Origin of the sequence: Bartonella sp. AD24XZML (assembly GCF_042196485.1) — a bacterium.
In the GTDB taxonomy this organism is placed as follows: domain Bacteria; phylum Pseudomonadota; class Alphaproteobacteria; order Rhizobiales; family Rhizobiaceae; genus Bartonella.
The window spans coordinates 1-57,671 of the sequence record NZ_JBHIQH010000052.1 but is presented as its reverse complement, the minus strand read 5'-3'; the positions used below and the strand labels follow the sequence as shown (position 1 = coordinate 57,671).

The 57,671-nt window shown below is 39.1% G+C and carries 42 protein-coding genes and 2 pseudogenes; 24 read left to right on the top strand and 20 right to left on the bottom strand.

What is annotated here, in order from left to right; all coding sequences use genetic code 11:
- Positions 1 to 316: 316 nt before the first annotated feature.
- Positions 317 to 1,558 (bottom strand): flavodoxin-dependent (E)-4-hydroxy-3-methylbut-2-enyl-diphosphate synthase, encoded by a 1,242-nt coding sequence (gene ispG, locus ACFIMX_RS04815; protein WP_375617841.1) that lies wholly within the window; start codon positions 1,556 to 1,558, stop codon positions 317 to 319.
- 852 nt (positions 1,559 to 2,410) lie between these two features.
- On the opposite strand from ispG, the gene ACFIMX_RS04810 reads away from it, so the two are divergent.
- Positions 2,411 to 2,695, top strand: a complete 285-nt coding sequence (locus tag ACFIMX_RS04810; RefSeq protein ID WP_375611728.1) for a hypothetical protein — start codon at positions 2,411 to 2,413, stop codon at positions 2,693 to 2,695.
- A 471-nt stretch (positions 2,696 to 3,166) separates the two neighbouring features.
- Here ACFIMX_RS04810 and ACFIMX_RS04805 read toward each other — a convergent pair whose 3' ends face one another.
- From ACFIMX_RS04805 to ACFIMX_RS04770, 8 genes are all read right to left on the bottom strand, one after another.
- Entirely contained in the window at positions 3,167 to 4,174 is a 1,008-nt protein-coding gene (locus ACFIMX_RS04805; protein WP_375617840.1) for an HlyD family secretion protein, read from the bottom strand.
- A gap of 29 nt (positions 4,175 to 4,203) precedes the next feature.
- A complete protein-coding gene (locus ACFIMX_RS04800) occupies positions 4,204 to 5,832 on the bottom strand; it encodes an MFS transporter (protein ID WP_375617839.1) in 1,629 nt (542 codons plus the stop codon).
- Positions 5,833 to 5,855: 23 nt separating this feature from the next.
- Positions 5,856 to 6,272 (bottom strand): ATP synthase F1 subunit epsilon, encoded by a 417-nt coding sequence (gene atpC / locus ACFIMX_RS04795; RefSeq protein WP_375617838.1) that lies wholly within the window; start codon positions 6,270 to 6,272, stop codon positions 5,856 to 5,858.
- Positions 6,273 to 6,380: 108 nt separating this feature from the next.
- Entirely contained in the window at positions 6,381 to 8,006 is a 1,626-nt protein-coding gene (gene atpD / locus ACFIMX_RS04790; RefSeq protein ID WP_375694097.1) for a F0F1 ATP synthase subunit beta, read from the bottom strand.
- A gap of 19 nt (positions 8,007 to 8,025) precedes the next feature.
- Positions 8,026 to 8,937 carry a F0F1 ATP synthase subunit gamma gene (locus ACFIMX_RS04785; RefSeq protein ID WP_375640380.1) on the bottom strand — a complete coding sequence of 304 codons (912 nt, stop codon included), beginning with the start codon at positions 8,935 to 8,937 and terminating at the stop codon, positions 8,026 to 8,028.
- A 20-nt stretch (positions 8,938 to 8,957) separates the two neighbouring features.
- Complete coding sequence (gene atpA / locus ACFIMX_RS04780) at positions 8,958 to 10,493, bottom strand: F0F1 ATP synthase subunit alpha (protein WP_375617835.1); 1,536 nt, start codon at positions 10,491 to 10,493, stop codon at positions 8,958 to 8,960.
- Positions 10,493 to 11,074 (bottom strand): ATP synthase F1 subunit delta, encoded by a 582-nt coding sequence (gene atpH, locus ACFIMX_RS04775; RefSeq protein WP_375617834.1) that lies wholly within the window; start codon positions 11,072 to 11,074, stop codon positions 10,493 to 10,495. The genes atpA and atpH overlap by 1 nt, the downstream gene beginning before the upstream one ends.
- A gap of 1,030 nt (positions 11,075 to 12,104) precedes the next feature.
- Entirely contained in the window at positions 12,105 to 14,312 is a 2,208-nt protein-coding gene (locus ACFIMX_RS04770) for a primosomal protein N' (protein ID WP_375640381.1), read from the bottom strand.
- Positions 14,313 to 14,802: 490 nt separating this feature from the next.
- Here ACFIMX_RS04770 and ACFIMX_RS04765 point away from each other — a divergent pair, with 490 nt between their 5' ends.
- Together ACFIMX_RS04765 and fsa are read left to right on the top strand one after the other, a co-directional pair.
- Positions 14,803 to 15,006 (top strand): hypothetical protein, encoded by a 204-nt coding sequence (locus ACFIMX_RS04765; protein WP_375617832.1) that lies wholly within the window; start codon positions 14,803 to 14,805, stop codon positions 15,004 to 15,006.
- 364 nt (positions 15,007 to 15,370) lie between these two features.
- Entirely contained in the window at positions 15,371 to 16,024 is a 654-nt protein-coding gene (gene fsa / locus ACFIMX_RS04760; protein WP_375617831.1) for a fructose-6-phosphate aldolase, read from the top strand.
- Here fsa and lptE read toward each other — a convergent pair.
- Both lptE and leuS read right to left on the bottom strand, forming a co-directional pair.
- The gene (gene lptE, locus ACFIMX_RS04755) at positions 16,021 to 16,611 is read right to left on the bottom strand and encodes an LPS assembly lipoprotein LptE (protein ID WP_375633462.1); all 591 of its coding nucleotides are present in this window, start codon (positions 16,609 to 16,611) and stop codon (positions 16,021 to 16,023) included. The genes fsa and lptE overlap by 4 nt on opposite strands.
- Complete coding sequence (gene leuS / locus ACFIMX_RS04750; RefSeq protein WP_375694148.1) at positions 16,598 to 19,240, bottom strand: leucine--tRNA ligase; 2,643 nt, start codon at positions 19,238 to 19,240, stop codon at positions 16,598 to 16,600. Before leuS ends, lptE begins: the two co-directional genes overlap by 14 nt.
- 165 nt (positions 19,241 to 19,405) lie before the next feature.
- Between leuS and ACFIMX_RS04745 the strand changes: the two genes are divergently transcribed.
- The 6 genes from ACFIMX_RS04745 (at position 19,406) to ACFIMX_RS04720 (ending at position 27,166) form a co-directional block, all read left to right on the top strand.
- Positions 19,406 to 20,095 (top strand): YggS family pyridoxal phosphate-dependent enzyme, encoded by a 690-nt coding sequence (locus ACFIMX_RS04745; protein ID WP_375694096.1) that lies wholly within the window; start codon positions 19,406 to 19,408, stop codon positions 20,093 to 20,095.
- Between the two features lie 1,108 nt (positions 20,096 to 21,203).
- Entirely contained in the window at positions 21,204 to 21,497 is a 294-nt protein-coding gene (locus ACFIMX_RS04740; RefSeq protein WP_375606591.1) for a hypothetical protein, read from the top strand.
- Positions 21,498 to 22,408: 911 nt separating this feature from the next.
- Complete coding sequence (gene acs / locus ACFIMX_RS04735; RefSeq protein ID WP_375640385.1) at positions 22,409 to 24,352, top strand: acetate--CoA ligase; 1,944 nt, start codon at positions 22,409 to 22,411, stop codon at positions 24,350 to 24,352.
- Positions 24,353 to 24,890: 538 nt separating this feature from the next.
- Positions 24,891 to 25,550, top strand: a complete 660-nt coding sequence (gene ftsE / locus ACFIMX_RS04730) for a cell division ATP-binding protein FtsE (RefSeq protein ID WP_273723097.1) — start codon at positions 24,891 to 24,893, stop codon at positions 25,548 to 25,550.
- Positions 25,543 to 26,496 (top strand): cell division protein FtsX, encoded by a 954-nt coding sequence (locus tag ACFIMX_RS04725; protein WP_375617826.1) that lies wholly within the window; start codon positions 25,543 to 25,545, stop codon positions 26,494 to 26,496. Before ftsE ends, ACFIMX_RS04725 begins: the two co-directional genes overlap by 8 nt.
- A gap of 4 nt (positions 26,497 to 26,500) precedes the next feature.
- Positions 26,501 to 27,166 carry a YdcF family protein gene (locus tag ACFIMX_RS04720; protein ID WP_375617825.1) on the top strand — a complete coding sequence of 222 codons (666 nt, stop codon included), beginning with the start codon at positions 26,501 to 26,503 and terminating at the stop codon, positions 27,164 to 27,166.
- Between the two features lie 1,367 nt (positions 27,167 to 28,533).
- Here ACFIMX_RS04720 and ACFIMX_RS04715 read toward each other — a convergent pair.
- The 8 genes and pseudogenes from ACFIMX_RS04715 to ACFIMX_RS04680 form a co-directional block, all read right to left on the bottom strand.
- The gene (locus ACFIMX_RS04715; protein ID WP_375694095.1) at positions 28,534 to 33,492 is read right to left on the bottom strand and encodes a DEAD/DEAH box helicase; all 4,959 of its coding nucleotides are present in this window, start codon (positions 33,490 to 33,492) and stop codon (positions 28,534 to 28,536) included.
- Positions 33,493 to 35,200: 1,708 nt separating this feature from the next.
- Positions 35,201 to 37,189, bottom strand: a complete 1,989-nt coding sequence (locus tag ACFIMX_RS04710; protein WP_375694094.1) for a MacB family efflux pump subunit — start codon at positions 37,187 to 37,189, stop codon at positions 35,201 to 35,203.
- A 3-nt stretch (positions 37,190 to 37,192) separates the two neighbouring features.
- Positions 37,193 to 38,420: pseudogene (locus ACFIMX_RS04705) on the bottom strand (efflux RND transporter periplasmic adaptor subunit).
- Positions 38,417 to 39,898, bottom strand: a complete 1,482-nt coding sequence (locus tag ACFIMX_RS04700) for an efflux transporter outer membrane subunit (RefSeq protein WP_375694093.1) — start codon at positions 39,896 to 39,898, stop codon at positions 38,417 to 38,419. Before ACFIMX_RS04700 ends, ACFIMX_RS04705 begins: the two are co-directional and overlap by 4 nt.
- A 61-nt stretch (positions 39,899 to 39,959) precedes the next feature.
- Positions 39,960 to 40,775, bottom strand: coding sequence for an exodeoxyribonuclease III (locus tag ACFIMX_RS04695; RefSeq protein WP_375617894.1), 816 nt, complete (start codon positions 40,773 to 40,775; stop codon positions 39,960 to 39,962).
- 33 nt (positions 40,776 to 40,808) lie between these two features.
- Positions 40,809 to 41,417 carry an outer membrane lipoprotein carrier protein LolA gene (locus ACFIMX_RS04690; protein ID WP_375617820.1) on the bottom strand — a complete coding sequence of 203 codons (609 nt, stop codon included), beginning with the start codon at positions 41,415 to 41,417 and terminating at the stop codon, positions 40,809 to 40,811.
- A gap of 121 nt (positions 41,418 to 41,538) precedes the next feature.
- A pseudogene (locus ACFIMX_RS04685) lies at positions 41,539 to 41,802 on the bottom strand (DNA translocase FtsK); the annotation flags it as partial.
- Positions 41,803 to 42,508: 706 nt separating this feature from the next.
- A complete protein-coding gene (locus ACFIMX_RS04680) occupies positions 42,509 to 44,950 on the bottom strand; it encodes a DNA translocase FtsK 4TM domain-containing protein (RefSeq protein ID WP_375617819.1) in 2,442 nt (813 codons plus the stop codon).
- Positions 44,951 to 45,683: 733 nt separating this feature from the next.
- Here ACFIMX_RS04680 and ACFIMX_RS04675 point away from each other — a divergent pair.
- Positions 45,684 to 46,961: a ubiquinone biosynthesis hydroxylase gene (locus ACFIMX_RS04675; protein WP_375617818.1), complete on the top strand. Its 1,278-nt coding sequence runs from the start codon at positions 45,684 to 45,686 to the stop codon at positions 46,959 to 46,961.
- Positions 46,962 to 48,545: 1,584 nt separating this feature from the next.
- Here ACFIMX_RS04675 and ACFIMX_RS04670 read toward each other — a convergent pair.
- Complete coding sequence (locus ACFIMX_RS04670) at positions 48,546 to 48,833, bottom strand: H-NS family nucleoid-associated regulatory protein (protein WP_015857007.1); 288 nt, start codon at positions 48,831 to 48,833, stop codon at positions 48,546 to 48,548.
- A gap of 128 nt (positions 48,834 to 48,961) precedes the next feature.
- Here ACFIMX_RS04670 and ACFIMX_RS04665 point away from each other — a divergent pair, with 128 nt between their 5' ends.
- The 14 genes from ACFIMX_RS04665 to ACFIMX_RS04600 all read left to right on the top strand — a co-directional run bounded on the left by ACFIMX_RS04665 (position 48,962) and on the right by ACFIMX_RS04600 (position 57,417).
- On the top strand, positions 48,962 to 49,576 hold the full coding sequence (locus ACFIMX_RS04665; protein ID WP_375617817.1) for a hypothetical protein: 615 nt from the start codon (positions 48,962 to 48,964) through the stop codon (positions 49,574 to 49,576).
- 56 nt (positions 49,577 to 49,632) lie between these two features.
- Positions 49,633 to 50,205, top strand: a complete 573-nt coding sequence (locus ACFIMX_RS04660) for a TrwN protein (RefSeq protein ID WP_375694092.1) — start codon at positions 49,633 to 49,635, stop codon at positions 50,203 to 50,205.
- Between the two features lie 117 nt (positions 50,206 to 50,322).
- Positions 50,323 to 50,622: a KorA family transcriptional regulator gene (korA, locus tag ACFIMX_RS04655; protein WP_375613158.1), complete on the top strand. Its 300-nt coding sequence runs from the start codon at positions 50,323 to 50,325 to the stop codon at positions 50,620 to 50,622.
- Positions 50,585 to 50,902, top strand: a complete 318-nt coding sequence (trwL, locus tag ACFIMX_RS04650) for a VirB2 family type IV secretion system major pilin TrwL (RefSeq protein ID WP_375617815.1) — start codon at positions 50,585 to 50,587, stop codon at positions 50,900 to 50,902. The genes korA and trwL (ACFIMX_RS04650) overlap by 38 nt, the downstream gene beginning before the upstream one ends.
- Positions 50,903 to 51,042: 140 nt before the next feature.
- Positions 51,043 to 51,378 (top strand): VirB2 family type IV secretion system major pilin TrwL, encoded by a 336-nt coding sequence (gene trwL / locus ACFIMX_RS04645; RefSeq protein ID WP_375694091.1) that lies wholly within the window; start codon positions 51,043 to 51,045, stop codon positions 51,376 to 51,378.
- Between the two features lie 119 nt (positions 51,379 to 51,497).
- On the top strand, positions 51,498 to 51,815 hold the full coding sequence (gene trwL / locus ACFIMX_RS04640) for a VirB2 family type IV secretion system major pilin TrwL (RefSeq protein WP_375640394.1): 318 nt from the start codon (positions 51,498 to 51,500) through the stop codon (positions 51,813 to 51,815).
- A gap of 76 nt (positions 51,816 to 51,891) precedes the next feature.
- The gene (gene trwL / locus ACFIMX_RS04635) at positions 51,892 to 52,209 is read left to right on the top strand and encodes a VirB2 family type IV secretion system major pilin TrwL (protein WP_375617812.1); all 318 of its coding nucleotides are present in this window, start codon (positions 51,892 to 51,894) and stop codon (positions 52,207 to 52,209) included.
- A 76-nt stretch (positions 52,210 to 52,285) separates the two neighbouring features.
- Positions 52,286 to 52,606, top strand: a complete 321-nt coding sequence (gene trwL, locus ACFIMX_RS04630) for a VirB2 family type IV secretion system major pilin TrwL (protein WP_375640397.1) — start codon at positions 52,286 to 52,288, stop codon at positions 52,604 to 52,606.
- A 122-nt stretch (positions 52,607 to 52,728) separates the two neighbouring features.
- Positions 52,729 to 53,046, top strand: coding sequence for a VirB2 family type IV secretion system major pilin TrwL (trwL, locus tag ACFIMX_RS04625; protein WP_375610330.1), 318 nt, complete (start codon positions 52,729 to 52,731; stop codon positions 53,044 to 53,046).
- A gap of 56 nt (positions 53,047 to 53,102) precedes the next feature.
- Entirely contained in the window at positions 53,103 to 53,423 is a 321-nt protein-coding gene (gene trwL / locus ACFIMX_RS04620) for a VirB2 family type IV secretion system major pilin TrwL (protein ID WP_375617810.1), read from the top strand.
- Positions 53,424 to 53,548: 125 nt separating this feature from the next.
- On the top strand, positions 53,549 to 53,857 hold the full coding sequence (locus ACFIMX_RS04615; protein WP_375617809.1) for a conjugal transfer protein: 309 nt from the start codon (positions 53,549 to 53,551) through the stop codon (positions 53,855 to 53,857).
- Positions 53,858 to 53,869: 12 nt separating this feature from the next.
- Positions 53,870 to 54,178 carry a type IV secretion system protein VirB3 gene (locus ACFIMX_RS04610; RefSeq protein ID WP_375613868.1) on the top strand — a complete coding sequence of 103 codons (309 nt, stop codon included), beginning with the start codon at positions 53,870 to 53,872 and terminating at the stop codon, positions 54,176 to 54,178.
- A 3-nt stretch (positions 54,179 to 54,181) separates the two neighbouring features.
- Complete coding sequence (locus ACFIMX_RS04605; RefSeq protein WP_375617808.1) at positions 54,182 to 56,653, top strand: VirB4 family type IV secretion/conjugal transfer ATPase; 2,472 nt, start codon at positions 54,182 to 54,184, stop codon at positions 56,651 to 56,653.
- Positions 56,650 to 57,417 carry a type IV secretion system protein gene (locus ACFIMX_RS04600; protein ID WP_375617807.1) on the top strand — a complete coding sequence of 256 codons (768 nt, stop codon included), beginning with the start codon at positions 56,650 to 56,652 and terminating at the stop codon, positions 57,415 to 57,417. Before ACFIMX_RS04605 ends, ACFIMX_RS04600 begins: the two co-directional genes overlap by 4 nt.
- The last annotated feature ends 254 nt before the right edge of the window (positions 57,418 to 57,671 follow it).

Sequence of the window (57,671 nt, the reverse complement as noted above, 5' to 3'; positions counted from 1 at the left end):
TTTGATATTTGAAGAATCCGTTAAATATTTTACTGTCTCAAGAGCAGCCAAAAAACCAGCAACAACATTTACGGATCTATTAAAGTATTCATATCGTTTTGCTTAATAGTCTTAACACACTCAAACTCATTAATATCTTTCATAAGCTTCTGATTCTAAAACAGGCATATCATCTGGTTTTACCTAAAATAATAAGTAACCAACAACAGTATTGACCATAGCTAAAGCAGCATACAACAGCACCCTCTTCACATTGAAGACAGCTTGTTTAAAAAAACGACACACCATTTTTACTTCAACCTTATGCGATTTTACCTCAACCTTGCCCAAAGCGTGTATGAATATAATCACTCAAAAGTGCTTCAAATTCTTCAGCAATGTGATCACCCCGCAAAGTTTTTACCTTTTGTCCCTCAATAAAAACAGGTGCCGCAGGACTTTCCCCCACTCCAGGCAAAGAGATTCCAATATCCGCATGCTTTGATTCCCCCGGTCCATTGACGATACATCCCATCACAGCAACCTTCAAACTTTCAACGCCAGGGTATTTTTCACGCCAAACAGGCATATTTTTGTATAAATCTGCTTCAATTTTTTGTGCCAATTGTTGAAAGACCGTTGAGGTTGTGCGCCCACAACCAGGACAAGCCGCAACCACAGGCAAAAATTGCCGAAACCCCATCACTTGCAAAAGTTCTTGCCCCACCTTTACTTCTCGTGTCCGATCACCACCAGGTTTTGGTGTTAAGGAAATTCGTATCGTATCGCCAATCCCTTGCTGTAATAAAATACCCAAAGCCACCGAAGAAGCAACAATGCCCTTTGTTCCCATCCCAGCTTCCGTTAATCCCAAATGAAGAGCATAATCACAACGCGCCGCCAAGGTGGTATAAACAGCAATAAGATCTTGGACATCACTCACTTTAGCAGAAAGAATAATTTTATCACGCCCCAACCCTAACTCTTCTGCTAAAGTAGCCGAAAGCAAAGCCGACTGCACAACAGTTTCCCGCATCACTTCAGCAACCGATAAAGGATTTTCTTGCTGTGCATTTTCATTCATAAGCCGTGTTAACAACGCATTATCAAGAGAGCCCCAATTCACGCCAATACGAATAGGTTTATGATACCGACAAGCAATCTCAATAATTTCTGCAAATTGACGATCTTTTTTTGCGCCAAAACCTACATTTCCAGGATTGATGCGATATTTTGCAAGCGCTTCAGCACACGCAGGATGCTCAGATAAAAGCTTATGACCAATATAATGAAAATCCCCAACCAATGGTACAAAAAATCCTAACCTCTCCAATCGCTCCCGTATTTTTGGTACAGCCGCCGCCGCTTCATCGCGATCAACAGTAATTCGAACCAATTGTGAGCCAGCTTGCCAAAGAGCAGCTACTTGAGAAACAGTTGCATCAACATCAGCGGTATCTGTATTGGTCATCGACTGTACAACTATCGGGCTCTGCCCCCCAATGATCACATCACCAACAGCAACACCAACAGATCGACGACGCTCAAGTGGTTTAGATAAAAAATAGGTCGTACTCATCAAGTCCTCAAATTTTTAAAACCTGCGCTATCAATCATTATTTACATTGATTTCCTCCGCGCTTCAAAGGACGAAAATTACACCGCCCACCAATCTTAACAGATTGCTCTCAAAAGGTTCTACCTACTAACACTGATGCAATACAACTCATAGGTGGATTCATTCTATAGACGTACCGGATAAGTTCTACTACTTCTGTTCAAGTTTATACTTCTACACTTGGTTGCTTCAAAAAGAAACTGAAACAAAACAGAGACAATACTGTATTTTTAAGTTGCATTCCGATACCTGACATTAATGTCATCACAAAACAGTGTTTTACAACACAACAAATAACACCCATCAAAGCGCCATTTTTAAAAATGCATGAAAGACATCGCCAAATTAATCCAACATATTGATTTATAATAATCTATTTTTTACAAATTTGAATGGAAAACCCAAATATCATAAGATTTCCTCATTTTAAATCTTCTTAATTGAATCAATCAATACCACTTCCCTACAGCCACAAGAGAATAGGTAGATAAAAACTCCTTATAAACTATTTCAAGTGCCAAAAGCTATCCCAACACTTTAAACAAACAAAAAAATGAAGACATCGCCCACCATTTTTATGAATGAATCTTACACCATTTTGTAAAAATTTTTACCTTACATCCTTAACAAACACCATCACGAAATGAACTCGAGTACATTAAGAAATGCCTCATTAAACCCAAACTCTTAACTCTCATCTCACCCACGCACGGCATTATCAATGCAACCTTTCAATTTTCAAGCCGTTATAGCAAAACCCCAAACACAATTCCAACTGTCACACAACAATTTAACACATGAAGGAGTCAATAAATGTGTCTATTTTCACCCCATAGAAAAAATGCTAAAATTAAAAAACGTATAGCACAATTAAAAAGAGAGCTGGTCCCCGTAAATCATTGGAGTTTTCAAAATGATAGCTTTGAAAACATTTCTGAGCTGTTTAATACATGGAAACAAAAAGGCCGTCACGCACTTTATCACCTCAACGAACATGCTACAGAATTAAAGAAAAAAGCGAAAGAAAATCCTAAAAAAACCCTCGCATTAGCAGCAGGAGTCGTTTTAGTAAGCTTCTTGCTGATCCGTAAAAATTAATAACACAACCAATAACCTTCCCTTTTAATGCCCGACTCAAAGCGGGCATTTTTTATGGTTTACAAAATATAAACTTTACGTCTTCCTCCTAACTTTATGCCCTCTCCCAACAGGATAAGTTTCCCACCTATCCGAGCAGTCTATAATCCAGTTTTTTATCTGGCATCCCCCACCCCCATCTTCCAAACATGCGGTGACACCACACCTCAAAGGACAGTGTTGTGCAAAACCACAGGCAAAGCTTCCAATACTCCATCCCCCTACTGAGTTAGTTCAAAAGAAATGGAAGTGAGTAAAGATGCATGCGCTTTAATATTCTAAAGAACATTATTTTACATCATGACATAAAAGTATAAGAAGCCTAAGAGCTTTAAAACATGTAGTATAGCAAACCAAACGAAATCTTCCAACGTAAACAACCACTTGCTATAAGTAAATGACGCAAAAATTAAACTGAAAAAACCCAAAATTTCATCCTCCAGAATCGACTCGCTGCGAAGTATCTACATAGGTAACCACGGACATGCCAGGAATGAGTTTTTCAATCCCTTCCTGCCCAGGATCTAAAGCAATCCGTACTGAAATACGTTGCGCAATTTTGATAAAATTACCAATTGTCGTATCCGTTTTTAACAATGAAAATTCTGAGCCTGTAGCAGGTGCAAAACGAACCACACGCCCTGTTAACTTTTTGTTGTTCAATGCATCAACAGAAAAAACAACCGGTTGTCCCACACGCATCTGAGAAAGTTGCGTTTCCTTATAATTAGCAATAATCCAAATATCATCAGAAATAACAGAGACCAATTGTGTCCCCGGCATAACATATTGCCCTACCCTAGCGCCAACCAATCCAACATAGCCTGTTCTAGGAGATAAAATCTTTGTATGATCGAGATTAAGTTTTGCCAACTCAACACTCACCTTCGCTCCCGAAACTTCTGACTGTAAACTTTGCCGTTCAAGATTTAATTGTTTTTGCAATTGTCGTTTTGTTTCTAGGGCTGCCAAGAGTTGTGAAAGAGGGCGAGAAACAGAAACTGCCGCATCACCAAAGCCTAACTTTTTACTATCAGAAACAACATTAGAGAATGCTCGTGAACGCGCTAATTCCGCTTCTGCAGCATTAACTTCTCCCTGTAAAATCTGAGCTTGCAATTCAATACTTGCCAGTTTTGCATTTTTTGAATCGAGAACAGCCTGTGCCCGTGCAAGCTGCTGACGAAAAAGAGAATCATCAAGCTCAAAGAGTAGCATTCCTTTTTCAACACGTTGATAATCTTGCACATAAATCCGTGCAATCACCCCAGAGATCTGTGAACTCACCAGAGTAACATTACCCTTAATGGAAGCATTATCCGTTATTTGAATGTTATTTACAAAAGGAGGAAGTCTCCAAGCCCACAAAATTAGCAAAACACCCGTAATGCCCGATAGGAATGCAACAATCGTAGCTTTTGACCGTAATGCTTTTATCATTTTTTGCACCCCTCTTCTATAACATCACTCTACTTTTCTAACGCACGCAAAGAGCATGACTTAACAACCATTGTAACAAGAAAAACAACGAATACAGCCATTGAAATATAAAAATAAAGCCGAAAAACGTCATCATAAGCAAAAATATTTGCTGTTAACTTAAATTTCTCTATCAACAGAGAAGTCGCCTGCTCACTTCCAAAGCCATGGGGAACAGAAGCACCATAAGAAGGCGAAAATAAAGTATTTATCTCACCAGAAATAAGCGGATCCGTCACAACAATATTTTGTGTTAAAGACTCAAAGTTCTTATGAGCAAAATAAAACTGTAGAGTGCCAAAAAAAGCCGATCCCATCAATCCCCCTGTCACTTGCGTTAGCAAAAAAACAGCAATAAAACTCAAAACATAACGCGGCCCTCGCTCACCAGCAATCACAAACCCTTTGAAAAGAGCAGGAGGCAAAAAAAGTGCATAACTAAAACTCACCAATCCTTGGCTCAACATCATATCTTGCGGACGCGTTAAATGATTGACACGACTATCTAAATAAGCGCCAAGTGCCAAACAACCCAAAGATAACAAATAAAAATAATCTTCACGCCCCGTCCGTAAAAAAAAGACACAAACAGCCCCCCCTAACAGAATCCCTAATGTCACCGCAAGATACATGGGCGCCATTTCACGATTGAGCAAACCAAAAAGATTAAAAAAACCGACGGGCAAATTGGATCGTTCCAACAAAAAAACATGAAAAATCAATAAAATAAAAACAGATTGTATCATTTCTTTACTGAAAATCCAACGGAGATCAATCAACGGTTTTTCTCTATTAAGCTCAATAATAATAGCAACAGCCAAAGAGAAAATAGCAAGTGCGAGCCCCCAACCAATCCATGGCGCTTCATACCACCAATACAATATACCAACAGACATGATCACAGCATTTAATCCAAGACCAAGAGCAATCAAACCATAGCTTATCCAATCTAATTTTTGAATAACCTTACTACGCACAACAGGAGTAAGAGGTAAAGTATAGATACAGACCAAGCTGATAAGAACCAACCCCATTTCCAGAGCGGAAAGGCTGGAAAAACCACCATTTTCCAGCAAATCAGGAGAAATCAAACGTGATAAAGGTGCTGCTAAAGCTGCATTCATATAATTCAAACTCAGAGCAACAGTAAACTTCTTTGCTGGAGCAAAAGCCTCCATCATATAAAGCAGCGCAAGCGAAGCCAAAGGTGCAGCAGCAATCCCAGCAAAAAAGCGAATAATTAGCGCAGAACGCAAATCCGTAACAAAGAGCTGCAACACACAAACCAAAACAAAGCCAAGGATTGACAGTTCAGCAAAAGCGCGCAGCCCAAATTGATAGCGGATTTTGATCAACATAATCGCTACACTCACATTTGGCGCCATATAAGCCGCTACCAGCCATGTCGTCTCGGCCAAAGTTGCATGAAAATCACCCGTAAGATGGACAATGTTAGACTGGACAATATTAGCCCCTAAACCATAAGCCCATTGCAAAATAAGAGAAGCAAAAATATAAACAAAGCACTTTGGCAAAGGTCCCGCAAAGACACGACCAGGATGAGGAAAAGGTTTTGCACTCCTTTTAGCAGACACAACCGTACTCTTTTTTCCGCTCATGTCATCTTTTCCTGTATACTCTGCTACGCTTCTATCAACACAGCACCATCAGCTGACAACTGCTGGAAAAAAGCCTCTATTTTATGATTGTCCTCATCACTTGTCCCTCCTTCTAACGTCGCTTGAATCTGCAAAATCTGCTGTTCTAATACATCAAAAGAAAGATTCTCTACAGCCACAACGTGCTCTACCAATAAAGAGCAACCTGAAAAGGTAATATTTGCAACACCCCCGCATACAACAAATAATTTTTCACCCAAAGAGGTACGAACACGAACACTGCCCAACACAATACTTGCCACCAATGGCGCATGATGCGCCATAACTGTCAAATAACCTGAGGCTGAAGGAAGAACAACAGACACTACCTGCTCTGAAAACACAATTTTTTCAGGCGATACAAGCTCAAATAAAAAATGCTCTTCTCTATTGTCTTCCACAAAAGTCTCCACAATACCCGATATAAGGACTCTCCGTTTTCTCCAACGACTCGTCCTTTTTAACGAAAAATACCCATGACAGTTTTCTCTTGAATAAGAAGCTTCTTACTAAGAAGCCTCTGCCATGAGACGCTTTCCTTTTTCAAGTGCTTCATCAATCGAACCAACCATATAAAAAGCAGCTTCTGGCAAATCATCGTAATCGCCAGCACAAAGCCCCTTAAAGCCTTTGATTGTCTCTTCCAAAGGAACGAGTTTCCCCGGCGAACCAGTAAAGGCTTCCGCAACATGGAAAGGTTGCGAAAGGAAACGTTCAATTTTACGCGCCCGCCCCACCAGCAATTTGTCATCTTCAGAAAGTTCATCCATTCCAAGAATAGCAATAATATCCTGAAGCGCTCTATAACGTTGTAAAATGGTTTGCACTTGACAAGCAACAGTGTAATGCTCTTCCCCCACAATCAATGGATCCAACATACGCGAGAAAGAGTCAAGCGGATCAACCGCTGGATAAATCCCCTTTTCCGCAATAGAGCGCGAAAGAACAGTTGTTGCATCCAAATGAGCAAAAGACGCTGCCGGCGCCGGATCCGTCAAGTCATCTGCCGGAACATAAATTGCCTGAACGGAAGTAATAGAGCCTGTTTTTGTACTGGTAATACGTTCTTGCAACGCCCCCATATCCGTTGCCAAGGTAGGCTGATACCCAACAGCAGAAGGAATACGCCCTAAAAGAGCAGATACCTCAGCTCCTGCTTGCGTGAAACGGAAAATATTATCCACAAAGAAGAGAACATCTTGTCCTTCATCACGGAAACTTTCCGCAATTGTCAATCCTGAAAGAGCCACACGCGCACGCGCTCCTGGTGGTTCATTCATTTGCCCGTAAACAAGGGCACACTTTGACCCTTCCGTTGAACCATTATTCTCTTTTGGATTCACATTCACGCGGCTTTCGATCATTTCATAATAAAGATCATTTCCTTCACGTGTACGTTCTCCCACACCAGCAAATACAGAATAGCCACCATGTGCCTTTGCAATATTGTTTATAAGCTCCATAATGAGAACGGTTTTTCCAACACCAGCACCACCAAACAAGCCAATTTTACCCCCTTTAGAATAAGGGGCTAACAAATCGACGACTTTAATACCGGTTACGAGAATTTCCGAAACAGTCGATTGCTCAACATATTCAGGTGCCTCTTGGTGAATAGAACGTGTTTTGGTTGAAGCGATTGGTCCCACATTATCCACCGGTTCCCCAATCACATTCATAATACGTCCCAACGTTGCTTCTCCTACAGGAACGCTAATTTGTGTGCCTGTATCCACAACCTTTTGGCCCCGCATCAAACCATCAGTCGTATCCATAGCAATCGTACGCACGGTATTTTCACCCAAATGCTGCGCAACTTCTAATACCAAGCGATTGCCTAAATTCTCTGTTTCCAAAGCGTTGAGAATATTTGGCAATTCACCTTCAAATTGCACATCAACGACAGCACCAATAATCTGCTTGATTTCACCAACAGCGCCTTTTGCACGCTCTTCTTTTTTTGCGGATGTATCTTTTTTTACAGGTGTATCTTTAGCTGCATCACACTCAGGTACAGAGGAAGCCTTTACATCCACTTGAGATTTCGAAGCGGCTTTTTTCACGCCGGAACGAGCAGCTGGTTTCTTTTTTTCACCTTTTTCTGTTCCTTTGCTTGAGGTTACTGCTTTTACCATCAATCCTTACCTTCTCCATTTAAAGCGCTTCAGCGCCCGCAATAATTTCGATCAATTCTGTCGTAATCTGTGCTTGACGTTGACGATTATAAGCCACCGTCAATTTACTAATCATTTCACCCGCATTGCGCGATGCATTATCCATAGCTGTCATCTTGGCGCCCATTTCACCAGCAACATTTTCTAGCAAAGCCCGAAAGATTTGCACCGAAAGATTACGTGGTACAAGGGCCTCTAAAAGAGACGCAGCATCAGGTTCATATTCATAAACAATCGATTGTGAACCTTTGTTATGATCGGTTTGCTCCACAACATCTATTGCCCCAACAGCTGCTTTTGGAGCAACCATTGGAATCAAATCCAAAGCTGTTGGACGCTGATTAATTACGGAAACAAATTCAGAATAAAACAGCGTACAAACATCAAAAGCACCTTCATTGAATAAATCAACAATCGGTTGACTAATCATCACTGCCTCTGCAAAACCAATTCGCTTTACAGCATGCAAATCGATATGATCAATTATCAAGCCTTTGTAATCACGCGATAAAATATCCGCGCCTTTTTTACCCACAGTGATAATTTTTACTATTTTATCAGCCGCCAACAATGCCTTAATCTGTTCACGTGCACGACGAGCAATTTGCACGTTAAAAGCACCACACAAACCGCGCTCAGCAGTACACACCACCAAAAGATGCACATCATCGCGCCCCGTACCACGCATAAGAGTAGGCGCATCAACACCATCTACATCAGCAGCAACACTGGTCAAAATATCAGCCATTCTCTTCGCATAAGGACGTGCAGACTGCGCTGCCTCTTGAGCACGATGCAACCTCGCCGCTGCAACCATTTGCATAGCTTTGGTAATCTTTTGTGTTGCTTTAACCGAAGCGATACGGTCTCTAAGATCTTTTAGTGAAGCCATTCAAGCATTCCATCAATTCATCACGAGAAATTTTTCGCATAAGTATTAAGAACAGTTATCAACTTATCTTTCAGCTCATCTGTTATTTGCTTTTGCTCAGCAATTGCCTTTAAGAGATCTTGATAATCACTACGCAAAAGCACCAAAAGTCCCTGCTCAAACCGCGCAACATCAGAAACCGCCAAAGCATCAAGATAGCCATTCACACCCGCGAAAATAACCACCACCTGTTCTTCTGTTTTGAGTGGAGAAAATTGCGGCTGCTTCAACAGCTCTGTCAAGCGCGCACCCCGATTTAACAGACGCTGGGTTGACGCATCCAAATCAGAGCCAAACTGCGCAAAAGCTGCCATTTCACGATATTGCGCCAATTCACCTTTAATCGAGCCAGCAACTTGCTTCATCGCTTTAATTTGTGCGGCAGAACCAACACGCGACACAGAAAGACCAACATTTACAGCAGGACGAATTCCTTGATAAAATAAATTAGTCTCTAGAAAAATTTGCCCATCAGTAATCGAAATCACATTTGTAGGAATATAGGCAGAAACATCATTTGCTTGCGTTTCAATAACCGGCAAAGCTGTCAATGACCCAGATCCATTTTCCGCATTCAACTTCGCAGCCCGCTCTAAAAGACGCGAATGAAGATAGAAAACATCTCCCGGATAAGCTTCACGACCTGGAGGACGACGCAATAAAAGAGACATTTGACGATACGCCACCGCCTGTTTTGACAAGTCATCATAACCAATCAAAGCATGTTGCCCATTATCACGGAAATACTCACCCATAGCACACCCAGCAAGAGGTGCAATAAATTGCAGTGGTGCTGGATCAGAAGCGGTCGCTGCAACAATAATAGAATATTCCAGCGCTCCACGTTCTTCTAAAACTTTAACGAATTGTGCCACCGTCGAACGTTTTTGACCGATAGCCACATAAATACAATAAACTTTGTCTTGCTCTCGTCCTGCCCCTTTTTCATGAAAAGGTTTTTGATTTAAAAATGTATCGAGCAAAATTGCTGTTTTTCCTGTTTGGCGATCACCAATCACCAATTCACGCTGCCCCCGTCCAATAGGAATAAGTGCGTCAATCGCTTTCAATCCGGTCGACATCGGTTCATGCACTGACTGACGCGGAATAATTCCAGGCGCCTTAACATCAACACGACGACGCTCCGTTGCTTTAATGGGACCCTTCCCATCGATAGGGTTTCCCAACGCATCAACCACACGTCCCAGCAAAGCGGGGCCCACAGGAACATCGACGATAGCGCCTAACCGCTTTACACAATCACCTTCACGAATATCACGATCTGAGCCAAAAATGACCACACCAACATTATCAACTTCCAAATTGAGTGCCATACCACGCACACCGTTTGGAAAGGCGACCATTTCCCCTGCTTGGACATTATCCAAACCATAAACGCGAGCAATACCATCCCCTACAGAGAGAACCCAACCAATTTCTGAAACCTCAGCCTTTTGGTCAAAGTTTCTGATTTGCTCTTTTAGAATTTTTGAAATTTCAGATGGTCTAATATCCATCAGCTGACCTCTTTTTTCAATGCAAGCTTAAGTGAAGACAATTTTGTGAGAAGAGACGTATCAATTTGAGACGACCCCACACGAACGATTAATCCACCAAGAATTGTTGGATCCACAATGATGTGCAGCAAAACTTTTCCTCCAACAACACCTTCCAAAGCCTCACACAACTCTTGTCTTTGTTGAGAACTTAAGGGGCGCGCAGAAACAATTTGCGTAGTAACCTGCCTACGAGCGCGTGCAACACAATGCTGGAAAGCACGTAAAATACCAAATACGGCACTAAGCCTACGGTTTGTTGCAATAACGCGTAAAAAATTACCAATGACCTGCCCTGCGTTTTTATCAGCAAATTTGATGTTTGCACAAACAGATTGCATCACCTTAATTTGCTCTTTAACTGAAAAGAATGGACTAAGCACAAAGCGTTTTAAATCCTTATGCTCCAAAACAAGCAAAAGATCCTCTACTGCCTTTTCAACCTTTTCAACGTTCCCAGCTTCTTGAACGCAATCAAAAAGCGCTTGCGCATAGCGTTGATCTACCAACGGCAGCGGTATGAGAGAAAATGAATCCGACACGAAATACCGCCTCTTTCCCTTGAGCTACTCTCTGATAGTTATCAGATGAAATGAAACAGACATTCTCAATCTTAAGAATCTTTTTCTTAAAACCTAGAACAAAAATCACTTGGTTTCTAGCATAGACATAGCCGACTCGCAACACTACAAATCGCTGCTTTTTAAAAATTTTAATAAAATATTCAAAATATTTTTGAAAAGCATTTTTTTTAGATATACAGGATGGCATCACAGTTTTTTTATGCCTCTTTTTGACATTCTCTGAGCGATTTTTTCACTCTCTTTGATTTTTCTTCAAATGCCCTTGCCACCATAATAAAACACTTCTTCTCTAAAAAACACTCCCTTTATCACCACAAGACCTTTAATGAGATGCAGCTGCGATTGAAAAAGTCTATTATTTCAAACTGATAAGAAAGAAAAAAACAATGAATATCCTCCTAAAAATTAAAGAAAACATTGATCTTTTTTCTTCAAATACCCACTCCTTTTAAAAAATTTCACCAAGTAATATTTTCTTGTAAGCACACTCTTTAAATATACAACACATTGATTTATAATGATAATATATCATTTTTCATACCGGATAAGCTTCAAATATCGACAAATTCTCTCTTTTCAAATTTTTTTATCAAAATCACGCCCTTCATTAAGCCCGCGTAGCTTCACTTTATATGGCACTATATTGCACTGATTTTAGAAGAAGCATAGATCAATATTAATTTGAACCCGAATAGAATTGGATACTTTTGGTGTACAGCTAAGCATTTTCAGCCCTTATAAAAAGAATCCGCCTATCAAAAGAATACTGTCCCTAACACAAAAAAGGAGTAAAAGCCGAAATGATAGCGCCCTCGAAGAAGAGAGGCGCTTCTGCTGGTTCTATCACAAAGATATTTTTTCCCGTGGCTCTACTTAATGCAATGTACATATATCATATTTTGCTGCCTGGATGCTTATTCTGAATAATACTAAGAGTTCAAGTAAAGCACCTTAAGCAAAGAGATCTTTACTTTATGTGATACTGGTTTTAGAAAAAACTTTGCGGATCAATATCAATTTGAACCCGAACGGAACTGGGCATTTTGGGTGTACCGCTAAGCATTGCATGTATAAACCCTTGTATATCAAAAGAACGCTGTCCTTGCAACAAAAGCCGAAAACGATAACGCCCCCGAACCAAAGCCAAAGGCGCTTCTGCTGGTCCCATAACCGAGATATTTTTTTCCCGTGGCGCTGCCTGACGCAATGCGCGCGCATAATGTTCTGCTGCTTGGCGCTGTTGTGAAGAAACAATCAAAGAGGCAAGCCGCCCATAGGGGGGCAAATGATAATGCTGACGTGCTGCAATCTCACGTGTGTAAAAATCTTCTGGCTGGCATGCAAGTAAGGCTTTGATGACCGGATGATCTGGTTGATAAGTTTGCAATAATCCTAAACTTTTCAATCCCACACGCCCTGCTCTTCCGGTAACTTGAGAAAGCAGCTGATAGGTACGTTCACTTGCGCGTAAATCGCCATTGGCAAGACCAAGATCAGCATCAATAACACCAACCAGCGAAAGCTTGGGAAAATGATGTCCTTTAGCAACCAACTGTGTTCCAATAATAATGTCCACATCGCCATTGGCAATGGCTTGTAATTCGCTTCGCAGCTGCCCAATCCCTCCTTTGAGATCCGTTGAAAGGATCAATGATCGCGCCTGAGGAAAAAGCATTTGTGTTTCTTCGGCAATTCTTTCCACACCCGGTCCACAAGCCACGAGATGATCTAATGTCCCGCATTCAGGACAGGCTTGAGGAAGTGGTTCATGATATCCACAATGATGACATTTCAGTTGCCCTTGCGCACGATGTTCGACCAACCAACTTGAACAATCGGTACAATGAAAACGATGTCCGCAAATTCGGCATAAAGTTAAAGGTGCATAACCACGACGATTAAGAAAAAGAAGAGCTTGTTCGCCCTTATCAAGCGTTTGTTTTAAAGCTCTTTCAAGAGAAAAGGAAATAAAGCGCCCCTTTTGCACCCCTCCTTGGCGCATATCAACCACCCGCAACTGTGGAAGTGCAACTTCTTTAAAACGGGAAGGTAAATGTACCTTTTGATAACGCCCTCTTAAAACATTGGCTTGGCTTTCAATCGACGGTGTTGCTGAAGATAAGATAACAGGAAAACGCTCAAAAGAGCCCCGTGCAACAGCCATATCACGCGCATGGTAAAAAATGCGCTCTTCTTGTTTATAAGCGCTATCATGTTCTTCATCGACAACAATCAAGCCAAGCTCATGAAAGGGAAGAAAAAGCGCTGAACGAGCCCCCGCAACGATACGCACCCGCCCTTCTGCAACTTGCCGCCAAACGCGCTCTCTACGACGTGGCGTCAAATCAGAATGCCATTCCGCTGCCGCAGCTCCAAAGCGTGCATAAAAACGATCTAAAAACTGCTGTGTTAAAGCAATTTCCGGCAATAAAATTAAAACCTGCTTACCCCCTTTGAAGGCTTGAGCGACCGCTTCAAAATAAACCTCTGTCTTTCCTGATCCCGTAACACCATCAAGCAAAAAAACTTGAAACTGAGAAGATAAAACACCTTCCCGCAACATTGTTGCTGCTTCATTTTGCGCTCCCTGCAACTGAGGGGGACAAAAATCAGGATCAGGCATGCCCACAAGATCAGGAGCAGGAACCTTAACATCTTCAAAAATTCCTAGCGCTTTTAAACCTTCAACAACAGAAACCGAAGTTCCAGCCGCATGTGCCAGACCAGAACGTGTCCATATCTTCTCACTGCGCACCAATTCCAAAACCCGTGACCGCGCTGGTGTGAGACGTTCTACATTTCCACCACAATATCGCAAACCCAGCATCTGCGCTTCCGGCTCTAAAGCAGCCGGTACAGACAAAACCAATCGTGCAACAAGACCAAAAGGCGCCATTGTATAGCGACTAACAAAACGCAAAAATGTGATCATTTCTGCCTTTAATGGGGGGCAATCAAAAACATGAAGCAGAGAGCGTAATTTTTCACGCGCCACCAAACCAGACCTTTGCCCATCTGCTGTCTTCTCTCCAACATCCACAACAAAACCGCAAAGCTCGCGCCCCATCACCGGAACCCGAACAAAGGAACCAACGTTCACCTCCATAGAAGAGGGAACTTTATAACTATAAGCGTGAGCAACAGGAAGAGGAACCAATACAGATACAATCTCTTCCTCTATCACGTTTGAATGCATCTTTTAAACCAATCTACGACCTCTTGAGCACCAACAGGTCTACACCTTATCTTTAAACACTCTTATAAAATTCATTGCAGGATTCAATCTCTCCCCCCTATCACAACATTTTTCTCACAAAAATTCTTTTTAATACTCATTTCATCACCAAAGTGCCAATAAAAAAACCAATCTCATCGTCTATAATAAAAAACTCTATAGCAAGAAAAACAGCGCCATTCTTCTGTGCAAATAAAGCTCATCACTATAAGCATTCAACATGATATTGTAAGTACGCTCTTCAACAAAGCTATCCCATAGTGTAACTTCTTCCCAACACACACGTTTATTTTTTTACCGCCTCATATCTCAATTTATCTTCAACAAACTGATTTATAAAGATATAATCATCATTTTACCTATTGTAATAAAACCCTCAATACGATGAATTTTTCTCATTTCAACCCCATCGAGGAACATTTGTAAATCCTTATTAATGAGAGAGTCTCCCATGATTTTAATTACAGGGAGAATAATATCGCAAATGGAACCGTTACAATATTCACCTTGGCTTTGTGCCAAAACGTGGAAACACGTGCGTACATCTTTCAGCTTGATTGAGAATCAAGCAACAATACAAGTAGCACAAAAGCGTATTGTTGAAGAATGGGTAACACAGAATAAATCCATTCGCTTTCATCAAAAACAAAGTTAAACATCCCCCCTGAAAAAGGAAGGTATCTTATGATGCACTCTCCAATATCAAGAGCAATCGCAAATAGGAAATGAGCAAAGTGTTTGATAATGCTAGCTTATTTCCATAAATATAAAAACACCGCTACGCAAAGATGCCAATACGCAAAAATGTTGGTACGCAATGAATTCTATGCCTTATCACGAGTAACACTATGAAATGGATGTGGAAACGATAAATCATATTTCTTTACCGAAAACGAGTACATGATTAACACCATAGCATTCTTGTTTTGTACATAGAGATTAATTCTTTCTCTTGCTTTTGCAGTCAACAATAGCGCATAACAAAAAATAAGATAAAAGCTAAAAAGAAGAGGTTAGAGATGAAGTTTTTTGTGGATAGCGCCAATATCGAAGAAATTCAAGAGTTACAGAATTTAAGCCTTGTTGATGGTGTTACCACCAATCCCTCTCTTATCCTAAAATCAGGACGCAATATTCTTGATGTCACAAAAGAAATTTGTGCTCTCATTAGCGGACCTGTTTCTGCTGAAGTTGCAGCAACGGAATTTGAAAGCATCATGAAAGAAGCAGCTGTTTTAGCAAAGGTTGCCGACAATATTTGTATCAAGCTTCCTTTAACACTCGATGGATTAAAAGCCTGTAAAGCCCTCACAGCAGCAGGACTAAAAACAAATCTCACACTTTGCTTTTCTGCCAATCAAGCCTTACTTGCTGCCAAAGCAGGCGCGACATTTGTTTCGCCTTTTATTGGTAGACTGGATGATTGCGGAAATGATGGAAGTGAACTGCTTCATGAAATTCGCACAATTTATGATAACTATAACTTTGAAACACAAATCTTGGCCGCTTCAATCCGCACCGTTAATCATGTCAAAGAAGCAGCACTCAGTGGTGCTGACGTTGCAACAGTTCCACCAGCAATCTTAAAAGCACTGGTCAAACACCCTCTCACCGACAAAGGGTTGCAAATATTCCTCGACGACTGGAAAAAAACAGGACAAAATATTGCTTAATATCTAGAATTTTTATTGGAAAGATCTTTTGAAAGTAACAAAAAGATCTGTTCAGCCAACTCTTCCGCAACACGTTTTTTTGCATCTTCTTCTGCTTGCAGCGTTGCATATTCTTGACGAAGTCGCTCAAAAGATGCATTCATCATTGCTGTTCCTTTTGCAACAAGAGTATTTTTCATATCCTGCAAAGTATAAGAAGCTCTGCTCATAACAGTTCCAACAGAAGGTCGTCCCTTTCTCTTTTTCTCGAAATCAACCTCTATCTGCATCGATTCTCTTGTAAAGACGGATATCTGCAATGCCAATCGATAAGCAGGTAGAGAAGGTTTACCACCATTTCCATACAAAAGAAACAGCAGATGATTGCGCACCATTTGACCAAAACGATCCGAAGGTTCTTCCACAACAATAGAAGCAAGCTTTTGCGCTAACCCCAAAGAAAATTGTTCAGAAGAGTGCCCAGAAGCAGAATTCATTGTCATTGCACTCTGCAACTCTTGACGGTAAAGCGGTTCAACTTTGCATCCACACAACAGTGTAAAGACACAAGCTAAAACAACAAGCAGAAAACTTTTAAAGAACGACATTCACAATCCTTTGTGGAACAATAATGATTTTTTTCACAGGCTTTTCAACCAGCTGTGCCTTTACAAAATCTAAAGCCAAAACCGCTTCTTTAATCATCACCTCATCAGCAGTTGCTGCAACGCTCACCTCACCGCGTTTTTTACCATTAATTTGTACTGGCAAAGTATAGCATTCCGCAACGGTTAACGCACGATCATAAACAGGCCAAGAAAACGCAGATATTAAATTTTTTCCCCCTAAAGCAGCATGACATTCTTCTGCTAAATGGGGCATCATTGGTGCAATCATAGCAAGAAAAAAATCCATGGCTTGACGTAAAGAAGCTTTCATTTCATCGTCAACACTTTCTATCCTATTTAACAACGGTGCCATAATATTCAAGAATTCATAAAGGCGTGCAATAGCCCGATTAAAAGCGAATTTTTCCAAATCATCTTCTACAGCGCAAAGCGTGCGATGTGCGACCTTTGAGAGTTCCAAAGCCGCCCCCTGATGCCCTGCACAAGGCGCCACATCCTTTAAAATAGAAGCACTCACAGCCACATGGCGCCAAACACGCTGTACAAAGCGATGTGCACCTTCAACACCAGATTCTGTCCAAATGACATCCCGCTCGGGAGGAGAATCTGACAACACAAACCAGCGCACAGTATCAGCGCCATAGGATGCGATAATATCATCAGGATCAACGACATTCTTTTTTGATTTTGACATTTTCTCAATCGAACCAATTGTCACTTCACTTTGATCGGTTAATTTATAAGCACACCGCTTTCCATCTTTTTCAACAATGGAAATATCCGCTGGAGAAACCCACCCTTGATCATCTCGATAGGTTTCATGCACCACCATACCTTGAGTAAAAAGCCCCTTAAAAGGCTCATCCACCGTCACTTGACCAACCAATTTCATAGCACGCATAAAAAAGCGCGCATAAAGAAGATGCAAAATCGCGTGCTCAATTCCACCAATATATTGTTGCACAGGCAACCATTCAGCTGTTGCTTGTTTGTCAACAGGTTCCTGCGCAAAAGGAGCCGTAAAGCGTGCATAATACCAAGAAGAGTCAACAAATGTGTCCATGGTATCGGTTTCGCGTTTGGCCGGTTGACCACAGGAAGGACAAGTAACATTTTGCCATGTTTCATGCCGTGCAAGAGGATTTCCTGGTTGATCAAAAGTAACATCATCAGGCAACACAACCGGTAAATTAGCACGTGGAACAGGGACAACCCCACAAGTTGTACAATGGATCATCGGAATGGGGCACCCCCAATAACGTTGACGTGAAATCCCCCAATCACGCAAACGAAATTGCACTGTTTTCTTCCCTTGCGGTTGCCCATTGAGCATTTGTTTTTCAAGCTTTTTAGCAGCTGCTTCAAAAGCTTGTTGGGGTGTTAAACCATCCAAAAAGCTGGAGTTGATCATCACACCATCACCCGTATAAGGTGTGTCAGCAATGACAAAATCTTCTGCTTGCTCTCCTTTTGGTAAAACCACCGGTTTTATTGGAAGATCATATTTACGCGCAAAATCGAAATCTCTCTGATCATGAGCTGGACAACCAAAAACAACCCCTGTTCCATAATCCATAAGCACAAAATTCGCGATATAAACAGGAATATGTACTGTTGAATCGAAAGGATGAACTGCCAAAAGGGGCGTGAGAAACCCTTGTTTTTCAGCTGTTTCAAGTGCTGCCGTTGTCGTTCCACCACACCGACAATTTTCAATAAAATCACTCAACGCTTTGTCTTTTTTTGCCAAAGCTTGTGCAATAGGATGATCAACAGACAGAGCCAAAAAGGAGGCACCAAAAAGTGTATCAGGACGCGTTGAATAACAAATAACCTCATCAAATTTCTCACAAACATCATCAGCATCACCTGTCGACTTTAAAGCCCAACGAATCAGCAAACCTTGTGATTTTCCAATCCAATTTTTTTGCATGGTGCGAACTTTTTCTGGCCATTGGTTCAGCTCTTCAAGCCCTGCCAAGAGATCTTCACTAAAGTCGCTAATTTTGAAAAACCACTGCGTCAACTCACGTTGTTCCACCAACGCACCAGAACGCCATCCCCGCCCATCAACAACCTGTTCATTGGCCAAAACAGTATGATCAACAGGGTCCCAATTCACCTTAGCCACTTTACGTGCTACCAACCCCTTTTGATAGAAATCAAGGAACAACATTTGTTGGCGATGGTAATATTCCACATCACAAGTTGCAAATTCACGCGCCCAATCGAGTGAGAGTCCTAATTGTTTTAATTGCCCGCGCATGACCGCAATATTTTGATAGGTCCAAGTTTTAGGATGCACTTTACTTTGCAGAGCAGCATTTTCAGCCGGCATACCAAAAGCATCCCACCCCATGGGATGAAGCACATTAAATCCCTTTGCCCTTTTATAGCGTGCAACCACATCCCCCATGGCATAATTGCGCACATGCCCCATGTGAATACGGCCAGAAGGATAAGGAAACATTTCTAAAACATAATATTTTTCACGAGCATCTTCTTGAACAGTCTGAAAAATTTTCTTTTCATCCCAAATTTCTTGCCATTTTTTTTCTCTCGCACGTGGATTATAGCGTTCGCCTATATTATAATGTCCAATTGTCATTCCCATTATACTCTTTTAATAAAACAGAACCAAAAACTTGTTTTATTATGCTTGACCATGGATTAACCTCATCGTCAACATTTTCGTGAAATATTTCCCTAAGTATTTTATAAAACTTTAAAAAAAACGACCAACTCTTGAACAAAAAAAGTAAAGCACAAAAACATGAATACACAAACGCCCCTCGATGCCCCTTCCATTGAAGCATGGCAAAACCTTCAAAAAGACATTGCTGAAACATGTCAAGAACTACAACGCCCCGTAGAAGAAATTGAACTTATCGCTGTTTCAAAAACTGTTTCTGCTGTTGATATACGACCCCTTTTGCAAGCAGGACAATCTTTGTTTGCAGAAAACCGCGTACAAGAAGCAGCACAAAAATGGCCTGCTTTACGTCAACAATTTGAAAATATTAAACTCCATCTCATCGGTCCCCTACAATCAAATAAAACGGCAGAGGCGGTAAAACTTTTTGATGTCATCCAAACGGTTGACCGTGAAAAAATAGCCAAAATTTTATCCGAAGAAATGGAAAAACAAAAAAGGCATCTTCCTTGCTATGTTCAGGTCAATATTGGATTAGAACCGCAAAAAAGTGGTGTTGCACCGCAAGAAGTAATCCCTTTTGTTTCTCAATGCAAAAACAACTATGGACTCGATATCATCGGCCTTATGGGCATCCCCCCTGTCGATGAAAACCCCGGACCCTATTTCGCGCTCTTAGCAAAATTAGCAAAACAAGCAGATCTTCCAAAGCTTTCCATGGGTATGTCCAGTGACTTCAAAACCGCTCTACAGTTTGGCTCTAACGTCCTTCGCATTGGCTCTGCTTTATTTGGAAAACGCCCTGTGTAAAGCAATTTCCCCTCATATAAATTCATTCCCCCTTCATATAAATCTCCCTTGAAAATTCTACAAACAAGCCAAAAACAGCAGAAATGAGAAAAAATATTTCCTTCAATATCAATAAAAGAGCAATTCTAGCAAAAAAGATCTCAGTCCCTCTTTCATCCTGTTAGCAAAATAAGCAAAAAAGCTGGTCTTCTCAAATTTCTCACCGGCACATCCACAACACGTACAATAGATTTAAGATAGCATTGCAATTTGGCTCTCATATTCTCGCACATTGGCTCTACTTCACCTCCCCTCTGACCGCCTCTCCAGCAAAAGCAACGTAAAAAATAAATACTTATATAAAGGCAAAATGATAAGAGGGGCGTTGCGCATGAATGAAAAAACTATCGCGAAATAAATAATTGCAAAAGAATATTCAATACGATTATCGCAATGATTTCCATTAAAAATCATGAATTCTCTTAAACTTCCCCAAAACGCGTAAACAATTTCCCCACATGCCAATGGCGTAAAGCAGGCAAAAAAGAGGCTTATAGTTGCATAATACAGTAATAAAACTCTTTCATGTAAGCCACTTGAGCAAAATAAACATCTCAAATACCCAATAGAGCACCAAGAGCCGCGCTAAACAACATGAATAGCAATCTATAAGGTCCAACGATAGCATAGAGGCTTTCTATGCTCTACAAAGCGTAACATACGATCAATATTCGCCTGAAAATAAAAGAATGAATCCCATTCATATGCACATAATACATGCAGGCAAAACAATGGCAATGAGATCGATCCCAATAACGATATTTCTTTATCGTTCTCATAAACAAAGAGAAAAACACCAATTTTTTTCATATACGCAATTTTTCTAAATTTAAACTTTAATTAAGGAAAAATATGGTGCTGTTTCTTATATTTTAAAATATTGCAAATAATATTGTTATATTATAAATAATAATATTTCATTATATACATAATATAGTTATTATTTATACAGTATTTTTATTGTTATTTTTAAAGTTTATCTTTGACATTTCTCTAAAAATACGTGATAGCCATTTGAAATGTATCATTGTGATACTACTTTTAATGTAGATAATTAAGGAGAATTAATATGTTTGGTTCATTCAACACATTCGGTCATATGGCGACAAAGCCTTCTTTTGGTCATTCGCACAATTCAAGACCTACTCATGGAAATGCATGTAGTCCTGGTGCTTTTATGTCTCACATGAATGCACGTGGCAGCGAAGTAGGATTTCCGGCAGGAGTAGTTGGTGCAATTCAAGGTGGTATAACTGGGGGACCAGTAGGTGCATTTACAGGTGGAATGGGAGCTTTGTCATTGGGATACATAGGAGGTGCTGCTTGGGGCTTTATAGAAAAAGGTCGTGAGTGTTGGTTCTAATTTATAGAGAATAGCGACAAAGATATCTCTGAAATTAATAGTTTTGTAAGTATACTTGAAAGAATATACCAAAGTTAAATATCTACATCTATGGATAAAATATTTTTCAGGGATATCTATTGCGGATCACCTCTTATAATCAGGATTTTGTTATAATGAATATTCTTTATGAAATCATAAGACTGTTTTGCATTCTCATTGTCGTTATCCCTATATATGCTATTGGTTTAAAAAAAATTGGTGGCTACAGTTGGAAACTATCTATAAAAATAGCCTCATTGTCAGTTATTGTGTTTTTTATTCTTGATAGTTTGTGTAGATATTTTGGTTTATATTAATATTTATTGGATGAGTTCCAAGTACACTGAAAAAATAATTTTCAAAGGTATCTATTGATATCACATACTATAACTAGGATTTTGTTATAATGGATATTCACTATGAAATTGTAAGAATGTTTTGCATGTTAATTATAATTACTCCTATAATTGCCATTTCTTTTAAAATATTCAATGGCGTAGGTTGGAGATTGTCTATTATAATGGCATTATCGTCATTTATTATGTTCTTTATTTCTAATTTTTTGCGTAGATATTTTGGTTTATATTAATATTTAGTAAATTATTCTTTTAAAAAGCATTCTCATTCCCTCTCCTTTATAGGGGTATTTTTTTAATATCTTTATGCTTTTATAAAAAGCTCTATACCGCAATAGTCTTTGCCATATTTGAATATCCTAAAAGCATAAAATACCTTTTTAAGAAAAACGTATCAGATTTAAAAATTGACTATTCTAATCTTTGTCATTTAGTCTAACCTCATAATGAAAAGCTTTTGGGAAAACTCTGCCACAAATATAACCATACAAAAATACAGAGGCAGATTTTTCCAAACAATAAAAAGAGGGAAACATGACTGAAAAAATTTATCCAATATCAGAAGAGATCAAAAAAAATACTTTACTCGATGAGGAAACTTATCAACAATGGTATCGAGAAAGCATTAATGATCCAGAAAGCTTCTGGGCAAAACATGGTCAACGCATTGAATGGTTTAAACCTTTTACAAAAGTAAAAAACACTTCTTTTAACGGAGATGTCTCCATTCAATGGTACGAAGATGGGATAACAAATGTTACCTATAATTGCATTGATCGCCACCTGAAAACCCATGGAGACAAAATCGCGCTCATTTGGGAAGGAGATAATCCTTATCATGATAAAAAAATAACCTATAACGAGCTTTATGAACATGTTTGTCGTTTTGCCAATCTTTTGAAAAGTCGTGGCATTAAGAAAGGCGATAAAGTAACCATTTATCTTCCTATGATTCCCGAAGCAGCCTATGCTATGCTTGCTTGTGCTCGCATTGGAGCCATTCATTCGGTTATTTTTGCAGGCTTTTCTGCTGAAGCAATAGCAGGACGCCTTGTTGACTGTGAATCAACCTTTATGATTACCGCTGATCACGGCTTGCGTGGCGGCAAACGGATTAACTTAAAAGACAACGTTGACCATGCTATTGAGATAGCAGCGCGCCAAAACGTGCATGTGGACCAAGTCATGGTTATACGGCGGACTTGTGGACCCATTCAATGGATAGAGGGACGTGATTTTTGGTACCACGAAGAGATAGCTCATGCCAAAACAGCTTGTCCACCAGAACCAATGAACGCTGAAGATCCGCTTTTTATTCTTTATACTTCAGGCTCAACCGGCAAACCCAAAGGTGTTTTGCATACCACAGCAGGCTATCTTGTTTTTGCCGCGATGACACATCAATACGTTTTTGATTACCACCCCGATGAAGTTTACTGGTGTACAGCTGATATTGGTTGGATTACCGGTCATTCTTACTTGGTTTATGGACCTTTATGCAATGGTGCGACCACTTTAATGTTTGAAGGCACACCAACCTTTCCTGACAAAGGAAGATTTTGGCAAATTGTCGACAAGCATCAAGTCAATACACTCTATACCGCACCAACAGCTATCCGCGCCTTAATGGGAGCAGGAAATTCGTTTGTTGAACACTCAGACAGAACGTCGTTGCGTCTTTTAGGCACGGTAGGCGAACCGATTAACCCAGAAGCATGGGAATGGTTTTATCATATAATTGGAAATGACCGTTGTCCGATTCTCGATACATGGTGGCAAACGGAAACAGGAGGGCATATGATCACGCCCTTGCCTGGTGCAACCCCCCTCAAAGCAGGATCAGCCACACGTCCTTTTTTTGGTGTTCAACCCCAAATTGTTGATGCCCAAGGCAATATTTTAGAAGGTGAAGCAGAAGGCAATCTTTGTATCAGTGATTCATGGCCAGGACAAATGCGCACGCTTTATAAAGATCATGAGCGCTTTATTCAAACTTATTTTTCCTCCTATAAAGGAAGATATTTTACAGGCGATGGTTGTAGGCGCGATAGTGACGGCTATTACTGGATTACAGGGCGGGTTGATGACATTCTCAATGTCTCGGGACACAGGTTAGGAACTGCTGAAATTGAATCAGCCCTTGTTTCTCATCCCGCTGTATCAGAAGCAGCTATTGTGGGTTACCCGCATCCCATTAAAGGACAAGGAATTTATAGTTTTATCACCTTAATGGAAGGGACAGCGCCGAGTGAAGAGTTACAAAAAGAGCTTATTAAACATGTAAGACAAGAAATAGGTTCTATTGCCATATTGGATAAAATTCAATTTTCCCCACAGCTTCCCAAAACGCGATCAGGAAAAATTATGAGACGTATTTTACGAAAAATCGCCGAAAACGATTTTGATACTCTCGGAGATATCTCAACTCTTGCCGAACCACAAGTTGTTGAAGATCTGATTGCTAACCGACAAAATTAAAGAACCCACGAAGAAATATAACATACGGTGGTTTTTGTTTTTTTTTGCTAAAATTATCTCAGCATTATTACGAAAACCACCGAGGAGAATAAAAAACAAAACAATTCATGAAAAGCTCAATCATTCTAACAACAAACGCTTTTCTTCATGAGAGGTAAGAAATAATTTAAGCAAAAACCTCAGGATTGGGATACGAACAAGAATAAGAAAGTAAGATAAAAAGAGCAACATAGCTTTTTAAAATCACCTAATGTCCACTCAATGCAAAAAAAGCCTCTGAGTAAGAAGGAAAAATAGTTCTGATGTTTATGCTAGAATCCCTTTGAAATTCCTGCTAAAATCATAAATAAGGCTAAAAAAAGAAAGTATAAGTGATAATATTCTTGAGCAAAAATATTTATCTATAACGAGGGTGTATAAAAAATATTGAAAACCATGAAATCTAAAATAAACAAGCTTACAACAAAAATCTAAAGCAATGAAAGTAAGAGTTATTAGAATAAATGATGCAATATAAAATCAGGAGTAATAATAAAAAGTGATTCATTTTGAAAATGTCGGCCTACGCTATGGAATGGGCCCTGAGGTCCTTCGTGATATTAGCTTTCATATTCCTCCTGGATCATTTCAATTTCTCACAGGTGCCTCTGGAGCAGGGAAAACGTCGCTGATGCGTCTTATGTTTTTAGCACTCAAACCCACCCGCGGTCATATTGATCTCTTTGGAACAGACACAGCATTACTCAAACGACAAGAGCTCCCTGCGCTGCGACAACGTATCGGGGTGGTTTTTCAAGATTTTCGTTTACTCGACCACATGACCACTTATGAAAATGTTTCCTTACCTTTACGCATTAAAGGACAAGAAGAAGCAACCTATCGCAGTGAAGTGGAAGATCTTCTCTGTTGGGTAGGTCTTGGAGATCATATTCATGTTTTACCACCGGTTCTTTCCGGTGGGGAAAAACAAAGGGTAGCCATTGCACGCGCACTCATTGATCAACCTGAAATTCTACTTGCCGATGAACCCACCGGAAATGTCGATCCGCCCTTGGCAAAACGCCTCCTGCGTTTGTTTATTGAATTAAACCGTTTTGGAACGGCTGTTATCATTGCCACCCATGATATTGCCTTAATGGAACAAGTTGCAGCACGGCGTATGCTTCTCCATAACGGACGGATGACGATTCATGAATAAATTTTTCTCCGTTTTTACCAGCAATAAAAAAAATACAACAGCGATTATTCCCAGTGGTAATATTTCTGGAAAAGCATTGGTTGCCGTGATTGCTATTATGACATTTCTTTCAAGCCTCACCTTAATCGGAGTTGATTTGGTCCAACGTGCCGCCGAAAATTGGAGTAATCAGATTAGCTATGAAGCAACAATACAGATACGCCCCATTGACAATGTTGATATCAACAAAGCACTCCGTGATGCCGTAGAATTGGTTAAAACCTTTTCTGGTGTACAAGATGCAAAAATTGTTGACCAAAAAGCCACTGAAAAGTTACTGGAGCCATGGCTTGGAACAGGCTTCAATGTCAATGAACTACCCCTTCCCCGCCTCATCATTGTGACCCTGAAGAGAAATGAAAAAATCAATTTTGCAGCCATTAATCACGCCATTAAAACCCAAATTCCAGGAGGTCAATTTGATGATCACCGTGTTTGGGTTCATCGTTTTGCGACCATGGCACACACCACTGTTTTCATTGGTTTTTCAATTTTAGCATTGGTTTTAGGCTCTCTTATCCTCACCATCATTTTTGCCACCCGCAATGCATTGGCAGAAAATACACATATTATCAATGTCTTATATTTCCTTGGTACTGAAACTCTTTTCATTGCTCGCCAATTTGACTGGCATTTTTTTAAAACTGCGCTGCGTGGTGCTTTATATGGTGGTCTCACAAGCATCTTTCTGTTTTCAGCCTTTTGTCTCTGGACGAATTATAACCTAGGAAGAGCAGAAGCCAGCCAAATAACGGCTTTATTAGGACATATTTCCATAAGTTCCATTCCTTATGGCAAAATCACTCTGCTTATTATTTTTGTTTCTTTTCTCACCACCCTTACCAACCGCATGACTATTTTAGCGCAACTGAAAAAAATCGATCAATGTGAAAACGGTTTATTTTAATTTTATGACTTACAACAGCCCCAACTCATTGATGCAAAAAAATTTAGACCGCTCTATTCCAAAACGTCCCCACTATAGTTGGTCTCCCCGCTGCTTATTTCGCTATTTTCCACCCACAACACTGACTCTTGTAGTCATTGTTTTCATTTTTTGGGGTGGTTTTATTATTTTTTCTGAAAAAACCGAACGACTTGTCCCCCCAACGCCTCTTCCCAAAGCCGATGCTATCATTGTGCTTACAGGTGGAGAACACCGAATAGAGACAGGACTTCATCTCTTACAAAAGGGGCTTGGTTCACGACTCCTCATCAGTGGCGTAAATACCTCAACAAACCTGAAGAGTTTCATGCATAACATGCATATTAACCCACAGCTTATCTCCTGTTGTATTGACATTGGGCATCAAGCGATTAACACCAGAGGAAACGCCGAAGAAAGCGCTGCTTGGATCGAAAAGCATCACTATAAAACCCTTTATATCGTCACCCATGATTACCACATATGGCGCTCGATGCGTGAACTTAAATATCTCATGCCTGATATCCATTTCATTGCTTATCCTGTGAAGAAGAGCAAAGCTGAAAGCACAATACAACAGATCAAGCAAGCCCGTATTCTCATATTCCAATATATTAAAACACTGCAAGTCTATATCAGAACCGCCTTCTGACCTTTCTCCCTGATCTTTATTCTTATGACTTTAAACCTTGCTACCCTCTGACTGCTTTACCCTTCTCTCCATACCTTTCCACACGAATTACCGCCATAAAAGCCCGCCAGAACTTCCCCCCATACAAAGCACAACGCCCCGATACACGTGTCACTGTCTCGCACGTTCACCCAAAACATCTCTTACATCCCAAACATATCTCACAACACGTGATCTATCTAATGCCATCCCCAATATAGAAGACAGCTCTTGTAAATAAATCTTCCCAGATAGCTATAAGATCAAACTTGTCATAAAAATCTATTTACACCACTGTCTTACCCTTCATAAAAAATGCAAACCGCCCCACCCTATATTTTGCCACCCCCAAGTATTACGATAGCTCTTACGCCACTTGGGATGATTGGTAAGAGAAATGCTTTACGCCTTTCTTAAACACGCACATACCAACCTCATATGACATGCAAAGAAGTAATTTTAATAGATTTAAAATAAGAAAATTTATAATACTTAGATTTCTCATTTAACAGAGAGAACATTAAACTATCATTATAAATCAATATATTAGTAACTACTTCTTCATTCTACAAAGCATCTTCATAAGAGCATTTTAGATCACAGATAGGAATAAGCTCAAAACGCACACCGCGACAAATACCCTACATTTTTTATCGCAATCTTTTTTGAAATCATTTCGCTCTCTAAGATCACTTTTTGTCGGGTTTCCTCCCCAAAAAAGAACGAAAATTTTTAAACTCTATTGATCTGTAAACAATAATAACTCAGCTTCTTGTCTAACGCGTTCTCCCTGCTCACTTCAATATCAGAACACCTCAAAGGACAGATTTCATGAGAATTGTCATGTCCTCTCAACATCTCAAAGGACGATGATTCCTATCAGCAACGATTTGTAAACAGTTCACTTTCTCTGGACAAGTTCCACTCAGCTTCCCCATTTATATGGTTTACTTACATAAAGCTCGACAAGAAAACCCTGCCTGAGAATATTCATCACTGCCGCTAAAGCTCATGCGTCATAATTTTAGCGACCTCACTGCCTAAGGTGCTTTATCACATACAATATATTGATTTATAATGAAAATTTATTACGCTTCAACTTGAATGAGAGCTCTCAATATCATCAGATTCTCTCATTTCAAATCTGCTCTCTATTGAATCAATCAAAACCATTTTCTTGCACATCACATAGGACTTGCACATCACAAAGGAAGAGAGCCTGCGCAGCGTAAAACTGTACAAGAAAGGCACGCCTCTTATGGACTGTCTCAAGTGTCGAGGGCTTATCGCAAAACCCACGAACGAGCAAAGTATATGAGAGTGCCAGCTTGTTACGACTCGAGACTATTTTACCGCACGATGGATAATTTAACCCTTTCAGTTTCTCTCACTTCCAATTTTGGAAGATTACGCACAATTTTCATCGTTTCTAAACTTACCGTAATAACCCGTTGAAACAATTCCAATGGATAAGCTGGATTACCCACCGTTTCAACAGCATAGCGATTAGCATCATTAACAAGTCCATTCGCTTTATCCGTTTTGACAACCTGCCGCTCCATCACCCATTCAAGAGCAGACCTGCCATTGACCACATACTCATAAGCTTCAAGAGGAATATTCTGTATCGTGATATGCGCATTATAAACGACTGTGCTCTTATCAATAGCACCACGCTTACCAGCAAATTTCATCGCTTCAACACGATAGAAACTCTTCTCATCAGAAATCACCCAAGTTCTTGGATCACCCTGTTTATAGGTAACGGGATAGGGTTCAACCTCTTCATAATTCATATGCAAATCACCAAGCTTGCGCCCCGCTGTAACAAAAGCCCAAAAATCTTCTACTCTTTTGACCGTTGGAATACGCGGCAATTGTTTAGATAAATTATGCGCATAACGAGCACGATAATCTTCAGAATGCAAAATCCCATAAACATAATAAAACAAATCATCCTTTGTTATCATTTCACCAGGATAAGCTGCCTTAAAATAAGCCAACCCTTCATCCGTAAGAGCATCACGCCGCTCTAAACCAGTTTCTTTGCTTTCCTCTGCAAAATTTGCAAACAAATGAACCTGATTCCCTTTTTTAGCTCCCAAGGACACAGCATCTTCATAAACATACCGTGGAAAACATTGGCCTTTCTCCATTGCATCCAAGCTAGGCAAGCCCCTACTCATCAGAACAGAAAATCCACTGCTTGCTCCAACTCCCGTAACTTGTATCACCTTATTTTCAGCCGCCTTTTCTAAAGGAAAGATACGTGGCATTTGGTATACTCTCTCATTAAAAACACGATTATAATAAAGCCACTGTTGTGTAAAAGGACGATAAAGGCTCTGAGTAATATACGTATCTTTAAATTTAAAAGCCTTTCCCCTTATTAATTCTTCTTTAAGGCTACTACTCCAACTAATCTTTTTAGCATCTGTATTGACAAAATTGTTCACAGCATTTGCACGCATCTTGCGATCAGAATGCGCATAAGCATTATTAAAATGTTCTACTTCACTGTTATAGAAAGCAATCATATTGCGCATATTTTTTGCTAAAGATTCACGGCTTGAATTATATGCCCAAGCATCACGACCCGTTTGTATACCACGAGAAAAATTTTTAAAGAGCTTTTTATCACTGCCCTTCTTATCACCTAAGGCTAGAAATTTTTCAAAATCACCATTACGTTGATCTAACCAATCGCCATGTGCATCTGGTATAATCATCTGCCAACCGTGTTCACGCTTGATAGCGTTAACACTTCCAAAATGCTGAAGCTCACTGAGTTTCTCTTTTGTCGTGAGATTATCCCCAATATCATGATAGTAAATTTTACAAGGCTCAGAAACATTTGGATTTTTAACAAACAGTGTCACAGCAATTCCTGTCATACTTCCACTTCCAAAAATATTTTGCCCTTCTTGAGCACGTCCTTTACTCATCATATTTTTACGAATATCACCCCGTAAATTGAAAACATAAATACTTGAAAATTCTTCATTCAATTCTTTTCGTAAGCCATTCATAGAATATCCACTGATAAAACCCGCATTTGTCACAAAACCAATAACACCACAGTCTTTTATGCGATCACTTGCCCAACGAATGGCACGAATATAACTGTCATAAAGTCCATTAACATTGCTCGCTTTGGACTGAGCAGCATAAGTTTCACGGATGCGACGATCCAATTTAGGATAGCTTATATTCTGCGCATTATCGTTTTCATTTTTTTGTCCAGAAGAATAAGGGGGATTGCCAACAATAACACGAATATCCAGTTCCTTCTGGCGTGAGCGACGAGTGCTGTTATCCACCAACAAATCACTGATCAGGTCTTTTTCTTGCTCATAAAGCTGGAATGTATCGGTTAAACAAATTCCCTCAAACGGAACATAACCTCCCCCCATCAGACCATGATAGGTTGTCTCAATATTAATAGCTGCAATATAATAGGCTAAAAGCATGATCTCATTGGCATGGATTTCATGACAAAATTTGTGTTTCATCTCCTCTGGTTTTATCAAACCCGATTGTAAAAGCCGCGTGATAAAAGTCCCCGTTCCAGTAAAGGGATCAATAATGTGAATACCCGATGAGCCAAGCGTTTGCCCAAATTCATTTTGCAAGACATCATTGACAGAGTTCAAAATAAAATCCACCACCTCAACGGGCGTATAAACAATCCCTAATTTTTCGACCGTACGTGGAAAAGCATAACGGAAAAATTTATCGTAAAGATCTACAATTAATCTCTGCTTGGCTTTTGGATCCGTAATGCCACTGGCGCGTAATTTTACACTTGCGTAAAATTTTTCCAGATCTTTGGATTCCTTATCAAGATTTGCCTCATCAAGCACATCAAGCATACGCTGCATAGCACACGAAACAGGGTTCTCACGTGTGAACTGATAGCCTTCAAACAACACCTGAAAGACAGGACGCGTGATAATATGCTGTGCCAACATCTCAATCGCATCAGCTTCTGTAACAGCATCATTTAAATCATCACGCAGTTCTGCCACAAACCTGTCAAAGGCTTGACGCGCCTCAGTATCTGGCTTTGCCAGAATACCTGTTAAGCGTGCAATATGATTCTTAGCAATTTCCGCAATATTGCTCGCCCAATCCTCCCAATAATCTCGTGTCCCACACTTTTTGACAATCTTTGCCATGATGGCACGCGAAATCTCATCCACAGGGAAAGCAAGCTCCCCTTGTCCATCTGTAAAAAGGATATCACGCTCCGCTGTACCAATGCCCAATCGTGCTGGTTGTGCGCGTAGTGGAAGATTGTCTACAACAGCCGTAATAGCCTTTAATTCAGTGCTCTGTGTGACACCAATAATCTCAATCACATTGCTAATATCTTGCCCGAGGGATGCCTTATTAATCGTCGCCTCAAAACGATCATCATGCGCACGCAAAGCATTTAAAATTTGCCAGATAACCCGATATTTATCATTGTTGTTCAAAGCCTGTTCCGCTGGAGTATCAGGAGGAATACCAATTGGCAAAATGACATATCCCATCTTTTTACCTTCAGAGCGACGCATCACCCGCCCAACCGCTTGCACAACATCAATCTGGCTCTTGCGTGGATTTAAAAACATGATCGCATCAAGAGCCGGAACATCCACCCCCTCAGACAAACACCGTGCATTGGTCAAAATACGACAAACATCATCCCCACTATCAGCTTTCAGCCAGTCAAGCAATGCACCACGATCCTTCGCATTGAAAGTGCCATCAACATGCTCAATTTCACACTTCAGAAAATGCTCATTTTCTGTATCCTCTTTCGTATAATCAAGATATTCTCTAACAACCGCAGAAAATTCATTACACACCAGTTTAGAACTTTGAATAGTTTTACAAAACGCTAAAGCACGATGCATAGGATATAAATCCGTACCAACATCAGCCTTCATATTTTGTTTTGTCAAAGCCTTATAACAGCCAATAATCTTCGTTGCATCATCAAGAATAAGCTCAGAATCGCTATCACTAAGGCGCTTCTGAACAGCGGAACTGACCAATTTTTCGTCCATTGCTAAGACTATAACCTTATAATCTGTTAAAAGATTATTTTGTACTGCCCATGAAAAACCCCGATAAAAAAGTGTTTTACCAAAAAGCTTTTCATCATCCATCGAAGCAAGAACGGCATTAACTTCATTCGCGCGACTTTTTGCATTATCACCAAAAATGCGTGGTGTCGCTGTCATATAAAGGCGTTTCTTGGCGCGAATAACATCATTAGAATGCACCTTAACAAAATTGGATTCATCCTCTCCAACCAGCGTTGCCCCTGTTGTTCGATGTGCTTCATCACAAATGATAAGATCAAATGTTGGCAAACCATAGTTTTTCTGAGCATCAGCAATCACCTGAATGGATTGATAGGTTGCAAACACTACGGTCATCTTATCTGCAATACTCTTCCCCACCTGTTCTGCAAGTTTAGCAGCATCGGTTGTCGCCGGAAAAGCAAGATCAAACACATCAATTTCAGCAACATCATCACTGTTTTTACGACGCTTTCCCACTTGTATATCGGAACAAACAGCAAAGGATCTCAATCCGATTTCTGCATCCGTTGTCCATTCACGCACCGTCTGTGACATCAGCGCCAAAGAAGGAACAAGAAACAAAACAAACTTGCCTTCACCCGCCAAATCCTCAGCAATTTTAAGACTGGTAAATGTCTTACCAGTCCCACAAGCCATAATGAGCTTACCCCGATCTGCTTGAGCAAGCCCAGCACGCACATCACGCAATGCTTCCAATTGATGTGGACGCAACTTCTTTTTATCCTCCAAAACAACTTTGCCTTTGGCTGCAAAAATTTCCCAACAGACCGGACTTTGTTGCATATCGGAAAGATTAATTCGTATAACAGGAATATCCTGCCCCCGTATCATTGTTTCAGCGTTATCACTCCAAGCACTTTCAGTACTATCTATAATAACACGCCGCTTGAATGGAGCTTTCCCTGATGCCGAAATAAAACTATCAATATCTGCTTTTTTAATTCGATAGGCTGCATCATAAAATTTACATTGGATTGCCGCAAATCCCTCTTCATTACGAAGCTTTGCCACAAGATCAATGCCAATATCACGACCATCCCAACCATTTTCATGCGCCCAATCCTTAAAAGTTTGAACCTTTTCATAACACCCAGACTGGAGAGGATCATATATTAGATAAGCAAGAGCAAAACGCTCAAAATATGTACCTTTATCTCGTTCGGTACGCGCTTCATCACGATATGTCTGTAAAAGCGATTGCAGCGTCGTCATGCTTCCCCCCAATGAAAAATACCTTCAATTATCGAATCTAAACCAATTCGTCAATGCCTCTTGTTCTACCAAAAAAACTTAAAAAAGCTTAAAATTGCTTGATTTTAAGACATTTCTTCTATGCTTAATTAAATCAACAAGAGAGAATCTTTTGATCCTTTTGAGTATCCCCCAAATCATATGATGCATTTATTGATGTCTATATCCCTATGGAAATAAACGGTAAGGCGTGATGATTTTGAAAATATTTTTTGCCTTTTGTTAAGAATACAAAATAAAGTGCGCAATAATTTTAGGATTTAGCTTAGGAATGAGAGGGGGGAAATGGATACGACACCTGCGAACACACAAGACACCAAGGAAGAAACTCCACACACAAAACAGCGCATTTTACGAACGATCATACATATAATTTCACTATAATACGCAAAATATTAGTCGTGATATTCAAAATATTGATTTTTGAAATATTTCTTTATCTTTTGTTCTTTCGTAGACTAATTATTCGCTTCTTATACTTTATAGCGGGTGGCTTTAGAATTCTTTTTTATCTGTATCGGACTTGTAGCAGGAGGGAGAATACCATACCAACTAGACATACCATTGCTCATCACTAGCGCCATTATGTTCTTTAGCAGCATAACTGCAGCTTGGTATTAGGATGTTCTCTTACTTCATCTCACACCTACTGAATATGAGCTTATTCTTTTTCAATGAATGAAAGCCCTTTTCATTCATACATCATTCAAAATAAGAAGCGATCCGCCTTTCAAACTTTTTGTCTTCCTCACCAAACTCATGAAATCAAACCCGCATCTCACGGTATTAGTTTTTAAGACCGCGCCCCCTACCGAGTATCTGACGGAATCCTTACCCTAGAAACTCAAATGGCTTGTTTATCCTTCAGCTCCAAAATCATGAGATAAGGCAGAAGAAAGCGATGCCTTAAACAAAATATTCTAAAGAAGCTACGTTACTCAAATAAAGGAACAGAAAATGACAGTGTCTTAGGTCACATTTTAAAACTTGAGCAAGATCATAATTTATTTGCATAAACCTAAACACCTATAATTTGCACCACCCTCTGCAAAACCAAAAGTGAGAAATCCACATAACCTCTTTTCCGAAAATCTTAAAAAGACTAAACGAAACCTCTTAAACTGCTCAGCTATCTCGATACCAGTTCATTTTTTTGGAAGAACGGAGGTTTAAGCTGTTTTTGGCATCAACCTTCTTTTTTGTTCTTTTGTTTGTTAGCAGATATACTATTCACTACCCCGCCTCTTTTTAAATTAAATCTTAAGAATCGTCGCGCAATATATTTCATTTGTCCTCCTCTTCACATCTCAGAAGACGAGAATTTTTAACAAAATTCAGTCTGCAAGCAATCTCATTCTAACGGGTTCTATTTAATTTCTCCTTAATAGGATCTACTTCCATAAGACTCGACAAGAAAGATTTAAAATATTCATCATGCATTCTCAAAACATTTAATGCCTCAAGAAGGCTTATATGCCTACCATATCTTACATGATGTAGTGCGCTATAAGAAACGTTCACCTCTAGTGGTACGCTCCACTTAACGAACAAAGTGTTTTCTAAAATAGAGCAGCAAATAATGCTAAACTTTTCCCATTCATGTTTTGCTTCATAAACGCTTCATCCAAGTGGAAAGCATCACGAACAAACATGCCCAAATTGATAAAGTCTAATCGCGTGAAAGAGCGACAACAGGGTCAAGCCGTGAAGCTTGCCGCGCTGGAGAAAAGCCAAAACATATTCCTATGAGGGTTGAAAAAGTAAGAGACATAATGATCGATTCAATGGTATAGATAAGATGGATAGGTGCCTTAAACAGAAGGAACAAGCCACCGATAGAAAGCCCAAGCAAGATCCCCAAACCACCACCAATCACACAAACCAAAATCGCTTCAATGAGAAATTGCTGTAAAATATCACTTTGCCGTGCACCAACTGCCATACGCACGCCGATTTCATTGATCCGCTCAGAAACAGTGACCAACATAATATTCATCACCCCAATACCCCCCACAATCAGGGAAATAGCTGCAATTGAAGAAATTAAAAGTGTTAAGATATGTGTACTCTCCATGATACGTTCACGAAAGAATTCTGAATTTCTAATGAAAAAATCTTCTCCACCATGCCGCATAATGAGAAAACGTTTCACCATGTTTTCCGCTAAATGTGAATCGACATCATCAGCAATCCTAACAGTAATTGCACGAACTTCTGTTGTACCAAGAAAACGCGTTTGCACTGTTGTATAGGGTAAATAAAGCTGTAATGTATTTGATGTGTTTCCATTTGCGTGATTTTGCGAATCAACAACACCAATAATACGCGCTGGAACATTACCCACATGCACCACTTTGCCAAGAGGGCTTTCATGGCTATGGGGAAAAAGAACAGACAATGCTTCTTTTTCAATCACGAGATCAACCGCCCGATCATGGACACTTTTTTGATCAAAAAACTGTCCTGTGAAAACTTTGAGCCCCTGTGTCTGAAAGAATTGTTCTCCCACCCCCACAATGACGGCATTGACTTCAACTGCACCAAAACGCACTTTCGAGCTTGTTGAAATCTGAGGTGTTACACCAGAAACATAAGGTAACCCAGACAAGGCTTCTGCATCAGCTTCAACCAAACTGGTTATTTTTTCTGCTTGTGGATCAGAAAAACTTTTGCCAGGAAAAATGGTTAATGTATTAGCACCCAAACTTTTAAAATTTTCCAGAATTTTCTCTCGTGTACCATTCCCTAAAGCCACCATAGCAATAATCGCCCCAATACCGATAATCACCCCAAGCATTGTTAGAAAAGTCCGCATGCGATGTGCATTCATTGCCAACAGAGCCATCACAAACGCCTCACGGAATCGCTCAACAAAAGAACGAAAAAAGCCCAGTTTTTGTTGGCCTTTTAGATTTTGTTGTTCCTGAAGAGATTTTCCACCAACTTTTGTTTTTGCAACCCTTGACCGCTTATCAGCAATAATTTCCCCATCACTGATTTCGATAATACGCTCTGCTCTTTCAGCCACCTGCATATCATGGGTTACAATGATAATAGTACGTCCCTCTTGATGAAGTTCATCCAAAATATGCAATACTTCTTGCCCACTCTTTTTGTCCAATGCACCAGTTGGTTCATCTGCAAGAATGACCTCCGCATTATTCATGAGCGCCCGAGCAATAGAAACACGTTGTTGCTGACCACCGGACAGCTGATTTGGACGATGATTTATCCGATCACCCATGCCCAAACGTGTTAAAAGATCCTGTGCCCGCTGTTTCCTTGCTTCCACGGCACTTCCCGCATAAATAGCCGGAATTTCAACATTACCAAGAGCTGTCAATTCATTCAACAAATGGTAACGCTGAAAAATAAAACCAAAATGATTACGTCGCAAAGCCGACAATTCATCCGCAGAAAGGGAAGCTATTTCTTTACCAGAGATCCAATAACGGCCAGAAGTTGGACGGTCAAGACAGCCTAAAATATTCATCAAGGTAGATTTACCTGAACCGGAAGCACCTACAATTGCCACCATTTCACCACGTTTAATGGTAAGATTGATGTTTTTCAAAACGGTAACAAACGCTTCGCCCGCAGGAAATTTGCGCACAATATTTTCCAAGACGAAGACAGCATCTGCTTGATTTGTACTCATGCTTTAACTCTCGTCTTCGCTATGCATGTTAGAAGACTCGGGCATCACTCCATCAGACGAACTGGTGACGACGACATCACCCTCGTTAAGTCCTGAAATAATCTCTGCCATAACCTTATTATTCAACCCAACGCTCACCTGTTTAGTAACCAACTTATTTTCCCCCACCAAAACAGAAACCCATGCTTTACGCTCTTTTGTCTCATCGCGTAAAGCATTACTTGGAACCAACAAGACATTCTGTGCGCGCCCTAAGATAATATGAACTTGAGCAGTCATATAGGTTCGCAAAAAATTGTCCGCATTATCAACATGTAGAATTCCGTTATAATAAATAGCCGATGAGATTAAAGCACTAGAACCACTCACCATACCAGGATTAATACTCACATCAGCACGAATTGTTTCAGGAGCCGGCTCTACTTTTTCTAAAACGCCTTCATAACGACGCTGTGAATTACCTAGAACTGTAAAATAAAGTGGTTGTCCAGCTCGGACTTTAAGAACATCTGCTTCTGAGATTTGCGCCTTAATCGTCATCTTTGATAAATCACCCAAAATAACAATTGTTGGCGCCGACTGAACCGCATTCACATTCTGCCCTTCTTCCACAACTGTTGCCAAAACCGTTCCCGCTGAAGGGGCTGTGATGCGTGTATAACCTAAATTAACCTCTGCACTCTCCACATCAATTTGTGCTTGCACAATCTGCTGACGAAGTTGTTCAATTTGCGCCTCGCGTATTTTCACCTGTGTCACTGCATCATCAAGATTAGCTTTTGAAATTGCACGCGATTCGATCATTTTTTTCTGACGCTCTAAATTTTTCTGTGCAAGAGAAAGATAGGCTTCTTGTTCTACCAAACTCGCATAATAATGCGATAATGCTGCTTTTTTTCTTTTTAAATCATTTTCCTGATCTGTAGGATCAATTTCTGCTAAGAGATCGCCTTCTTTCACAACACTCCCAGGGGAAACATGCATTGACACCACACGCCCTGTTGCTCGCGCACCAACAGCCACCAACCGGTAAGGACGTACAAGACCAGAAGCTAAAACACTTTCCTCAATATCCCCACGCTTCACCACCGCTGTTATATAAGTTGGAGTAGATGTTCCAAAAAAAAACAGAACGCAACCATAAAAACAAGAGAATGAGAAATATAGCAGTTAAAAAGAAGGAAAGTTTTTTGTGTTTTGTAATGAAATTTTTGAGTAAGTTTTTTTTCATTTCCCTACCTTTGCACGCGAACGAGGTACACCATCAACGACTTCCGGACGTGATACATCAACAACGCCATCCCAGCCCCCCCCCAATGCTTTCATCAACGTGATATATTGTGTAACCAAAGAAACACGGCTATCTTTAAGTGCCATTTGTGCAGAATAATAAGAGCGATCAGCATTTAACAATTCAAGAAAACTGGTATTTCCATTCTCAAAAAGGCTCCGTGAAAGTTTTAAGGAATGAAGAGAAGCTTTATTCGCAACGATTAGCTTTTCTAAGCGTTGATGTTCCTTCGTTAATCTTACCAACGCATTTTCTACATCTTCTAAAGCTCCCAACACAGCAGCCCGATAAGTAATAAAAGCTTGATCACGCTGTGCACGCGCAACAGCAATAGAAGCCTCAACCTGACCTCCATTAAAAAAAGGAAAACGAAGACCAGGTCCAAAAGACCAGCCAATCGTTGAATTTTTCCATAACTGATCTATCGCAGTTGCGGCTGTCGAAATATTACCTGTTAAAGTAAGTGATGGATAGCGATCTGCTTCACGTTGACCAATCCGCGCTGTCGCTTGCGCATATTGACGCTCTGCCCGTCGTAAATCCGGACGTGTTAACAAAATATCAGCTGGAATTCCTGCTGGTATCGGCCAGCGCGGTTGTGGAATCTTTGCATGGTTAGCATTTTTTTGTAAAAGAGCCTTCAATGCCGTAGGCACACGACCAATTAAGACAGAAAGGCGATGAACGCTCATTGCTAAATTCGCTTCCATCTGTGATATATCTGCTTCTGTATTTGCCATTTGTGCTTGCGCATTTGAAACATCGAGCTCAGAAACATCACCAGCTGTTAATCTAGCACGCATCAATTCATAGGTTTTACGTTGTGATACAGCAATTTGACGCACAATCAACAATTTCTGTTGCCAACCACGCATTTGTACATAATTTGTTGCCACATCTCCTAGCAATGTCACCATGGTAGCACGCATATCTTCCACAGCCGCATCAAGACCATAACGTGCTGCTTCAACCGCTCGTTTATGCCCACCAAAAAAATCAAGCTCCCAGCTTGCATCAAAACCACTACGGTATTGGTTTAACAATGCATCAGACTGTGCAGAATGACTACGAGTTCCTGAAATTGAATTGGACACATTTGGCAAAAGAGTTCCCACAACCTGTCCTAAACTCGCACGCGCCTCACGTACCCGAGCTTTGGCAACAGCAACATTATTATTTCCAGAAATCGCATAATCCATTAATGCATCTAGAACAGGGTCATTCAAACGCCGCCACCATCCGGCAAGCGCAACTGGCTGTCCTGCAGTCTGTGCAGATTTTTCTCCCCAAACTGCTGGAACACGAAAAGATGTTTTCTGGTAATTGGGACCAACCATACATCCTGACAAAAGCAACCACAACAAGACACTAGAAAGTAATCCACGAGAAGCGCCCCTTTTGAGATTTCTGATATACATCTAGTCTCCCGCATTCTTTCAGAATCATTATTTAATATTAATACTTTATTTACCTCTTATTTCAAACTTGACGTGAAAAATCAAATACAGTTTGCACAGGAATATGATCTGAAGGGCGTTCCCATCCGCGCGCATCACGAAAAATCGAAAGATCTACAACAAAAGGTGCTAAATCAGGAGAAGACCAAACATGATCAAGCCGCCGCCCATAATCGGTAAATGCCCAATCGCGTGCACGATAACTCCACCATGTATAAAGCTTGGTAGGAGCAGGAATATGCAACCGCATCAGATCAACCCATCCACCTTGACAACACAAATCCTGTAAACGCTCGGTTTCAATAGGAGTATGGCTTACAACCTTCAACAATTGCTGATGAGACCAAACATCCTCTGCCAAAGGAGCAATATTTAAATCGCCCACCAAAAGAGAAGAAAGACCATCTCCTTGATCCGCACGTATGGAAGACATTTCTTCTAAAAAATCAAGCTTATGACGAAATTTTTCATTCACATCAGCATCTGGAATATCTCCCCCAGCAGGAACATAAAAATTATGAATCCGCAAGCTTCTCCCATGGGCTTCCACAATAACTGAGATATAGCGACAATCTTGGTTTTGGCAAAAGAAACGCTTTTCTACCTTTTTAAAAGGCAAACGAGAAACAATAGCCACCCCGTTATAAGATTTTTGTCCACTCAATGCGATATGCTTATAACCCGCTGCTTCAAAAGCCTCCACTGGAAATAAAGCATCTGGACATTTTGTTTCCTGTAGACACAAAACATCTACGGAAAAGAGATCCAAATACTGAAAAACCTGTGCAAGACGCAAACGAATAGAATTAATATTCCAAGTTGCAATACGAAAGAACATTTGTTTTAATCCCAATGACGTAACACTCTTTCTTCATTTCTTCGAAGGAAGTGTGAACATCCCATTAGCGAACCGGACGTCTGTCCGCACATTCATAATCTGCACAGTAGTTTCCAAATTTTGTTGGTCAACAATTGTCCACTGTCGCAAAGCAGAGCCTTTAGAATCAAAAACCATTCTTATTTGCCCTGCCCCAATCGTTTTATCACGCAGAACAATCGTTACAGCCCCTGGATCTTCGCGAAATGCGAACAAGCGCCCAGAAGATACATCAATTTTATCATCCAACAAAAATTTCATTGGCGTTTGCGAAAGTTGTGAAAAGTTCCAAGTATTCAAAGCCCGATTGTTAATACCTACAAATTGGCCATCTGAAATAATCTGTAAAGGCATTTTTTTGTAAATGAAACGAATTTTCCCTGGGCGCTCTAAATAAAATGTCCCCTGAGACATTTTTCCCTTTGGACTAAACTGAATAAAATCACCTGTCATTGTTTTGATTGCCGCAAAGTGATTCACAACATTTTGCGCCTTTATCACTTTATTAGATGCTTGCGAAAAAACAGGAACAGTTAAACACCAAAAGATAATAATTCCCACTAACCCAAAGACTCTTCTTTGCGGTAAAAAAGACGTTTTCATAAAAAATGCTCCCAAGCAATACTTAATTGACCTTATAATTCATAACTTAAGTGATCAACGACGAATAAATACCCTTCTTTATAAGATAAAGATATTGTTTGAAAAAAATATCAAAAGATTTTTAAAAGTATTCTTCTTCGACAATCTCCAACACTTTTCGCTTACCCATATCATTAGCTGGACTAATAATGCCTTCTTCTTCTATCCTTTCGATCAATGTGGCGTCACGGTTATAACCAATGCCTAAACGACATTGAATATAAGAAGTTGAAGCCTTACGATCACGAAGCATAATAGCAACAGCTTGACAATAGGAATCATCTGCTAAAGAAAAAGCTAAAGAAACATCCTTTTTTATTTTTTGCGGTATCGTTTCCAAATAATCAGTCTGCGTTTAAGTTTCCGAAAGCATCCAAATTTCCTGCTTTTCTAAACGCATAATATATTCTTTTCCACCCCTAATCTATGAAGCAACATAAATTATAGTCAAGACATAATGGATTAAGGACTAAACATATTACTCGCAAACCTGAAAGCTCTTTTAAGTATCAAAAATACTTTTTTGACTTCCTTCTCACCCAAAAGAATAAAAATTTTCACCACAACCGCTCTGTAAACAGTTTGGAGTTTAGCAAATTTCACTTAGCTTCCCACCCCATATAATTCATTTATATTAAGACTCGACAGATCAGCCTTGCCCTAAATATTTAGAGCGCACTTAAAAAGACACTTAAATATCAAGTCTTACATGCTTTTACACCCCTACATTCGCAATAACATTATTTTATACCAAGATATTGATTTATAATAATTTATCTTTTTAACTTAAATCATAACGCCAAATACAATAAGATTCTTTCATCACATACTCTCTCATATTGAATCAACTCAAATCATTTGCTTGCACATTACAAGCAAGGTTGGTGTGTGGATAAAAGTTATATAAGATAAAGAATCCCCTTATAAAGAGTTCCAAGTGCCAAGGAGCTATCGCAAATCGAGAACTGGTGTATGAAAATGCAGACTTTCTACGATACAGTAAACAAACACTTGTTTTATAAGATATTATAAAAAACAACTATAAAGATTTTTCAAAAGCGCTCTTCTTCAGCAGGCACTAAAATTTCTCGTTTCCCTGCGTGATTTGCTGGACTAATGATACCTTCTTCTTCCATCCTCTCAATCAGTGTCGCAGCACGATTATAACCAATGCCTAAACGGCGTTGAATATAAGAAGTCGAAGCCTTACGATCACGAAGCACAATAGCAACAGCTTGACTATAGGGATCATCTTCTGAAGGAGAAGCCAAAGAAACATCAGCACCATCCTCTTCAACTTCTTGCGTAATTGTTTCCAAATAATCAGGTCGTGCTTGCGCTTTGAGATGCGCAACAACCTGCTCCACTTCATCATCCGCAACAAAAGGACCATGCACACGTTGAATACGTCCTCCTCCCATCATAAAGAGCATATCTCCTTGTCCCAATAATTGCTCGGCCCCCTGTTCACCTAAAATTGTTCGGCTATCAATTTTTGAACTCACAGAAAAAGAAATACGTGTAGGAAAATTGGCTTTGATCGTCCCAGTAATAACATCGACGGAAGGACGCTGTGTCGCCATAATCACGTGGATACCGGCAGCACGTGCCATTTGTGCCAAGCGTTGAACCGCGCCTTCAATGTCTTTACCAGCAACCATCATCAAATCAGCCATTTCATCAATAATGACAACAATATAGGGCATAGGACTAAAATCAAGTGTTTCCGTTTCATAAAGAGGCTCACCGGTCTCGCGATCAAATCCAACTTGAATTGTCCGCACCATTGTCTCTCCCTGACTTGCAGCTTCCCTAAGACGTGCATTAAACCCATCAATATTACGAACGCCTAGTTTTGACATTTTACTATAGCGTTCTTCCATTTCACGAACAGCCCACTTTAAAGCAATCACGGCTTTTTTAGGATCTGTCACCACGGGTGTTAATAAATGGGGAATGCCATCATAAACCGAAAGCTCAAGCATTTTCGGGTCCACCATAATGAGACGACATTGTTCAGGTGTCATACGATAAAGCAATGATAAAATCATTGTATTGATAGCAACAGACTTTCCCGATCCTGTTGTACCAGCAACCAAAAGATGGGGCATTTTTGCTAAATCTGCAACAACAGCTTCCCCCCCGATTGTCTTACCCAAAGCAAGTCCTAACTTGGCTTTGCTGTCAATAAATTCTTGCGCCTGCAACATTTCTCGTAAATAAACCATCTCACGCTTTGCATTAGGCAATTCTATTCCAATAACATTACGTCCTGGAACCACCGCAACACGCGCCGAAATCGCACGCATCGAGCGTGCAATATCATCTGCCAAACCAATGATACGGGAAGATTTAATGCCTGCAGCCGGTTCAAATTCATACAAAGTTACCACCGGTCCAGGACAAGCATCTATAATTTTTCCTTTGACCCCAAAATCTAACAAAACCCCTTCAAGCTCCTGAGAATTTGCTCTTAAAATAGCAGGAGAAAGTTTTGCATCCTTAACAGACGGTGGTGGAACCGAAAGATAATCTACAAGAGGAAGAACAAAACCACCCTTTGAAGAAGCTGTTAAAGACTTTCGATTTTTAACAGGAGAAATATAGGCTTTATTTTGATTTTCCTCACACTTTACTTTTTCACCTAAAAAAGTTGGCTCAATCCGATCAAATGGCTTTCCTTGCCCTTTACTCTGAAAACGCCTTTTGAAACAGAATAAACGAAAAAAACGTGCTTGTAAAAAATAAAAAAGATGCAAAAGAGCGCCACAAGTTGTCGCAAAAAAACCATGATTTTCACGATCCTCCTCTGCGGCATATTCCGTATCTTCTTCCAACTCAAAGACTGGATTAACGATTTCGTCTTTTGGAATGCTTTTTTCTTTTCTTTTCTTTGTTCGACGCCGCCATATCACATTACCAGCAAAAGCAGCGGTGAAAAAACCTAAAAGAATAAAAACAACACTGAAAAACACCGTGTAAGGAGGAGAAAGAAAAAGAGGAAAGACTGAAGAAGCAACACTTAAAACTTTATCTCCTAAAACCCCTCCCAATCCCATTGGCAATGGCCAATAAGTAAAAGAAGCAACAGGTGACATAAGGGCAAAAGCAATTAAAAAACAAATCGTTGATAGCACCCATAAAAAAAAGCGCAAAGTCAAATTGTAGATATTCTTTTGCGCCAACAAGAGAAAAGACCAAAATAACGGTGGCAACAAAACAGAAAGACTTGCCAAGCCAAAAAACTGCATAATAAAATCTGAAAAAATTGCCCCCATCCACCCCATAAGGTTTGTAACCTCATTTGTACTTGCATGGGTTAAAGATGGATCCTCAACATTCCACGTCGCCAAAGCAAACACACAAAAAATAATAAAGCCCAAAAGCCCAAGCCCAATAAATACCCCTATCTGACGTAAAAACATCTCAATAAGACGCGAACCTTGAGAATTTCGCACTTCTAATGAATCATAAGGAGAAGAACTTCGGTGCATCTATCAATTCCAAATACAAAACTTTCATATTTTAAAGAGTTATAACTCCCTCTCTCTTAAAAAAGGATGAAGCTTAAAACTCTGTACCGATCTGTAAACAAATAGCCTGTAAACAATCCGACGTCTTATCTAGCGCGTTCTACCTTCTAACCACTTCATATCACTCATATATCACCACCCTAAGAGACTATCCTTCATAAGGCACACAAAAAGCTCTCCCAAGATATTTATCACACGATCAACCAAAAAACACCTCATGTGTTAAAATGTCACATGGGTCCTATAGGCACCTTCCTAAACAAATAATATTTTTTATGCTACATCATGATAACGGCAAAATATGAATACTGTTTTAACCATCACGAATGACCACAATTTTTTATCTATCATACTAACTAAATACTCCCTTCAGGACAGGCATACTGAAGTAACTCACACAACTTAAAAAATACACGACCATCTTTGTTTATTTTTAGTTTTCTTTTTTATCAACCAAGTGTAAAAAGAATTGAAGAGGAATATTCAAAAAAGCTTATCCGATAAATCTGTAAGATGAATCACATAAATGATTAAGCAGAAAAACTCTGAAAAACCAATCCGTCATCAGATTGGCGCCAAAAAGAAACCTCGTTCTTGTAAAGCAGAGAGAAAAGTAAAAATTAAGATATTTTAGGCAATGTAAAAAGATATTCTTTTTAAAAGAAAGCAAACTATAAACAATGGAAGAAGTATTGTGTGTTCTAATCGCAATAAAAACGTACAACCCAATAAAAAAATTAAATCTCATAAAACTAAACAATGTGATCTGCTCATTGCAGGGGGGGCAGCTGTCGGTTTAACCCTAGCGATAGCACTCAAGCAAACAGCCCCTAATCTGAAAATAAAAATCGTTGATGCTGCTCCACAAGGAGATACCCCTGCTTCTAACATACGAACCATTGCCCTTGCTGCTGCTTCTATTCGTATGTTAAAACAATTACAATGTTGGGAATCTATAAAACCCTATGCGCAACCCATTCATTCAATGATCATCACAGATACAAGCACAAATGATCCTGTCAAACCCACTCTTTTAACCTTTGAAGGCGACATTAATCCCGGCGAGCCCTTTGCTGCTATGGTAGAGCATAGAGAACTCATCAACACTTTAAAAAAACGTGTCAAAGATCTCAATATCCCTGTTATTACAAACACCCGTGTCATTGATTTTCATCAAGAAGACCAACATACAACCGTCACTTTAAATAATGAAGAGGTTTGGCAAACAAAATTGCTTATTGCAGCTGACGGAGCCCATTCGAAATTACGCCAAAAAGCAGATCTTAAAAACTTTTCTCATCCCTATAAACAAACAGCAATCATCTGCACAGTTGAACATGAAAAACCCCATAATGGTCAAGCAATTCAACATTTTTTACCTGCCGGTCCTTTTGCTCTTCTCCCTCTCAAAGGCAACCGATCCGCCATTGTGTGGAATGAAGATCATAAAACTGCGCAATATTATCTCAAAGCTGATGCACTTATTTTTGAAACAGAACTCGAAAAACGCATTGGCCATCGATTAGGCAAACTCTCTTGGGATGGCGAACGTCAAGCTTTTCCTTTGAGTCTTTCTTTAACACGTCAATGCGTTAAACCACGTTTTGCTCTCATTGGCGATGCCGCCCATACCATCCACCCCATTGCAGGACAAGGACTCAATTTAGGATTACGCGATAGCGCTGCGCTGGCTGAAGTGATTATTGAAACAGCACGACTAGGTCTTGACATTGGCTCCCTCACGGCTTTAGAGCGCTATCAAAGCTGGAGACGTTTTGAAATTGTCCGTATGGCTTTAAGCAATGATTGGCTTAATAAACTCTTTTCTAATGATAGCCTTCTTTTACGGATGCTCCGCGATACCGGACTTGGAATCATTAATCAAGCACCAAAAATAAAAAAATACTTCATTCAAGAAGCTGCCGGACTCTCTCCAAATGCTCCACGTCTTCTACACGGCTTCCCACTTTAAGCAAAAATTCATACTATTTCACTTTTTTTACAACCTTTGCCTTCCTCCTTCAAAGAACAAAAAATTCCTATCTCATCCAATCTGTTTACAAACCGGATTCCTGTCGAGTAATTTTTTCTTGACTTCCTCCTCCCATATTTCATTTAATATAAAACTCGACAAGCAAGCTACATTCTAAGAATATTCACCATGCACTGAAAAAACGTTTAATGTCTCAAAGAGGTTACCTTATATCACCACACCTTAAAAGAAGCCATCTCACGGCATAACAAAATAAACAAGACTTTTTAGCACACAACACTTTTATTTATAATAATAAGTTCATTGTTCTCATATTGAGTGAGAAATCTAAAGATCATAAAATACCCTTATTTCAAATCTCTCTCATATTGAAGCAATCAAAATCATTCGCTTGCACATCACAAGCGAAAGTGTCGTATAAATAAAAACAATTAAACAAAGCAACAAAAAGTCTCCCCCTCTCGAGAACTAAGGACTTTAGCAACATTGGAGGCGAGTAAAGTGTATAAGGACGCCGGCTTACACTTTTTATTGAAGTACAAATGGTGCTGTACAATGGATTTTATATGATCATAGGAACTTTTACGTTATACTATTCACGAAAAGCGCTATAAAATAAGCTTAGTTGCATTGAAAAATTTTTCTTTTAAAAAAGTGCGTAAATTGGAAACATAAATGTATTCCGTTTGGGGCATTCTGCTTCTCAGACAAACTCTTTAACTTATTGTGGAAATACCACACGACTTTAGAAAAAATATTCCAATATATAACAAAGTTTTCCGTACTCTATACCATCATACACAATTGTAAACCTGCATATCACCCCCTATTTCACACCATAAAAGAAGATAAACCGCAATAGAAATGATCCAATCCTTTTATTTTCAAATACGCTCTTTATTCATTATTCATAAACGCTCATAAATGAATTTTAATCACAAACGCTCAGAAATATGTCATAAATTCTATAAAACCCATAACAGCCATAGAAATTTTCCATTTTTCTATATACTCACTCATCTCAACTAAACGAACGATAAATAAAGTAAATGCCTCGTATATAATCTTACAGAAAAAAGACCAAACAAAATCTATAACATCAGGCTTGTTCTACAGAACAGTATTTCAAAAATATAAGTATGCTAATTTATTAACATATTAATTGATAAAAGTATCATTTTACATATTGAGTTAAAATCTCTATGCAATAAATTATTCTCATTTCGACCATTTTTGTAAATAATCAATAAAACTCTTTATTTACATAGACTAAAAAGATCAACGTTAATGAAACGATAAAAAGAAGTAAAATATCCCCCTCTCTCAAATGCCAAAAGCAATTACAATATTCCAATCTGGCATCATCATTATGCTTGCCAGATTATAACAACAAGACCTTTTGCATTTAAATAAACTTTTTCACGCTCCCTATCATTGTATTTGGTAACTCAATATTTTAATATATTCGTTCAGTATGTTTATACAATCAAATTACCCAAAAGAGCATACTTCTTGCATTTACATTCTTTGGTATTCCCTTATCTTGTAAAGATCACACACGTGTTACGTTACTTCGAGTTCATCAAGTGTATACCCATTCTCCAACCACTCTTTAATCCACTTAGGTCTACGTCCACGCCCATTCCATAATTCCCATTGGTTATTGGGATTTCTATAATGGCGCTCTTTGCTCACAAGATCAGCGATATCAATTCCATGGGCATTAGCAATTTCAAGAATTTTTCGTCGCGCATTTTGCTTTTCCTTTGCTTGCCGTTTTTTTAATTCCACATCGATTTGTGTACGCATCTCTTGTAGTTCATCAAAATTCATATTCTTGAGATCATTCACCTTGATTACTCCCCTTGCAAAAAAGAATTTTTTATTGCCATATTTTTAACACAATCATAGACAATTTTTGTCTATTTATTATCGAAATTAAAATTACGATACATATATCACTTTGACGGAGATGTGCTTTGAGCCACAAAGAACTGTTTATTGGTATATCAATTACCGCCACTGCATCTTTTTTCAGCTCAATCGCTGGAACTGCTAAATGCAGTGCTCAAACACCATCACACCTCTCTGACTCTCATGAATCAGTAGTCAAAAGTAAATATAAATCGTCACTCTATAAGTTATGGCAATACGCAACAAAGAACAAGTCCTCTCTGTATAATGATGGTGTAGTTCATTATGACAAGAAAACCTCCCCTCATACACAACGGCTTTTTACTTCGTATAAATTTTTTTTGAAAAGATTTTTGCAACTAGAGAATTATATAAAACAAGCAGCTTCAATACATCATCAAAGATTATTATTTTTTAAAAGCAGTGCCTTTCTTCGTGATTCCAATAATATTGGTTGGCGTAATGTGCTCTATTTTATTCCACACTTTTATCTCGTTGGTTGGATATTCGCATATATTAGAAATATTCTTAGAAGAGAACAAAGCAATAATCACAAGGAATATTCTAAGCTAAACAATCTCATTCTGCAAATTTATAAAATCAAAAGACAACGAGAAAAAGCACAATACAGAATTAGTATTTGTATTAATAAAATTCTTCATAATAAGGTGTATTGCTAATGATTGTCCCAGATTTCACATTTTTTGCTGCTGCATACATATCCAATATGCCTCCCATGACATTTTCAGTTGTTGCCGAACAAGAAACGCAGGACAATGTCTATGTAACAGATGATAAAGATAACTTGTTCTATCAATCATCTCAGTTTAAAGAAACAATCGCAACAGCTAAACAGAGTGAACATAATTTTAACATAATTTTAGGGCAAATTGATGTTGTAAATGTGAAATTGTTTTCTCTTTTTGATGCGTTTGATTTTTGCAGAAATATTACAGTTGTACAAAGCGCTTTAACTTACTGCTATAAACAAACAACATCAAAGTGCATCTTGGAAAAAGCGACTTTGCAGTCTGTGCTGAATTTTTACAATACAGAAAACTCAAACAGCGCCTCTATACAGAAAATTACTTCATATATTGGAGTAAAAGCTGCTGTACGAGGAAATGAAGACTTGCAGGAGCCTGTAAAGCTAAAAAAAGAAGAACCGGAACAGACAACTAAAGTAGATTCTCTTCCTCTCTCTTCAAAAGGAGAGGAAGATGCATTTACACATAAAGAAAGTAGCGCCCACGATGCTTTTTCAGCTGAAGATTTTTCTTCATCAAGAAAATCGCTGAGTGATGATTGATATTTTCACGAAAACCCAGAATTTTGATAGGATATTATAATGAAAGGTAGATAAGAAAATGTTAAAGCTCTAATTAGTAAGATTGAAAAAAATCTCTTCTAATTGAGGGCAAAAATAATGAAAATGATAGAACAAAACAGCGTTGATATGGCATTTAGTCAAAAAGCAGCACGTGAGATTACAGTCGTGATGCTTTCAGAAAGAGAATGGTATTTCACGTTTATTTCCGATGATCCAATCACCGGAAAACCAAATAAATATACGTTACTTACACAAAGAGGAAAACTAAGAACTTGGGCTGATCCAAAATATCTCTTTAAGTTTCTTCATGAACGAGGGGTCATTTGTGGGAGTTTTAATCTTAATCAGGATAAAGAACATGAAACAATTAAATATTCTTCACACAACAGCTCGTAATAAAATTGCTGCATTTTCTGCAGCTTTAACTGTATTTTTTATGATCAATCCTGTATTCGCTCAAGCAACGGGTTTAGATCCTGCAAAAAAAGCTTTAGGACTGCTTCAAACAGATTTAAAAACGATTATCCCTATCGCTGCTGCCGTAATACTTTTGTGCTTAGCAATTGGTTATGCAGGGCGCTATATCGGAAAAGACACATTTGTACGGTGGGCAATCGGTGTCGTTATCGCTGGTTCAGCAACTGAACTTGCTAGTTTATTATTTAAACCCAACTAATAAATCTTTTGAAACATGAAATGCTTCTTTCGTAAAAAAGAAATTTAGGTTTCTCTGCTTTTATTTCACATCAATAAAATTATTCCTTATTTCATGGAAAAACCACTTACGCCAAATGCAATTTGATAAGGTTGAACAATATGAGGACATTAATCAATTTTCAATTGAACGATAATAATAATAAAATTACCGCAGCCTCCGCAGCTTTAACTGTATTTTTTATGAACAATTCCGTATGGGCTCAAGCAGCACAAGGTTTGAAAAACGCAGATACAGCTTTAAAAGCGCTCCAAAACGACTTGAAAGAAATTATCCCTATCGCCGCTGCCGTGATACTTTTGTGCTTAGCAATTGCTTACGCAGGGCGCTACATTGGAAAAGATACATTCGTACGGTGGGCAATCGGGGTCGTTATCGCTGGTTCGCAGCTGAACTTGCTGGGTTGTTATTTAAAAACGCCTGATAAATCTTATTAAACACGAAGTGTCTCTATTATAAAAAGAAACTGAGATTTCTGTATTTTTATTTAGTGAAATAACAAACTATATCAAAAAAGAGATTAATACCAACTGTAATCTAAATTGGAATAAGCAATATGAAACAATTAAAAACTCTTCAAACAATGATTTGGAATAAAACTACTAAAACCTCTGCAGCTTTAACTGTATTTTTTATGGCCAATCCTGTGTTAGCCCAAGCAGTAGTTTTAACTCCTGCAGACAACGCTTTAAAAGCGCTCCAAAAAGACTTGAAAGATATTATCCCCATTGCTGCTGCCGTGATACTTTTGTGTTTAGCAATTGGTTATGCAGGACGCTACATCGGAAAAGATACATTCGTACGGTGGGCAATTGGTGTCGTTATCGCGGGTTCAGCAGCTGAACTTGCAAATATGTTATTCAAAAGCGCGTAATAAAAATGACTATTAAAGTCATGCTGTATAAAATATCTTTTTATCCTAAAGCGAAATTTAAATTGAGATAAACAATATGAAAAAATCAAAAGTTCTTCAAACAATAATTCGGAATAAAGCTACTAAAACCTCTGCAGCTTTAACTGTATTTTTTATGGCCAATCCTGTGTTAGCCCAAGCAGTAGTTTTAGATCCTGCCAATAAAGCTTTAACTGCTCTCCAAACAGACTTGAAAGCGATTATCCCTCTTGCTGCTGCCGTGATACTTTTGTGCTTAGCAATTGCTTATGCAGGACGCTACATCGGAAAAGATACATTCGTACGATGGGCAATCGGTGTTGTTATCGCTGGTTCAGCAACCCAACTTGCAAATATGTTATTCACAGGCGCGTAATGAGAATGAATATTAAAGTCATTCAGTATAAAATATCTTTTTATTCTAAAGAGAAATCTAAATTGAGACAAACAATATGAGACAACCAAATACCCTTCAAACAATAGTTAGAAATAAAAATATTAAAATTTCTGCAACTTTAATTATATTTTTTATGAGCAATTCTGTATATGCTCAAGTAAAATTAACAAATGCAAAAACTGCTTTGGAGGCTTTACAGAACGACCTCATTAAAAACATTATCCCTATTGCTGCTGCTGTTATACTTTTATGCTTAGCCATTCTCTATGCAGGGCGCTACATCGAAAAGGATACATTTATACGATGGGCAATCGGTGTTATCATTGCTGGATCAGCAACCCAACTTGCTACACTGCTATTTACAGGTGTTGTGTGAATAAGTATAATACAAAATGTTTTTAAGATGAAATTGCATCTAATAATTATTAATATGGCAAAATTCTATTCCATTTATGATAGAAATACAAAGCATTCATGAAACTTTAATAAGAGTAAAATATGCAAAAACTAATCAACCTTCAATCAAAAAATAACAACAGAATCATTGTAATTTCTGCGACTATAGCTGCGTTTTTTATAACGTATCCCGCATATGCAGAAATAAAGAATGCTAAAGACGCTTTAACAGCTCTACAAACAGACCTTATTACCAATATTATTCCTGTTGCTGCTGCCGTTATACTTTTGTGCTTAGCAATTGGTTACGCAGGACGTTACATTGAAAGAGATACATTTATACGATGGGCAATCGGTGTTATCATCGCTGGATCAGCAACCCAACTTGCGAAGCTGTTATTCACAGGTACAGTTAGTTAAAACTAAAGATAGCAACTATGATACAAAATGTTATCTATAACCTTAATGAGAGAAATATGCAAAAATTAATTAATGTCCAAACACAAAATAACAACAGAATCATAGTAAATTCTACAGCTATAATTGCGTTTTTTATAACACAGTCTGCATATGCAAATGCAAAATTAGCTCCTGCTGAAAAAGCTCTAAATGCTCTAAAAACAGATCTTATTACCAATATTATTCCTGTTGCTGCTGCCGTGATACTTTTGTGCTTAGCAATTGGTTACGCAGGCCGCTACATAGGAAAAGATACGTTTGTACGGTGGGCAATCGGCGTTGTCATTGCTGGCTCGGCAACCCAACTTGCTACACTGCTATTTACAGGTAAAGCATAAATTAGTATAATACGTAATGTTTTTAATATTCGTTGATTATAGATTTGTACCAGTAATAATATCGCTCATACTACGAAAAAAGGAATATTATTTATAGCAACTTTAATTAAAAGGGGATAAAAGATATGAAACGATTAAATACGCTTCAATCAAAAATATGTAAGATTAGTGCTATTTTTATAACTTTTATTGCGTTATTAATAACTCAATCTGCATATGCTCAGACGGAAACAAAGAGTTTAAATGTTTTCATAGGGATGCAATATGGATTAAGTATAATTATTCCTATCGTTGCTGCTATCATTCTTTTGTTACTTTTGCTTATTTATATATTTCGCATTATCGCAAGAGCTACATTTATGCGATGGGCATTCAGTGTCATTATTGCTGGTGCAGCTTTTTATATTAGCCACATATTATTTCACCTCCAGTGACGAGAACATTCCATGAAATCGCAAGAAAAAAAAGAATTCCCCCTATTCAAGGGAGCAACACGTGTTCCAACGATATGGGGTGTTCCCATGATGCCATTTATCGTTATGGTTATGGGGGTTGCTGTTATTGCTATGACAGTAAGTATCTTTTTGTGGATTATAGCACCTCCATTATGGTTTATTATGGTGCAAATTACTAAAAACGATGATAAGGCGTTTCGTATCTGGTGGTTATGGATCGATACTAAATTTCGCAATCGCAACAAAGGTTTTTGGGGCGCATCAAGTTATAGTCCCTCTGATTATAGTAAAAGGAGATAAAGCATGACAGCTGTTGAAAGCAGCAAACGCCTTGCATCAGAGACACCTGTAAGCCTGTTTCTGCCTTATTCACATCATATTACAGATACGATTATTTCTACTAAAAATGCGGAATATTTGTCAATTTGGAAAATTGACGGGCGTTCGCATCAAAGCGCTTCAGAAGAAGATATTTTTCAATGGATAAAAGAGCTTAACAATACTCTACGGGGTCTTGCATCAGCCAATTTATCATTTTGGACGCATATTGTGCGCCGCCGTGTTTATGAATATCCTGATTCAACATTTGATCAAATGTTTTGCTATCAACTTGATGAAAAATATCGACAAAGCTTTACTGGTTATAATTTGATGGTCAATGATTTATATCTGACTGTCATTTTTCAACCGATAGCGGATAAAATTATGTCGTTCTTTTCTAAACATGAACGTGAAACGCTTGATCAAAAAAAGATGCGACAAGACACATGTATCAAAGAACTCAATGACATCAATCGTACTTTAGGCCAATCTTTAAACCGTTACGGTGCAGAACTTCTTGGTGCTTATGAAAAAAATGGGCATGTTTATTCTTCTGCACTTGAATTCCTTGGAATGCTTGTCAATGGTGAATATCGCCCTATGCCAATTTGCCATGACCGTTTTGCTGACTATATGTCTGTCAATCGACCTTTTTTCTCAAAATGGGGCGCTCTTGGTGAACTGCGAACAACCAGTGGAATGCGTCGATTTGGAATGCTGGAAATTAAAGAATATGATGCAACAACCAAACCAGGACAATTGAATGTTTTGTTGGAAAGTGACTTCGAGTTCGTATTGACACAGAGCTTTTCGGTGCTCTCCCGACATGCTGCTAAAGATTATTTACAACGGCATCAGCGTAATCTGATTGATGCACGAGATGTGGCAACGAGCCAAATTGAACAAATTGATGAAGCACTAAACCAGCTTATCAGTGGGCATTTTGTCATGGGAGAACATCACTGCACATTGACGATCTATGGTGATACAATTCAACAAGTTCGCGACCATATGGCCAAAGCAAGTGCAGCATTACTAGATGTTGCGGTACTACCCAAACCTGTAGACTTAGCAATAGAGGCTGGCTATTGGGCACAACTTCCTGGCAATTGGAAATGGAGACCGCGTCCTGCTCCGATTACATCATTGAACTTTTTATCATTTTCATCTTTTCATAACTTTATGTCAGGAAAACCCACTGGCAACCCATGGGGACCAGCCGTCACAATTCTTAAAACAACCAGTAAAACGCCGCTTTATTTCAATTTTCATGCCTCCAAACTTGAAGAGGACTCAACAGATAAACGTTTACTTGGTAATACCGCGCTTATCGGACAATCTGGTTCGGGTAAAACCGTGTTACTCGGCTTTTTGTTAGCACAAGCACAAAAATTTAAGCCGACAACTGTTGTTTTTGATAAAGATCGTGGTATGGAAATTGCCATTCGGGCGATGGGTGGAAAATATTTAACATTCAAGCCAGGCAGAAAAAGTGGTTTCAATCCTTTCCAACTCCCACCCACACAAGAAAATCTTATTTTTCTGAAACAATTTGTTAAAAAATTGGCAGAAGCTGGCGGTGAAGTCACGCATCACGACGAAGAAGAAATTAACAAAGCAGTTATGTCTGTTATGAGTGCTAACATTGACAGATCACTCCGTCGTTTGTCCTTTCTAGTACAATTTTTACCAAATCCACGTTTAAGTGATTATAATGCTCACCCATCTGTTCATGCTCGCTTACTAAAATGGTGTGAAGGTGGTGATTATGGGTGGTTGTTTGATAATCCCCATGATGCTCTTGATCTCTCAACACATCAAATTTACGGTTTTGATATCACGGAATTCTTAGATAATTTTGAAACTCGCACTCCAGTGATGATGTATTTGCTTTACCGCACAGAAGGCATGATTAGCGGACAGCGATTTATGTATATCTTTGACGAGTTTTGGAAGCCTTTGCAAGATCCGTACTTTGAGGATTTAGCGAAAAATAAACAAAAGACTATCCGTAAACAAAATGGTATTTTTGTTTATGCAACACAAGAGCCTAGCGATGCCTTGGAAAGTAATATTGCCAAAACACTCATTCAACAGTGTGCAACTTACATTTTTCTAGCCAATCCCAAAGCAAATTATGAAGATTATACAAAAGGCTTTAAACTAACAGATGCCGAATTTGAACTCGTTAAAGGACTTGGTGAGTTTAGTCGCCAATTCCTCATTAAGCAGGGTGATCAATCTGCGCTTGCAGAACTGAATCTTGGTAAATTCCATCTGACACGCGATGGAAAAACCATCGAACACGACTTTAGTGACGAGCTCTTGGTGTTATCAGGAACGCCTGATAACGCAGAGTTAGCCGAAAGCATTATCGCAGAAGTTGGTGATGATCCAGCAATATGGTTGCCAATTTTCTTACAGCACGCAAAAAATGACAGGAGGGAAACATGAAAAAAAAGGTCATTTCAATAGTAGTTGTAATAACTTTAGGGATTTCAAACCCAGCGATGGCTTGGGTTTGGGGCGCTGGGGCGGCGGATTTGGGAGCATCAGTCCCAACGACGTGGCCCAATTTTTTTGGAAAGTCATCTTCAAATAGATCAAAGCCTAAAAAAACTCCACAGCAAAAGAAAGCGCCACCTGATGCTCAACTTCTCGATATGCTAAAAAAACAACTTGAGGAAACAAAAAAGATACACGAATCTATAACGGGAAGCCAAAAATTCGACACTAAAAAGCTTAAAAATGTACAAACAGATCACAGTAGCTTTTTTCTCAAAAATCCAGAGAATCTCTACAATAGAAATAAAACTTCTGCTCTATCTACATCACTTGAAAATATTTTAAAAGAAGAAGAAATTCCTGTCACTATCCATGAATCTAGCAGTTTTATCAACAAGCGCATCCAATATGCAGCCATCACTGATAAAGCCGTAAGTTTAAAAACTTTTCAAGAAGCAAACAATCGTTTTCAGCAAATTGAAGAACTATTAAAAGAAATCACGACAACAAAAGATCTAAAAAGTATTGCCGAGTTACAAGCACATATAATTGGAATGCTTGCTATGCTACAAAATGAAACAGCAAAACTACAAATGGTTACACATTTACGCAATGCTGAACATACACTTATCAAACAACAGAAAGATAAGCATAACATAAAAATTTTGAATAGTAAAAACACGAAAATGCCTACCATAAGATTTATTAGGTAAAGCTTTTATAATAACGTTTTGTATATTATTTCCCTGTATGCTCGTAAAAAGAAAAAGTTAATGCGTAATACTCAATTCTCTCTCATAGATCAAAAAGGTCTACGAAGTTTAATTTTATCCTTAAAAAGTTCAACGAAAAATGCTTAAAAATCATATAAAAAGTTGAAAATTCATTAAAGAGGAATTCCATGGACTTTACAGTGTTCACGCAACTTTTCAATAAAATTGATCAGATAACAAAAACATATGTCACG

Coding starts and splice junctions, on each gene's coding strand:
- ispG (WP_375617841.1), bottom strand. CDS start 1,558: ATGAGTACGACCTATTTTTTATCTAAACCACTTGAGCGTCGTCGATCT.
- ACFIMX_RS04810 (WP_375611728.1), top strand. CDS start 2,411: ATGTGTCTATTTTCACCCCATAGAAAAAATGCTAAAATTAAAAAACGT.
- ACFIMX_RS04805 (WP_375617840.1), bottom strand. CDS start 4,174: ATGATAAAAGCATTACGGTCAAAAGCTACGATTGTTGCATTCCTATCG.
- ACFIMX_RS04800 (WP_375617839.1), bottom strand. CDS start 5,832: ATGAGCGGAAAAAAGAGTACGGTTGTGTCTGCTAAAAGGAGTGCAAAA.
- atpD (WP_375694097.1), bottom strand. CDS start 8,006: ATGGTAAAAGCAGTAACCTCAAGCAAAGGAACAGAAAAAGGTGAAAAA.
- ACFIMX_RS04785 (WP_375640380.1), bottom strand. CDS start 8,937: ATGGCTTCACTAAAAGATCTTAGAGACCGTATCGCTTCGGTTAAAGCA.
- atpA (WP_375617835.1), bottom strand. CDS start 10,493: ATGGATATTAGACCATCTGAAATTTCAAAAATTCTAAAAGAGCAAATC.
- ACFIMX_RS04770 (WP_375640381.1), bottom strand. CDS start 14,312: ATGCATTCAAACGTGATAGAGGAAGAGATTGTATCTGTATTGGTTCCT.
- ACFIMX_RS04765 (WP_375617832.1), top strand. CDS start 14,803: ATGATTTTAATTACAGGGAGAATAATATCGCAAATGGAACCGTTACAA.
- fsa (WP_375617831.1), top strand. CDS start 15,371: ATGAAGTTTTTTGTGGATAGCGCCAATATCGAAGAAATTCAAGAGTTA.
- lptE (WP_375633462.1), bottom strand. CDS start 16,611: ATGTCGTTCTTTAAAAGTTTTCTGCTTGTTGTTTTAGCTTGTGTCTTT.
- leuS (WP_375694148.1), bottom strand. CDS start 19,240: ATGACAATTGGACATTATAATATAGGCGAACGCTATAATCCACGTGCG.
- ACFIMX_RS04745 (WP_375694096.1), top strand. CDS start 19,406: ATGAATACACAAACGCCCCTCGATGCCCCTTCCATTGAAGCATGGCAA.
- ACFIMX_RS04740 (WP_375606591.1), top strand. CDS start 21,204: ATGTTTGGTTCATTCAACACATTCGGTCATATGGCGACAAAGCCTTCT.
- acs (WP_375640385.1), top strand. CDS start 22,409: ATGACTGAAAAAATTTATCCAATATCAGAAGAGATCAAAAAAAATACT.
- ACFIMX_RS04725 (WP_375617826.1), top strand. CDS start 25,543: ATGAATAAATTTTTCTCCGTTTTTACCAGCAATAAAAAAAATACAACA.
- ACFIMX_RS04720 (WP_375617825.1), top strand. CDS start 26,501: ATGACTTACAACAGCCCCAACTCATTGATGCAAAAAAATTTAGACCGC.
- ACFIMX_RS04715 (WP_375694095.1), bottom strand. CDS start 33,492: ATGACGACGCTGCAATCGCTTTTACAGACATATCGTGATGAAGCGCGT.
- ACFIMX_RS04710 (WP_375694094.1), bottom strand. CDS start 37,189: ATGAGTACAAATCAAGCAGATGCTGTCTTCGTCTTGGAAAATATTGTG.
- ACFIMX_RS04700 (WP_375694093.1), bottom strand. CDS start 39,898: ATGTATATCAGAAATCTCAAAAGGGGCGCTTCTCGTGGATTACTTTCT.
- ACFIMX_RS04695 (WP_375617894.1), bottom strand. CDS start 40,775: ATGTTCTTTCGTATTGCAACTTGGAATATTAATTCTATTCGTTTGCGT.
- ACFIMX_RS04690 (WP_375617820.1), bottom strand. CDS start 41,417: ATGAAAACGTCTTTTTTACCGCAAAGAAGAGTCTTTGGGTTAGTGGGA.
- ACFIMX_RS04680 (WP_375617819.1), bottom strand. CDS start 44,950: ATGCACCGAAGTTCTTCTCCTTATGATTCATTAGAAGTGCGAAATTCT.
- ACFIMX_RS04660 (WP_375694092.1), top strand. CDS start 49,633: ATGACATTTTCAGTTGTTGCCGAACAAGAAACGCAGGACAATGTCTAT.
- korA (WP_375613158.1), top strand. CDS start 50,323: ATGAAAATGATAGAACAAAACAGCGTTGATATGGCATTTAGTCAAAAA.
- trwL (WP_375617815.1), top strand. CDS start 50,585: ATGAAACAATTAAATATTCTTCACACAACAGCTCGTAATAAAATTGCT.
- trwL (WP_375694091.1), top strand. CDS start 51,043: ATGAGGACATTAATCAATTTTCAATTGAACGATAATAATAATAAAATT.
- trwL (WP_375640394.1), top strand. CDS start 51,498: ATGAAACAATTAAAAACTCTTCAAACAATGATTTGGAATAAAACTACT.
- trwL (WP_375617812.1), top strand. CDS start 51,892: ATGAAAAAATCAAAAGTTCTTCAAACAATAATTCGGAATAAAGCTACT.
- trwL (WP_375640397.1), top strand. CDS start 52,286: ATGAGACAACCAAATACCCTTCAAACAATAGTTAGAAATAAAAATATT.
- trwL (WP_375610330.1), top strand. CDS start 52,729: ATGCAAAAACTAATCAACCTTCAATCAAAAAATAACAACAGAATCATT.
- trwL (WP_375617810.1), top strand. CDS start 53,103: ATGCAAAAATTAATTAATGTCCAAACACAAAATAACAACAGAATCATA.
- ACFIMX_RS04615 (WP_375617809.1), top strand. CDS start 53,549: ATGAAACGATTAAATACGCTTCAATCAAAAATATGTAAGATTAGTGCT.
- ACFIMX_RS04610 (WP_375613868.1), top strand. CDS start 53,870: ATGAAATCGCAAGAAAAAAAAGAATTCCCCCTATTCAAGGGAGCAACA.
- ACFIMX_RS04605 (WP_375617808.1), top strand. CDS start 54,182: ATGACAGCTGTTGAAAGCAGCAAACGCCTTGCATCAGAGACACCTGTA.
- ACFIMX_RS04600 (WP_375617807.1), top strand. CDS start 56,650: ATGAAAAAAAAGGTCATTTCAATAGTAGTTGTAATAACTTTAGGGATT.